The sequence below is a fragment of the Streptomyces sp. NRRL F-2664 genome (assembly GCF_000719345.1).
Taxonomy (GTDB): Bacteria; Actinomycetota; Actinomycetes; order Streptomycetales; family Streptomycetaceae; genus Streptomyces.
Window position 1 is genome coordinate 57,672 of sequence record NZ_JOFX01000016.1, and the last position, 57,671, is coordinate 115,342.

Below are 57,671 nucleotides of genomic sequence, written 5' to 3' on the forward strand. Positions count from 1 at the left end.
CTGCGACGCGGTCCCCGACTGGTGCACGACCATCACCTGGAAGAGCGGGTGACGGGCCGTCGAACGCGGCGGGTTGAGGATCTCGACCAGTCGCTCGAACGGCAGGTCCTGGTGCTCGAAGGCGGAGACGGCGGTGTCGCGGACCCGGTGCAGCAGGGTCTCGAACGACGGGTCGCCGGACGTGTCCGTGCGCAGGACCAGGGTGTTGACGAAGAACCCGACCAGGCCGTCCAGTTCCTCCCGGGGACGGCCGGCCACGGGGGTGCCGACGGGGATGTCCCCGCCGGCGCCGAGACGGGTCAACAGGGCGGCGACAGCAGCCTGGTAGACCATGAACGGGGTGACGCCCCGGTCGGCGGCGAGGGTGCGGACCTGCTGCGCGAGCTCGGCTGCGACATCGAACCGCACCATGCCGCCGCGGTCGGTGGCCTCGGCCGGCCTGGGCCGGTCGGTGGGCAGGCGCAGTTCGTCCGGAGCCCCGTCGAGGGCCTGCCGCCAGTACGCGGACTGGCGGGCCGCGAGGCTGCGGGGGTCGTCGGCGTCGCCGAGCAGGTCGCGCTGCCAGACGGCGAAGTCGGCGTACCGGAGGGGTAGTTCGTCCCAGGCGGGCGCCCCGCCGGCCCGCCGGGCCCGGTAGGCCTCGGCGAGGTCGCCGATCAGGACCGGCAGGGACTGCCCGTCGCCGGCGATGTGGTGGAGCAGCAGCAGGAGTACGTGTTCCTCGGGTCCGCACGCGAAGAGGGTGGCGCGCAGCGGGGGCTCACGCTCCAGGTCGAAGACGTGCGCGGCGGCCTCGGCGAGGGCCTCGTCCACCGTGTCCGGTGCCGCACGGCGTACGTCCAGGCGAGGACCCTCCTCGGGCCCCAGCACCACCTGGTACGGGTTGCCGTCCTGGGCGCGGAAGACGGTGCGCAGGGTTTCGTGCCGCGACGCGACGTCCGCCACGGCGGCGGCGAGCGCGCCCCGGTCGAGCGCACCGCTGATCCGCAGCGCGGTCGGGATGTTGTAGGCGGCACCGGGTTCCTGGAGCTGGTGCAGGAGCCACAGGCGCTGCTGCGCGAACGACAGCGGCGCCGGGCTGCCGGCCGCACCGGCGGTCGGCGCCGGGCGCGGAGCGGGAGCCGCGGGCCCGGCCTCGTCGAGCAGCCGGGCCAGCCCGGCCGGAGTGCGGGTGTCGAACAGCGTGCGCAGGGCCGGCCGGAAGCCGAACTCCGCCTCGATGCGCGTCATGAGCCGGGCCGCGAGCATGGAGTGTCCGCCCAGCAGGAAGAAGTCGTCCTCCGGCCCGGCGGCGGTCCCCAGCACGTCGGAGAAGAGGGCGCACAGCGTGGCCTCAGCGGCCCCGGCCGGCTCGCGGTGGGTGCCGCCGACGTGGACCGGCGCCGGAAGTGCCCGGCGGTCGAGCTTGTTGTTGCCGGTGAGCGGCAGCTTCTCCAGGGGCACGATGGCGGAGGGCACCATGTGCGCGGGCAGGACGGCGGCGAGCTGCCGGCGGAGGTCCGCCACGTCCGGCTGCGGGGCGCCGTCGGCGGCGACCACGTAGGCGACGAGCCCGAGGCCCCCCGGGACGTCCTCGCGGGCGATCACCGCGGCCTGGGCGATGCCGTCGGCGCGGCGCAGGACCTGCTCGATCTCGCCCGGCTCGATGCGGAAGCCGCGGATCTTGACCTGGTGGTCCACCCGCCCCAGGTACTCCAGGACGCCGTCCGCGGTCCACCGGGCCAGGTCACCCGTGCGGTACATGCGGGTCCCGGGCGCACCGAACGGGTCGGCGACGAAGCGCTCCGAAGTCAGGCCCGGGCGGCCGAGGTAGCCGCGGGCCAGGCCGTCGCCCGCGACGTACAGCTCACCGGGCGAGCCCGGAGGCACGGGGTGGAGCCGGTCGTCGAGGAGGCGCACCGCGGTGTTGTGCACGGGGGCCCCGATCGGGACGACGGTCCCGTCGTGCTCCGGGGTGCAGGTCCACAGAGTGGCGTCGACCGTGGTCTCGGTGGGGCCGTAGGAGTTGAACATGCGCGTGGTGCCGGACCAGCGGCGCATCAGATCGGCCGGACACGCCTCGCCGGCGACGACCAGCGTCGCCCCGCCGGGCAGCGCGTGCTCGTCGGGCAGGGTGGCGAGGACGCCGGGGGGCAGGGTCAGGTGGGTGATCCCGTGCCGTGCGCAGAAGTCGGCGAGCGGCGGACCGAGGCGCTGGTCCGCGGGGACGATGGCGAGCGTGCCGCCGGTGAGCAGGGCCATGGTCCACTCCCACACCGAGGTGTCGAAGCTGAACGAGGCGAACTGCAGGACGCGGCTGCCCGGCCCGGCGCCCAGGCTCTCGGCCATGGTCGACACGAGGGCGGCCATGCCCCGGTGGGTGACGACCACGCCCTTGGGCCGGCCGGTCGAACCCGAGGTGTAGATCACGTACGCGGCCTGCGCGGGCAGGGAGGGCCGCAACGGCGCCCGGCGGTCCGGGCCGGAGGGGGACGGGTCGTCCACGACGACCCTGACCGACGGGTCGGCGGGCAGGCGGCCGGCGCGGGCGGTGTCCGTGACCAGCAGGGCGGGCCGGGCGTCCGCCAGCATCAGGGCGATCCGGTCGGCGGGATACTCGGGGTCCACGGGAAGGTAGGCCGCGCCCGCCTTCATCACGGCGAGGGCGGCGACCAGGAACTCACCTGTGCGGGGCAGTGCCACGGCCACGACGCGCTCGGGACCCGCACCCAGGGCGGACAGCTCGCCGGCCAGGGCGCTGGACCGCCTGTCGAGCTCGGCGTACGTCAGGCGCTGCTCGGTGCCGCCCGCTCCCTCGGCCTCCCAGATCAGCGCAGTCGCCTGCGGCGACCTGCGCACCTGCTCCGCGAACAGCTCGGGGACGGTGCGGGCGGGCAGCGGACGGCTGTCGGCGCCCCACCGGGTCAGCACCCGCTCCAGTTCCTCGCCGTCGAGGAGCTGGAGATCGCCGATCGGGGTGTCAGGGGCGGCCAGGGCCGCTTCCAGCAGTCGTTCGAAGCGGCCCAGCAGCCGGTCCACGGTGTTCCGGGTGTACAGGTCGCGGCGGTAAGTGGTGTCCAGGGTGAGCGTTCCCGCCGTGTCCAGGACCGCGGACACGGCCAGGTCGAAGGCGGCGGCGCTGCCGGGGACCGCGCGCTCGGTCAGCCGGATGCCCGGCAGGTCGAACCCCTCCCACACCTCGCTGCGCAGGGAGAACATCACGTCGAAGTACACGTGGTGGCCGAGGGTGCGCTCGGGCCGCAGTTCCTGCACCAGGGTGTCGAACGGCACCGCCCGGTGGGCGTAGGCACCCAGGCACGTCTCGCGCACGGATCCGAGCAGACTGCGGAAGGTGGTGCCGGGTCCGGCCGTCGTCCGCAGGACGAGGGTGTTGCCGAAGTTTCCGACGAGGTCCTCGGCGCCTGCGGCGGTGCGCAGGACGGCCGGTGAGCCGACGAGCACGTCCGGTGACCCGGACGTGCGGTGCAGCAGGGCGTTGAAGGCCGCGAGCAGGGCCATGAACGGGCTGACGCCCTCGGACCGGCAGAGCGCGTGCACCTGGTCCCGCAGGGCGGACGGGAGGGTTCGGACGAGCCGCCCACCCGCCTGCGCGCGCGTGGCCCTGCGCGGGAAGTCGGTCGGCAGCGGCACCGGTGCCGGGGCGTCGTCGAGGGCCCGGCGCCAGTGGTCCAGGTCGGCTTCGGTCCACGGTGCCCGCCGGCTTTCCGCCAGGGCCAAGTCGGCATACTGGAGGGGGAGTTCGGGCAGGGTGCCACCCGTGTAGGAGGTCGCGACATCGCGCAGCAGGACCTGCCAGCTTCCGTCGTCCCACGCGATGTGGTGGGCGACGAGGATCAGCAGGTGCTCGGTGGCGGCGAGCCGCACGATCTCTAACCGGACGGGGGTGTCCTGGGCGAGGTCGAAAGGAAGGGCGGCCAGTCGCGCGGCACGCGCGTCGGCCGCTGCCTCCTGGCGGTCACCGCCGACGGCCGACAGGTCGGTGACCGGGACGTCGAGGACGGCGTCGGCCAGGACCACCTGGAGCGGTTCGCCGTCGTCATCGGCCCGGTAGACCGTCCGCAGGACGTGATGACGCCGGCTCGCGGCCTGCAGCGCCGTGACGAACCGCGGCACGTCGAGGTCGCCGGAAAGGCGGACGGCGACGCCGATGTTGTACGAGGTCCCCCGCGGCTGCAGTTGGTGGAGCAGCCACATCCGGCGCTGCGCGGCCGACAGGGGTGCGGGGCCGGTGGCGCGAACCGCCGGCGTCCGCTCGGACCCCCCGTGGGCCCCCTGCCCGGCGATGCCGCGTGCGGCAAGCTGACGACGCATCAATTCGCGTCGGCGTTCCATGGATTCGCTGCTCTGGCCCAAGTTCGCACCCGACACGAAGGTTCACGTCCCCTCACGGCATGGCTGATGGGCCGAACCATAACTTAGGATAGCCTTATCTTGCTATGGTCGGCTCGCGCCGCCGGGCGCCATCGGCGGTAGCCAAACCCCAGGTGGAGGCCGGGAGTTGCGTATCAAAGAGCTGGCACTGGATCTCTCCCCACTCCGGGCCGGCGGCCCGCTGGGCCGCGTCCTGGCCGCCCGGGTCCTTGCTCTCCTCGCCATCGGGCTCACCTCCGTGGGTGTCGTGGTCCAGGTCTACGGGCAGACCGGCTCCTCCGCGCAGGTCGGCCTGGTCAGCCTCGTGCTGGCCTCCGGGCTGCTCCTGGGCTTCCTGGCCGGTGGCGTCCTCGCCGACCGGCGGGACCGCAAGGGCCTGATCCTCGTCGGCAGCGGGTGGGCGGTCGTCACCTTCGCGGTGCTCGCCGTGAACGCGGCCGCCGACCGTCCGGCGCTCTGGGTGGTCTACGTCACCGGCGCCCTCTTCGGATTCACCGAAGGCGTCGCCGAGACCGCCCTCACCGCCGTCCTGCCGGCCCTCGTGAGCGAGGAGCACCTGCCCGCAACGGGCGCGCTGGTGACCGTCACCACGACTCTCGGCGCCATCGCGGGCCCGATGCTCGGGGGCCTGCTGATCGCGGGACCGGGTCTGGCGACGACGTTCGCGCTCGCGGCGGTGGGTACGGCGGTCACGACGCTCCTGCTGACCGGGCTGGACCGCATGCCGCCCACCGGGGCCGAGGCGCCCGGGCCGTCCGGTGCGCAGGCGCCGGGTGCCGAGGAGGCGTCCGACGGCCCCCCGGATGCCCCGGCGGACCGCTCCGGCCCCGGCAGCGGCGGCGCGGGCGCCGTGGCGGACCTGCGGGAAGGCTTCCGGTTCGTCGCTCGCCACCGCATCGTGTCGGCCGTCCTGGTCGTCGACCTGTGCGTCGCCGTGTTCGCCGCGCCGCAGGCGCTCTTCCCCGAGCTGGCGGAGCGCCGGCTGGGGGGCGGCCCCGAGCTGGTGGGCCTGCTGACCACGGCGCCGATGATCGGGGCGGCGCTGGCCTCGCTCACGTCCGGCTGGACCGGTCGCACGCAGCGTCACTGGCGCGTCCTGTGCGCGGCCGTGGCCGGCTGGGGACTGGCCTGCATCGGCTTCGGGCTCAGCCCCTGGCTCGGCCTGGGCCTGGTCTTCCTGGCCCTCGGCGGAGTGGCGGACACGATCTCCGAGATGATGCGCCGCACCCTGCTGATGACCCACACGCCCGATCCGCTGCAGGGGCGGGTCAGCAGTCTGTGGCTGGCCCAGGCCATGACGGCCCCCGCGCTCGGTGGTGTGATCGCCGGCCTGGCCTCCTCGGCCGTGGGGCCCGCCGCGGCCGTCGCCGGCGGCGGAGCGCTCTGCCTGGCGGCCCTCGCCGCCGTTGCCCTGATGTACCGTCAACTGTGGCGCAACGAAGGCCAGTCGGTTACAACCAGACCCGATAACGACGAGGTCGGACGAGGGGATAACAGAGGCGCAACAGCATCTGCATAACGCTTGCTGGCCGATAGTTAGGTATGGCTATCCTTTCCAGGTGCCTCCAGAATCTCCCCCACCGCGCTTAGCACGGGGGGGTGCCCCCAGCCCCACTGCGGCGTCGGTTCCACCGCCCGAGGCGGCTTCGCGTCGGACTGCTCCCCACCTCATCGTCGTTCCCGTGACCCTGGCCGTCCTGGCGCTGCTCTGCGCGGCCTCACTCGCCCTCGGCACGAAGTCGATTCCCCCCGACCGCCTGCTCGACCTCCTGCTCCATCCCGACGGCAGCGAGGAGTCCGGGATCATCCACCGCATGCGCGTGCCGCGGACCGAGTTCGGGCTCGTCGTGGGCGCCGCCCTCGGCGTCTCCGGGGCCCTGATGCAGGGACTGACGCGGAACCCCCTGGCGGATCCGGGACTCCTCGGCGTGAGCGCCGGGGCGTCGCTCGGTGTCGTGGTCGGTACGGGTCTGCTGGGCGTCACGGCCGTCCACGGCTTCGTCTGGTTCGCGTTCGCCGGAGCGCTCCTGACCATCGCGCTCGTCTACGCCCTCGGCGCCGCCGGCCGGGGGGGCGCGACACCGGCCAAGCTGGCCCTCTCGGGCGCCGCCATGTCCGCACTGCTGCTGTCCCTCGTCAACGCGGTGCTCCTGTTCGACGCGGCCGCGCTGGGCGACTTCCGCTTCTGGGCGGTCGGTTCGCTCACCGGCCAGCCCGCGGAGGTGCTCGCGGGGGTGCTGCCCTTCCTCGGAGCCGGCGCCCTGCTGGCGGCCTCCACCGCCCCGGCCCTGAACAAACTCGCCCTCGGCGACGGGGTGGCCACCGCACTCGGGCAGAACGTCGGCCGGGTCCGCATCCGCGGCGCGGCAGCCGTCACGCTGCTGGCCGGCGGTGCAGTCGCCCTCTGCGGGCCGATCGCCTTCATCGGCCTCGTCATCCCGCACATCGCACGCCGCCTCGCCGGACCCGACCACCGATGGATCGTCGTCCACTCGGCGCTGCTCGGCCCGTGCCTGCTGATCGCCGCCGACCTGGTCGGCCGGCTGATCGCCCGTCCCGACGAACTGCACGTCGGCATCGTCGTCACGGCGGTCGGTGCCCCGTTCTTCATCCTGTCCGTCCGCCGACGCCGACTGCGGGAGCTCTGAGACATGCCCACCACCCTCGCGCCGGCGCCGGCGCCCGCCGGTCCCCGGTCCGCAGGCGGCATCGTCCTGCGGGTGCCCCGGACGCGGGCCTCCTGGGTCGTGCGGCCGCGCAGCGTCGTCGTATCCCTCGTCCTCGCCGTCACCGTCGGCTTAGCCTTTGTCGTCGAAGTCGCCTTCGGTGAGCTGGACTTCCCGCTCTCCGAGGTCGTCGCAGCCCTCTTCGGCGGCGGCGACCCGGCCACCCACATGGTGGTCCACAACCTGCGCCTGCCGCGGGCGCTCGTGGGGCTGCTGTGCGGGGCGGCCTTCGGAGTCGCCGGCGCCATCTTCCAGACCCTCACCCGCAACCCCCTCGCAAGCCCGGACGTCATCGGCATCTCGGCGGGCGCGGGGACCGTGGCGACGGCCGGCCTGCTGTTCGGCGTCGGCTCCGGCATCGGTCTGCAGAGCTTCGCCCTGGCCGGCGGCCTGGGCGCCACGGCCGTGATCTACCTGCTCGCCTGGAAGGGCGGCACCACCGGATACCGCATCGTCCTGGTCGGCATCGGCATCGCCGCCCTGTGCACCAGCGCGACGAGCTACCTCCTGCTCAAGGCCGGCGTCTACCAGGCCCAGCAGGCCCTCATGTGGCTCACCGGCAGCCTCAACGCCCGTGACTGGAGCCATGTCGGCCCGCTGGCCGTGTCCCTGGCCGTGCTCCTGCCGGCCGTGGTGCTGGTCGGGCCGTGGCTGACCGGGCTCCAGCTCGGCGACGAGACCGCCAAGGTCCTCGGACTGCCGGTCCAGACCGCGCGGATCGCCCTCCTGGTGGTCGGCGCGGCCCTGGTCTCGTTCGCGAGTGCCGCGGCCGGGCCGATCGCCTTCGTCGCGCTCGTCGCCCCCCAGATCGCGCTGCGCCTGGTCGACGCGCCCGGCCCGGCCCTCGTGCCGTCGGCCCTGGTCGGCTCCCTCGTCGTACTCGTCGGCGACGCGGTGGGCCGCCAGCTGCTGGAGGGTACCGAACTCCCCGTGGGCGTCGTGTGCGGTGTGCTCGGCGCCCCCTGCCTGCTCTGGCTGCTGGGCAGGTCCAACCGCACCGGATCAGGAGGCTGACGTGGACGAACGACCCAAGGGGCTGGTGGCCGAGGGGCTGACCCTCGCCTACGACGGCCGACGCGTCGTCGAGGGCCTCGACGTGGTCATCCCGGCCGGCAGGGTCACCGCGGTGATCGGGGCCAACGCCTGCGGCAAGTCCACGCTGCTGCGCGGGCTCTCCCGCCTGCTGGCGCCCGAGCGGGGCTCGGTCTACCTCGACGGTCAGCTCATCCACTCACTGCGCGGAAAGGAGTTGGCACGCCGTCTCGGCATGCTGCCCCAGTCACCGGTCGCGCCGGAAGGCATCACCGTCCTCGACCTCGTCAAGCGCGGTCGCAGCCCGCACCAGTCGTGGTGGCGGCAGTGGTCGCCCGAGGACGAGCAGGCCGTCCACGACGCACTGGATGCCACCGGCCTCACGGAGCAGGCGGACCGCAGCGTGGACGAACTCTCCGGCGGTCAGCGCCAGCGGGCCTGGATCGCCATGGCACTCGCCCAGGGCACCCCCGTCCTGCTGCTCGACGAGCCCACCAACCACCTCGACCTCGCCCACCAGATCGACATCCTCGACCTCGTCGTCGATCTGAACCGCGACCAGGGCCGCACCGTCGTCCTGGTCCTCCACGACCTCAACCACGCCTGCCGCTACGCCGACCACGTCATCGCCCTGAAACAGGGCGAGATCGTCGCCGAGGGAGCTCCGGCCGACGTCATCGACGAGGAACTCGTCACCGAGGTCTTCGGGCTCAGCTGCACGGTCATCGACGATCCCGCGGGCGGCGGCCCGCACATCATCCCCTTCGGCAGGCACCACGGCGTCGCCCGTACGGCGAAACCGGCGGTCACGTCCGGCTGACCGGCACTCTGCCCGGCACGCAGGATCCGCGCACCACCACCCCGCACGATCCCCCGCGGCCACCGGCCGCTCGGAAGGACAACCATGCCCCTTTTCAGCAACGCCTCGGCCTCTTCCTCCCAGGAGGTCCGGCCCGACCGGCGCCGATTCCTCGCCCTCGCCGGCCTCGTCGCCGCGGCGCCGCTGCTGGCCGCCTGCGGGGACTCCGACAGGCCCGGGACCCCGGCCAAGGGCCCCTCGGGGCAGCCCGCTCCGAGCGGTCCCTGGAGCTTCACCGACGACCGCGGCAAGAAGATCGAGCTGCCCAAGCGCCCGGAGCGCGTCGTCGCCCAGTCGCACCCGGCGGCGGCGCTCTGGGACTTCGGCATCCAGCCCGTCGGCATCTTCGGACCCCAGAAGACCGAGGACGGCAGGCCCAGCCCGCAGATCGGCAACGTCGACCTGTCGAAGACCACCTCCGTCGGCACCGCCTTCGGCGAGTTCCAGATGGAGAAGCTGATCTCCCTGAAGCCCGAGCTCATCGTCACCATCGCGTACGGCCCGATGGTCTGGTACATCCCCGAAGACATCATGAAGAAGGTCGAGGAGGTCGCGCCGATCGCCGTCGTCCAGCTGATGGGAGTGGCGGTCCCGGATGCCGTCAAGCGGTTCGGGGAGCTGGCCGCGGCCCTCGGCGCGGACCCGGAGAGCGCCGGGATCAAGAAGGCGAAGGCCGAGTTCGAGACCGCTGCGGAAGCCGTGAAGAAGGCCGCCGAGGGCAAGAAGGGACTGTCGGTCGCCGTCGTTTCCGGCACCAAGGAGAACTGCTTCGTCGCCGACCCCGCCTTCCACGGCGACGTGAAGTACTTCCAGCAGCTCGGCCTGGACATCGTCAAGCCCGAGAATCCCGAAGCCGGCTTCGAGTCCCTCAGCTGGGAGCAGGCCGGACGCTACAAGGCCGACCTGGTCCTGGAGGACGCGCGTCCCGAAGGCGGCCTGACCCACCAGCAGCTCGACGGCTACCCCACGTGGAAGGCCGCCCCTGCGGTCCAGGCCGGCCAGGTCGCCGACTGGCAGACCGAGACCCCGTTCACCTACCAGCGCTTCACCAAGGTGCTGAACGACCTCGCCGCGGCCGTCACGAAGGCCCGCGCCGACGTTGTCTGAACGGCCCGCCCGTGGGGAAGCCCCCCGCCGCGTGAGCGGCGGGGGGCCTTGCGGCGGCGCGGCGCTGCTCGGCGGGCACCCCTACCCGCCCTGAGCCACGCTCCGGGGGCGCAGGTCCGTCCACGCGGTCTCGATGTAGGCCACGGCCTCGGGCCGGGAGACCGGTCCGAGCACGCTGCGCCAGCCGTCCGGAGCCGTCCGGAAGGACGGCCACAGGGAGTGCTGGCCCTCGTCGTTGACCAGCACCAGGAACGTTGCGTTCTCGTCGTCGAAGGGGTTGCTCATGAGGAGGTGCCTCTCTCGATCGGGTCCCGGGCTCAGGTCTGGTCGGACGTGGTCAGCAGGGTGCGCAGAGCACGCTTGTCGATCTTTCCGATGGCGGTGAGGGGCAGTTCGGCGACGGTGGACACGCGGTCGGGCAGCTTGAACGAGGCGACGCCCCGCTGCAGCAGGAACCCGCGCAGTTCCTGCACGGTGGGACCGGCGGCGCCGACCGGCACGACGACCGCGCAGATCCGCTCTCCCTCGCCGCCCGGGTCGGGGATCCCGACGGCGGCACAGCGGCGCACCTGCGGGTGGGCGGCCACATGGGCCTCCACTTCCTCGGCCGAGACGGTCTCACCGTTGCGGTCGATGGTGTCCTTGACCCGGCCCTCCACCACGAGGTGGCCGGAGGGCAGCTGCCGGACGAGGTCACCGGAGCAGTAGAAACCGTCGCGGGTGAAGGACACGGCGTTCACCTCGGGGGCGCGGTAGTAGCCCCGCAGCGTGTACGGGCCCCGCACCAGGAGTTCGCCCACCTCGCCGGGCGGGACCTCCTGCCCGTCGCCGTCCACGATGCGCAGCTCGTCGTCCTCGCTGAGCGGGCGCCCCTGGGACACGGCGACGAGGTCGGCGTCGTCCGCGGAACGGGTGTAGTTGAGCAGGCCCTCGGCCATGCCGAAGACCTGCTGCACGGCACAGCCGAGGGTGTCCGGGACCGTCCGGGCCAGGTCGGCGGAGAGCTTGGACCCGCCGGCCTGCAGGACCCGCAGGCTGGAGAGGTCGGCCGGATCCCACTCGGCCGCGTCGATCCACAGCGGGATCAGCGGCGGCACCAGCGCGGTGTGCGTCACCCGCTCGGACTCGATCAGGCGGAAGGCGTCCCCGGGGGCCGGCGACGGCGCCAGGACGACCTTGCCGCCGACCGACAGGGTGCCGAGCATGCCGGGGCAGGCCAGGGGGAAGTTGTGCGCGATCGGCAGGCACGCCAGGTACACGGTGCCCTGGTCGAGGTCGCACGCCGCGGCGCTGGCACGGGCGTTGAACCCGTAGTCGTTGTGCGTCCTCGGAATCAGCTTGGGCACCCCCGTCGTACCGCCCGACACCAGCAGGAGGGCGAGGTCGGCGGGGTCGGGGTCGGGGAAGGAGCGGGGCTCGGCATCCACCTTCGCGAGCGCCGTGTACGGGCCGGGGTCGCCGGCGACCAGGACGTGCCGCAGCTCGGGCGCCTGCTCCAGCACGGCCGCGGCCAGGGTCCGGTAGTCGAAGGCCCCGTACTCGTCCGCGATCACGTACGCCACCGCACCGGAGAGGCGCGCGAGATGGCCGATCTCGGTGATCCGGTGGGCGGGCAGCGTCAGCGCGGGTACGGCGCCCAGGCGTGCCAGCGCGAAGAACAGCACCGCAAACGCGGCGTCGTTGGGAAGCTGCACGAGCACCCTGTCACCGGCCCCGATGCCGAGATCGGCGAGGCCGGAGGCCATCCGGTCCGCGCGCTCGTCGAGTTGCCGGTAGCTCAGCCGCTCGGATCCGGCCACGACGGCGGTGCGGTCCGCGTACTCCTGTGCCCAATGGCGCAGCAGGCCACCGAGCGTACGACCGTCCCAGTGACCGGCCGCCACGTAGCGGGCTGCGGTCTCCCGCGGCCAGGGGGTCAGTCCTGAAGGCAGGGGAGTGGGGGGCGTGCTGGCGTCTTGGGTCACGATGACTCGACTCTCCTGGGCCGGGGGCGCCGTGCGCACTCGCTCTGTTCCGCTCGTCAGGGGCGCGGACGCCGGAACCGCCGGCGGCATCCACAAACAGGTCTGGTTAGGTTAACCTAACTCTCGTCGTTGCACACCTCCCGTCGCGAAGGTGGCCAGGATGGTCATGTCCGTTGCCACACAAGCTTTTTGACACTGCCTCGACAGCACTCCACGGGGCTCTGCCGCCTTCGCCCGGCCTCCCGGAAGGCGCACGCACCGGGCCCGCGACTCCTTCACCACACGACGCGTCAGGAAGAAGCCGCTTCATGTTGTCGATCGACGACCTCCGCCGTATGGTCACCGACTTGCTGGGCGCGGACGCCGAACCCGTCGGTGACCAGGTCAACCTCATCGAACTCGGCCTGGACTCACTCAAGTTGATGAGAATCGCGGACCGCTTACGGCGGGCCGGGACGGACGTGGGATTCGCCGACCTGGCGCGGCGGCCGACCCTGGCCGGATGGGGAGCCCTGCTCACCGCCGCCGCTCCGCAGCCCGTCGACGGCGAGGGCACCACCCCCGCCCCGGTCCGGCCGGACGGAGCCGACGGCCTCCACGACGAGGCGGAGCCCTTCCCCCTCGCGCTGATGCAGCACGCCTACTGGATCGGCCGAGGATCGCAGACCCTGGGAGCGGTGGCCGCCCACCTGTACACGGAGTTCGAGGGCACCGGCGTCGACCCGGACCGGCTGGGCGCGGCCGTGGCCGCCCTCGCCGAGCGGCATCCCATGCTCCGCGCGCGGATCCTGGACGACGGCCGACAGGTCGTCGGACCGTGGACGCGCGGCACGCGGCTCCCCGTGCTCGACCTGCGCGACGCCGGCGAGGAGGAGGCCGAGCGGAAGGCCGGCCGGCTGCGTGAGGAACTCTCCCACCAGCTGCTGGACGTGGCGCAGGGACAGGTCTTCGACGTACGGCTCACCCGGCTGCCCGGCGGCCGTACCCGGGTGCACGTGGACGTGGACATGCTGGCCGCCGACGCACGCAGTTTCCGCGTCATGCTCGCCGACCTGGTCCACCTCTACGAGCACCCCGACCAGCCGCTGCCGGCACTCGGCTACACCTACTCCCGCTACCTCGCGGAACGCCGCGCCCGGCCGCCCCGTCCGCAGGACGTGGCCTGGTGGCGCGAACGCCTGGGCGGGCTCCCCGGGGCGCCCGACCTGCCGACCCGTCCCGAGGCGGAACGCGGCCCGGCCCACCGCGTCACCCGGCTCCACCACTGGCTCGCCCCCGAGCAGCGGGCCGGGCTCACCGAGCAGGCCCGCAAGCACGCCGTCACGCCCGCGGTCGCCGCCGCCACCGCCTTCGCCGAGGTGCTGGGCGCCTGGAGCGGAGCGCCCCACTTCCTGCTCAACGTACCGATGTTCGACCGCCGACCGCTCCACCCCGATGTGGACCTGGTCGTGGGCGACTTCACCAGCTCGGTCCTCCTCGACGTCGACCTGACCGGGACCCTCAGCTTCGCGGACCGGGCGCGCGACACCCAGGACCGGATGCACGCCGCAGCCGCCCACTCCTCGTACTCGGGCGTGGAGGTCCTGCGGGACCTCTCCCGCGACCAGGGCGCGCAGGTCCTGGCGCCGGTCGTCTTCACCAGCGCCCTCGACCTCGGCGAACTCTTCGGCACCGAGGTGGAGCGCGTACTGGGCGAGCCGGTATGGATCGTCTCCCAGGGCCCCCAGGTCCTCCTCGACGCCCAGATCACCGAACTCCACGACGGACTCCTCGCGAACTGGGACGTCCGGTCGGACGCGTTCCCGGACGGCACGGCGGAAGCCATGTTCGCGGCCTTCACCGACCTGGTCGGCCGACTCGCGGACGGCACCGCCTGGGACGTCCCGGTCGGACCGCTCGTCACCCCCGCCCAGCTCGCCGTGCGCGCCGAGGCGAACCGCACCGACGGCCCCGTACCGCGGAACCCGCTGCACCACAGCTTCTTCGCCCGGGCGGCCGAGCAGCCGGCCGCGCCGGCGATCCTCGCCCCCGACGGCACGGCCCTCGGCTACGGCCGGGTCGCGGACCAGGCGCTGCGCGTGGCCGGAGCCCTGCGCGACCGCGGGGTCCAGCCGGGCGACGCCGTCGCGATCAGCCTCCCCAAGGGGCCCGAGCAGATCGTCGCCGTCCTCGGCGTCCACGCCGCCGGCGCCCACTACGTACCGATCGGCATCGAGCAGCCCGCCGCCCGGGCGCAGACCATTCGCGACCGTGCGGGAGCGACCACCGTCCTGGGCTCGACCGCCGGGCCCGGTGTCCTCGCCCTGGGCGAGGCCGTCACCTGGCCCGACCCGCTGCCCGAGCCGGTGTACACCGCGCCCGAAGCCGTCGCGTACGTCCTGTTCACCTCGGGCTCCACCGGCGAGCCCAAGGGCGTCGAGGTGTCCCACCGGGCCGCGGCCAACACCATCGACGACCTGGTGGAACGGCTCGCCCTGGGCCCCGGCGACCGCACCCTGGCCCTGTCCGCCCTGGACTTCGACCTGTCCGTCTTCGACATCTTCGCCCCCCTGTCCGCGGGCGGCGCCGTCGTCACGGTCGACGAGTCCGGCCGCAAGGACGCCGCCGCCTGGGCGGGCCTGATCCGCCGGCACGCCGTCACCGTCCTCAACTGCGTACCCGGCCTGCTCGACATGCTGCTGACCGCGGCCGAGCGGGACCCGCTCGGCGACACGCTGCGCGCCGTCCTCCTCGGCGGTGACCGGGTCGGCGTGGACCTGCCCGTGCGGCTGCACGCCCAGGTCCCCGACTGCCGCTTCCTCGGTCTGGGCGGCACCACCGAGACCGCCATCCACTCCACGGTCCAGGAGGCCGTCGGGGGACAGGTGCCCGCCCGGTGGACGAGCGTCCCGTACGGCGCCCCCCTGCGCAACGTCCGCTGCCGGGTCGTCGACGCCCAGGGACGGGACTGCCCCGACTGGGTCGCGGGCGAGCTCTGGATCGGCGGGACGGGCGTGGCCGACGGCTACCGCGGCGACCCCGACCGCACCGCGGACCGCTTCCTGGCACGGGACGGACTGCGCTGGTACCGCACCGGCGACCGCGCACGCTACTGGCCCGACGGGACCCTGGAGTTCCTCGGACGCGCCGACGACCAGGTCAAGATCCGCGGCTTCCGGATCGAACTCGGCGAGGTCGAGGCGGCTCTGGCGCAGCATCCGGCGGTCCGTCGGGCCACCGCCCTCGTCCTCGGCACCGGCCCCACCCCGAGGCTGTGTGCCGTCGTCGCGACGGGGGCCGAGCGGGCCGACGCGGCAGACGTCCGCGCCCGGGCCGCCGAGCTCCTGCCCGCCCACATGCTGCCCGACGCCCTCGCCGTGCTCGACGAGATGCCGTTGACCGCCAACGGCAAGACGGACCGCCGTGCCCTGCGCGAGCTCCTCGCCGCGCAGTTGCGGACGGACGGTGACTCGGCCGGGCCGCAGACCGCGCTGGAGGACGTGATCGCCCGCGTCTGGGCCGACGTGCTCGACGCCGAGTCCGTGGGCCGGGAGGACGACTTCTTCGCCCTCGGGGGCGACTCCCTCCTCGCCACGCGGATCACGACCCGGCTTCGTGAGGCCCTCGACTTCGAGGACATGTCGGTCCACGACGTCCTCGCCTCCCTCACCGTGGCCGGCCTGGCCCGCACCCTCGGCGCCCGTGAGGAGGACGGCGGCCGTCTGGAGGCCGTCGCCGAGATCTTCCTGGAGATCGACGCCCTCTCCGACGAGGAGATCGAGGCGCAGCTGGCGGCCGAGGACCTGGGCGGCGCCCCGTCCGCGGGGCCGGACCATGCCTGAGTACCCGCTCGGGCACGGGGGCGACGGTGCCTGCGCCTGGTTCCGCCGGTACGCCCCGCGGCCGGACGCGGCGGCACGCATCGTGTGCTTCGGCCCGGCCGGCGGGGCCCCGGCCTTCTTCCGGGACTGGGCCCGTGCGGTCCCGGAGGACGTGGAAGTCCTCTCGGTGGTCCTCCCGGGGCGTGAGCGCCGCACGGCCGAGCCGGCGCTCACGCGGATGGCGGATCTGGCCGCCTCACTGGCGCGGGCGGTGACCGGCTGCCTGGACCGGCCGACCGTCTTCTTCGGACACAGCATGGGCGCGTCCGTCGCCTTCGAGGTCACCCGTCGCCTCGAACTGCGGCCGGGACCGCGGCCCGTGGGCCTGGTCGTCTCGGGCCGCCCCAGCCCCCGCCGACTGCTGGAGGCCCCGTCGCCCGTCGCCGACTACGACGACGCGCAGATCGTCGCGTATCTGCGCAGCCTGGGCGGCACCCCCGACGAACTCCTCGACGACCCGGCGATCCACGGACTGATCCTGCCTCCGTGCAGAGCGGACTTCGAGGTCATCGGCCGCTACGCACCGGACCTCCGCAGAGCCCGGCTCAGTACGCCGGTCCGCGTGCTGCGGGGCGCCTCCGACCTCGCGACGCCCGGCTGGGACGCCCCTCGCTGGGGGGAGGTCGCCTCCCGGGTGACCGTCGCGGAGGCCCTGGCCGGCGGTCACTTCTACCTGCTGGACCAGCTGCCCACCGTGGTCGACCACGTGCTGCGCACCCTGCGGGGTGAGGCGGACCCCTCCCCGAGCGGAGCGTCCGCGGCGCGCTCCTCCACCGATCCCCGCGGGACCGCCCGCCCGACCGGACCCACCCACTCCGGGAAAGAGAGAGACGTCGTGACCCTGGCCCCTGCCTACCATGAGCGCCGGATTCCGCTGTCCGGCGACGTGCTGAGCACCGCGGCTGCCCTGTCGGAAACCTCGGCGGACGCCTACGTGCTCTACGAGAACCGAGGCGTCGTCGGATGGGCGGAAGGCGAACACGGCACCATCACCGTCCACCCGGACCGCACCATCCTCACCGTCAAGAGCTCCGGAGCGGCGACCACCACCGCGCTGTTCACCGCCGAGGGCGGCCTGCTCAAGGCCCTGGACCAGGCTCTCGCCGCCGTACCCGTCCGGGGCTGGCGTGCCTACGGCTGGGCGGCCTTCGAGCTGAGCCACCCCCTGCACGGGCTGCCCGCCACCCCCGGTGACGCCCCGCTGGCCGTGCTGGCCGTGCCGGCGCGCGAGGTGCGACTGGAGGAGGGCGGTGCGCTGCTGCGCACCCTCGACGTGAGCGAGCTCGACGTCCTGGAGCAGCGGGTGCGCTCGGCGGCTGCGCTCGGCGGTGCCGTGGGCAGCCCCCGCCGCGTCGCCGCGGACATCGACCACCACGACGCGGAGTCCTACAAGGCCGCGGTCGCCGGGGCGGTGGAGGAGATACGCGCCGGCAGGCTCACCAAGGTCATCCTGTCGCGTGCCGTGCCGGTGCACGCGCCGGTCGACCTGCCCGCCACCTTCGTGGAGGGCCGCCGCGGAAACGATCCGGCCCGGTCGTTCCTGCTGCGCCTGGGAGGCTGGGAAGCCGCCGGCTTCAGCCCGGAGATCGTCGCCGCGATCACCGAAGACGGCCACGTCGTCGCCCAGCCGCTGGCGGGGACGCGGGCCCTCGAAGGAGACCCCGAGGGCGATGCGGGGCGCCGGGCCGAGCTCTACCGCGACGAGAAGGAGGTCTTCGAGCACGCCGCCTCCGTCCGCCTGGTCGTCGAGGAACTCCAGCAGGTCTGCATCCGGGAAACCGTGACCGTGGACGACTTCATGTCGATCAAGGAGCGCGGCAGCGTCCAGCACCTTGCCTCCCGCCTCTCGGGCACCCTGGCCGCCGGGCGCACCGCCTGGGACGCCGTCGGCGCGCTGTTCCCGGCAGTCACCGCGTCCGGTATCCCCAAGGCCGAGGGGTGCGACCTCATCCGTCGCGCCGAGGGCGGCACCCGCGGCCTCTACAGCGGAACGGTGCTGACCGTGGACGCGGACGGGACGGTGGACGCGGCGCTCGTGCTGCGCAGCGTCTACCGGCACGAGGGCCGCACCTGGCTGCGCGCCGGTGCCGGGATCGTCGCCCACTCCACTCCGGAACGTGAGCTGGAAGAGACCCGCGAGAAGCTGCGCAGCGTCTCGCGCTTCCTCGTGCCCGCGGCCCAGGCCCCGGTCCCGCGTCGTCCCGAGGTCTGCGCCCCGGACGAGGAGTCCGCAGCGCTGGCCCGCTGACCCCCCCCGACCGAACGGAAGCCCAACGGGCCGGCCGCCGCGCCGCACAGCGCGGTGCGGCGGGTTCGGGCGGCGGGCGGCTGCCGCCTCCTCCGTCATCGATGCCAGGCGGCACCGCACGGGGGGAAGCAGCCCAACCGATTCAGCAACGCCGGGTTACGGAGAGGAGTTGGCCGTGCCGACGCCCTTGGACGGATCCATCGAGCAGGCGCACCGGAAGGTCGCGGAGCTGGACGAAGCCGTCATCGACCTGGTCCGCAGGCGCACCGCTGCCCACGCGGACCTCGTCGCCCTGCGGATGCGGGCCGGGGTCCCGGCGACGGAGCTGGCACGCGAGAACCAGGTCCTGCGCCACTACGGCCAGGCGCTCGGGCCGAGCGGCACGGCACTCGCCCTCCTCCTGATGGACCTCGCACGCCGAACCCGGGAGCCGCAGGCGCGCATCCCGGCCCGGCTCCGGCGCGAGGGGCACCCGGCCGCTGCCGAGACGCCGGGGAGCGGCGTCGGCGGTGATCGCGCAGCTCGGCGCCGCCGAGGGTCCGCCTGACCGTGCGGTGGGGCGCTGCGACGCCGGCTGCGCCGACGGCGAGGACCCGACGGCCTTCCACCGGACCGAACGCCCCTGACCTGCGCAAACTGCCCACCGTCCGATGGTCGTGGAACCGGAGCGGACGTGTGCGGGACGGCCGGGGGAGCCGGACCGCCCGCGCCCGCCGCCGGCTACAGCGCGCCCGGAGCCGAACCGGCGTTGAATGGACGTATGCCATACAGCAGCAGGCGCAGGGGACCGGCACTGGCCGCCGGGCTCGCCCTGGCGGCCGGCGTCGTCGCCGCCGCACCGTCGCCGGACCCCGGCGACTTCGACGTGGGGAGGGCCCTGGACACACTGGACGCGCAGGTTCAGGACGGCATGCGGCGCACCGGGGTGCCCGGAGTCGCCGTGGCCGTGGTCCACGACGACAAGGTCGTCCACCTCAAGGGATACGGGGTCCGCAGCACCGACTCCCCGGGCGGGAAGGTCGGCCCGGACACCGTCTTCCAGCTCGCCTCGGTCTCCAAACCGGTCGCCTCCACCGTCGTGGCCCAAGCCCTCGGCGCCGACGGCCTCGACGACCCGCTCAAGGGCATCTCTCTCAAAGATCCGTGGGTGAGCTCGCACGTCACCGCGGCCGACCTGCTCTCGCACCGCTCCGGTCTGCCCGACCACTCGGGCGACCTCCTGGAGGACCTCGGCTACGACCAGGCGTACATCCTGTCCCACCTGCGCCACGAGCCCCTCAGCCCGTTCCGCAGCAGCTACGCGTACACCAACTTCGGCTTCACCGCGGCCGCCGAGGCCGTCGCCACGGCCAAGGGCGTGCCCTGGGACAAGCTCTCCGACGACCTGCTGTACAAGCCCGCGGGGATGACCCACACCAGCTCCCGCTTCAGCGACTACGAGAAGGCGGCCGACCGCGCCCTGACCCACGTCAAGACCCCCGACGGCACCTGGAAGCCGCGCTACGTCCGCAACCCCGACGCGCAGACCGCGGCCGGCGGGGTCAGCTCCAACGCCCGGGACATGGCCCGCTGGCTGCGCCTCCAGCTGGGCGGCGGAAAGATCGACGGCAAGCAGGTCATCAACAGCGAGGGCCTGGCCGCGACCCACGTCCCCCACAGCATCAGCCAGCCGCCCGGCGAGGCGAATGCCCAGCCCTCCTTCTACGGCCTGGGCTGGAACGTGCGGTACGACGACCGCGGGCGGCTGCGCCTGAGCCACGCCGGCGGGTTCGCACTCGGCGCCAACACCAACGTCACCCTGGTTCCCGCCGAGAAGCTCGCCATCGTGGTGCTCACGAACGGAGCCCCCGTGGGCCTCCCCGACTCCGTCGCCCTCAACTTCCTGGACACCGCCGAGTACGGCAAGCCCAGCCGGGACTGGCTGCCCCTGGTGGGCAAGGTCTACGAGCAGCAGTTCAGCGAGGGCCGCTCGGAGACGGACTACGCCAAGCCGCCCGCCGACCCGCGGCCGGCCCGCGCGGACAGCGCGTACACCGGTGCGTACACCAACCCGTTCTACGGGCGGGCCACCGTCACCGCCGGCCCGAACGGCGGGCTGGTGCTGCGCCTGGGCCCGAAGCCGATGGACTTCCCCCTGACCCATTACGACGGGGACACCTTCAGCTTCGAGACCGTCGGCGAGAACGCCGTGGGCCGCACCGGGGTCACGTTCACCGACGGCCGGATGCGGGTGGAGTACCTGGACGCCAACGGCCTGGGCACCTTCGAGAAACCGGCCCGCTGAGGCACCCGCCCCCGCGCTGCGCCCCCTCCGGATCAGGACCGGCTCAGGCGGAAGGGGGCGTGGCGCCTCTTCGAGGGTTACGGGCAGTTCTCGCCGAACTTGACGACCCCGACGGAGATCTTGTCGGTGACGGGGACGGCTTTGTCCTTGGGGTCCTGGTCGCAGATCTTCCAGTTCGTCAGGAGGAGCACCGTGCGCCCCTGGCCGCTGACGTCATGGAAGGAAGTGGCCTTGTAGCCGTCGGGGAAGCCCGCCTTCTCGAGTGCTTCTACGAGCAGATCACCGGACTTGCCCGTCATGTCGGGCACCTGTGCCGTCTGCGGTGCCGCTTCCGGCGTCGGCGACGCTGCGGGCGCCGCGGCCGCAACCGGTGGTGCCGCGGTGACCGTGACCGTGGCGGTGACGGTGACGGTCACGGTCGGAGCGGGCTTCGCTTCCGCAGGCTTCGCTTCGGAGGGTGACACAGCTGCGGCGATCATCGTGGCTATGAGGAACAGGGCGACCATGCCCCCGCAGCCGAGGACGGTCTTCTGCTTGGCGTTGAGCTGACCGGCGGACTTGCCGGCGTCGCTCTGCGGCTGGGTGGGCAGGGTGTAGCCGGTCGCGGCGAACGCGGGCGCCGGTGCGGGAGTGGTGTCCGGCTGCTGCGGGTTGTCGGGCGCGGGGGTGGGCATGGTCATGCAGTGCTCCTGCGGAACGAGAAAGGGAGCCCCAACTTGGTGCGGTGAAGTGGGGGTTTCACACTCACGCCGGGAGCTGGCGGCGCTCAACATACAGGTTGAACACAGAACAACACCAGAGTCGGTGATCGGCATGGAACAGACGGCCCACAGCCTTGCTGACCTGCGGCGTCGGTAAAGAGCGGGCAGGTTCGGCCGCTCCGGGTCGCGTGGCCTCCGCGAGAGGAGGGCCCGAGCCCCCGCGTCACCGCCGTGCGGTGCCCGCGGGGGAACGGGGGAGGCGTCGTCGGGGGACGGGGCCGGAGCGGGCCGGGTCAGACGCCGGGGATCTCGCGGGCCGCGAAGGCGGCGCGGACCTGCTGCGCGGCCGCGGCACCGTACATCCGCCCGGCGGTCGCGACCGTCGTGCGGGCCGCGTCCGTGAAGCCGGTGTCGGGGGCGAAGCCGAACTGCGCGTTCACGATGATCCGGTCGGCGGCGCGGGCGCCGAGCGCGCCGCGGATGTCCAACAGGGCCCGGGACCAGATCTCGCCGTCAGCGTGGACCTGGCCGACGCGGTCCGCGTAGACCTTGGTGCCGTCGATCCGGCGCAGGCAGTGCGGGGCGGCGCTGTAACCGGTCGAGTCCCAGTCGGCGACGCAGCCCAGGTCGGTCCGGCGGGTCCATCCGTACCGTGCGCCGGCGTGCTCGCCGACCGCGACGGCCAGGTAGTCGCCGAAGGCCTCGCCGATCGCGCCGGCCTCGGGCGAGGCACCGAACCCGGGCACCTGGGCCTCGTGCACCGCGTGTCCGTACTCGTGGACGACCACCTCGGCGTCCTCGGCGTCGTCGACCCCGCCCTTGCCGAAGCGGATCTCGTCCTTCTTGTCGGTGAAGAAGGAGTTGTCCGCGCCCCACTGGTTGATGCGTACGGGCTGCACCCGGTCGTTGGCGCCCGGCAGTTCCGTGCCGAAGCCCAGGGACTGGAGGTACTCCTGCGCCTCGTTGACCCAGAAGTAGGCCATGACCTGCTCGAACCGGTCGTCGTGCCGGGTGTAGCCGGCGGCCTCGCCGGCCTTGGCCGACGCGCCGGTGTCCGAGCGTACGGAGGCCCAGCGGCCCTGGAGTCCGCCGCCGGCGTCCAGGTTGCGCAGCGCGGCCAGGGTGTACGCGGTGGCGGGGACGGCGGAGTCGGCGTCCTTGCCGTCGGTGAGCGCCTGGTCGCCCGTGGCCTGGACGGGGTTGACCATGAAGATCCGGCCCTGCGGCGCGATGGAACCGGCGGCAGGGGCAGGGGGTTGTGCGGTGGCCGGTCCGGCGAGTGGGAAGAGCGCCACGGTGGCGATGGCCGCGGCGAGCAGGCCGCGGGGTGTGCGGCGGGTCATGGACATCCTCCGGGGTGGGAAGGCGGGGTGGGCGTGACACGGGTGGGGCGGGCGTGATCCTCGCCCACCGGGCCCTGCTGTGAACAGACCCCTGACAAGGTCGGGATCGGCCGTCGGGCCGACTCGCGGCCCCGAAGTGCGGGAACGGCGCCTGACCCCCCGACAACTCGTCTGCTCCGCACGGCGATTACCGGACCGCATGCCGATTGTGGGCTGCGTCACGCACCGCCAGAGTGGCCCGCCTCACGTCGGGACACCCAGCACGAGCGGAAGAGGACGACATGTCCAACGGTTCCACCGGCACCCCCCGATCCACCCGAACAACCCGCCCCGCAGGCGGGGTCCAGCGCCTCAAGGCGAACTCCGTGGGCCTGGTCGGCGTCGTCTTCATGGCCGTCGCCACGGCCGCCCCCATCACCGCCATGACCGGCAACCTCCCCATCGCGGTCGGCTTCGGCAACGGAACGGGCGCCCCCGCCGGGTACCTCTTCGCCACCGTTGTCCTGACCGTCTTCGCGGTCGGCTACGTGGCCATGGCCAAGCGCATCACCGCCGCGGGCGCCTTCTACGGGTACATCTCCCACGGACTCGGCCGGATCGCCGGCATGGCCTCCGGCATGCTGGCCGTCCTCGCCTACGTCGTCTTCGAGGCCTCGATCGTCGGCGTCTTCTCCTACTTCGCCCGGACCACGGTCGCGGACCAGTTCGGGGTCGACCTCCCCTGGGTGCTGTACGCGGCCGGGATGCTCGCCGTCACCGCCGTGCTCGCCCACTTCGACATCAACCTGACCGCCAAGGCCCTCGGCGTGATGCTGGTCGCCGAGATCGCGGTCCTGTTCGCCGTCGCCACCGCCGTACTGGTCGCGGGCGGCGGGCCCGACGGGATCCCCGTCGAGCCGGTCGACCCCCGGAACGCCTTCACCGGTACCTCCGCCGGCCTCGGACTCTTCTTCGCCTTCTGGTCCTGGGTGGGCTTCGAGTCCACCGCCATGTACGGCGAGGAGTCCCGCGATCCCAAGCGGGTCATTCCCAGGGCCACGCTCATCTCCGTGGTCGGCGTCGGCCTCTTCTACATCTACGTCTCCTGGATGGCCATCGCCGGCAACGGCCTGGCCGGGTCCGTGGAACTGTCCGCCTCCGCATCCCCCCTCGACCTCTTCTTCGCCCCCACCCGGCAGTTCATCGGCGCCTGGGCCGTGGACGCCTTCCAGTGGCTGCTGCTCACCGGCTCGTTCGCCTGCGGGATGGCCTTCCACCAGTGCGCCGCCCGCTACCTGTACGCCGTCGGCCGCGAACGGTTCCTGCACCCGGCGCTCGGCCGGACCCACGCGCGGCACGGCTCCCCGTACGTCGCCTCGGTCGTGCAGACCGTCATCGCGGTGGCACTGGTCGCGGGCTTCTGGCTCACCGGCCAGGACCCGTACCTCCACCCGTACACGCTGCTGGCGATCCTGGGGACCATGGCGATCCTCATCGTCCAGACCCTGTGCTCCTTCGCCGTCATCGGCTATTTCCGCCGGAACCACCCCGAGGACCGGCACTGGTTCCGGACCTTCACCGCGCCGCTGCTCGGCGGGATCGGGATGACCGCCGTCGTGGTCCTGCTCGTCGTCAACATGGAGACCGCGGCCGGCACCGCCGCCGGGTCCGTCTTCTTCAAGCTGATCCCGTGGATCGTCGGAGCCGTCTTCTTCGGCGGACTGGGCCTCGGCCTGTGGCTCAGGGCCAAGGCGCCCGAGCGCTACGAGGTCATCGGCCGCATCGTCCTGGAGGACAGCGCCGAGCGCGCCGACGACGGCACCGGGCCCGGTCCCGACGGCACCACCGGCCTGCCCGCGCCCCCCGCGTCGCCCGCGTCCCCCGCGAACGCCTGATCCGCGTACGCCTGACCCCCGTTCGTCCCGTCCCTCGTCGTCCGATCCGCGAAGGAGCCCCCGCCATGGCCCGTACGCCCCTCATGCACGCCCTCCGCCGGCTCACCGCCGAACACGCCGCCGCCCGCCGCCTGCGCCTGCCCGTAGCCGACGTGCGCGGCCTCGGCCGCCGGGAGCTGCTGCGCCGAGCGGCCGCCCTCGGCCTCGGCGCCGCCGCGGCGGGCGTCGCCGCCGCGCCGGCCCGCGCCGCGATTCCCGCGTCCGCCCCCGACGGCAAGAGGCCCCAGCCGGCCCGCGTCGCGGTGGTCGGTGCGGGCATCGCCGGCCTCACCGCCGCCCTCACCCTCCAGGACGCCGGCATCCCGTGCACCGTCTACGAGGCCCACCCGGACCGTGTCGGCGGCCGGATGTGGACGCAGCGCGACCACTGGGCGTACGGGCAGACCTCGGAGATCGGCGGCGAACTGATCGACACCAGCCACAAGAAGATGTTGGAGCTCTGCCGCCGCTTCGGCCTGCGGACCGAGGACTTCCTCGGCGGCGGCCCCAACGGGGCTGAGGAGGTCCTGTGGTTCAACGGCACGTACTACTCCCGCACGCAGGCCGACGAGGACTTCAAGGCCGTCTACCAGCAGCTGCACCGCGACCTCCAGGACTCCGGCGAGGTGTCCTGGAACTCCACCACCCCGGCCGGCACGGCCCTGGACAACATGACCCTGTACGAATGGATCGACAGCAGGGTCCCCGGCGGGCACGGCTCACCCCTCGGCCGCTTCATGGACGTGGCCTACACCGTCGAGTACGGGGCCGACACCACCGAGCAGTCCGCCCTCGCCCTGGTCCTGCTGATGGGGTATCAGCCGAACCCGGGCAACTTCAACGTCTGGGGCCTGTCCAACGAGCGCTACCACATCGTCGGCGGCAGCGACCTGCTGCCGAACGCCATCGCCGCGGCCCTGCCCTCCGGTTCGATCGTCATGGGCCGCCGGCTGGTCGCCGTGCGCGCCGGCTCCGACGGCACCCAGACCCTCACCTTCGACGACTCCGGCGCCACCCGCACGGTCGTGGCCGACCACACCGTCCTGTGCCTGCCCCTGCCGGTCCTCCAGGGCGTCGACACCTCGGCGGCCGGTTTCGACCCCCTCATGCAGAACCTGCTGCGCGATGCCCGGATGGGCGCCTGCACCAAGCTCAACATGCAGTTCGGCAGCCGCCCGTGGCGCGGTACCGGCCCGTGGCCCGGAGTGTCGGCCGGCGACTGCTTCACCGACTCCGAGGTCCAGCAGACCTGGGACACCACCAAGCTCCAGCCCGGCACGGGCGGCGTCCTGCTCCAGTACGGCGGCGGGACACCGGCGCGCGCCCTGACCCCCGCCGCGCCGTTCGCCACCGAGTCCGACCCCTACGTGCGGGGGCTCGCCGGCCGCATGCTCACCGGGATCGATGCGTTCTTCCCCGGTACGAAGGCCGCGTGGACGGGGCGGGCGCAGCTCTCCGCCTGGCACCGCAACCCGTACTCGCTCGGCGCGTACTCGTACTGGCCGACGGGGTACCTGCACCGGTACGCGAAGTACGAGGGCACCGCGCAGGGCAACGTCCACCTCTCCGGCGAGCACTGCAGCTACGACTTCCAGGGCTTCATGGAGGGCGGGGCCACCGAGGGCGAACGGGCCGCACGGGAGGTGATCGCCGCCCTCACCTGAGCCGGCGGATCGCGGGCCTGCCCCGGAGCGGACGTGCGCTTCGCCGTCCTCCTGCGCACCGGACCACCGGGGGAGGGCGGGCCCCCGACGGCCGGCCCCCGGTCACGGAGCCGACGGGTACTCGCCGTCGCGCCGGTCGTCGAGAGAGACCGTCAGGTGGGGCCAGTGCTCGGACCACCGCACCACGTCGGCCGCCGTCAACGACCACGCCGACGGCGGGGCCTCGTCCGGCAGGAAGCGGACGCAGGTTCCCGTGGTCCCGTCGGCTTCGACGGGCTGCAGTCCGGTCACCGGGACGCCGTGCTCGTAGCGCTGGGTCCAGGCTCCGTCGAGACGGCGGTTGGTGTGGATCAGCCACTCACTGAGCGCTGCGACGACGGACATGCCACGACGCGGATGTCCGTCCGGCAGGCGCTCCGCCTCCGGGAAATCGAAGAATCGGAGATCCTTCGTGGCCATCACGGGCTTCTTCACCACATGGCCGTGCTCGTCGACCCGGGTGTCGGTGCCCCGGCCGTCGTCCTGCACCGACACCGAACCGTCGGGGTGCAGTGTGACGGCACACCGTCCACCGCCTCGGCTCGCAGCCTCGTCAGCGGCGTAGGCGAGGACTTCGAGCACGAGGTGTCCGGGCCCGCCCGGCGCGAACTGCGCCGACCCCCGGCGGACGAGGCCGAGATGCTGCCCGTCGACGGCCCCGGCCCAATCGTGCGTGGTGTTGACCCAGGAGGTCCTTCGTCCGTCCATGGAGCAATTATCCGCCGGGTGCGCGGCAGGCGGCAGGGGCGTCCGGTGTGACTAGGGTGGCGTCATGTCTGCCATCCTGAGTTCCGCAAAGGCCGCTGCCGCGCTCCGCAGGTCGGCGCGGGTTTCCGCCGAGCTGCTGGTGGTCGCGGTCATGGCGGCGGCGACCCTGTGGATCCTGAGCCGGATGTGGTCGGTCGTCTGGCCCCTCATAATCGCGCTGTTCCTCACCACCCTCACCTATCCCCTCGCCGCCTTCCTGCGACGACGCGGGTGGCCGCCCGCGTTGGCGGCCTCCGTGGTGACCGTGCTGTCCCTCCTGGTGGCCGCGGGCATCGTGGCGCTGATCGCCGTCCCCGTGGCCTCCCAGTCGGGCGAACTGGTCACCGGCGTCACCGAGGGCATCCAACGACTGCGTGAGTGGGCGGCCGGACCGCCGCTGAACATCGGCGACGACCAGATCGCCGGTGCCTCCGACGCCGCGATGGACCGCCTCCAGAACAGCATCGGGAGCGCGGTCTCCACCGTCGCCCTCGGAGTGAGCACCGTCTTCAACGGCCTGGTCACCGCCGTCCTGGCGCTCTTCCTGATGTTCTTCTTCCTCAAGGACGGGCCCCGTTTCCTGCCGTGGCTCACCCGCCAACTCCCTGGCCGCCTCGCCACGCACCTTCCGGTCGTGGCGGCACGCAGCTGGGAGACCCTCGGTTCGTTCGTCCGGTCCCAGGCCTTCGTCGGGCTCCTCGATGCCGTGTTCATCGGCCTCGGCCTGTGGATCGTCGGCGTACCCCTGGTGCTGCCGTTGGCCGTTCTGACCTTCGTGTCCGCGTTCGTGCCGATCGTGGGGGCCCTGTTCGCGGGCCTGGTGGCGGTGCTCATCGCGCTGGTGTCGAACGGCCTGACCGACGCGCTGATCGTCCTGGCCATCATCGTCGCGGTGCAGCAGCTGGAAGGAAACGTCTTCCAGCCCATGATCCAGAGCCGCAGCCTCGGTCTGCACGCGGCGGTGGTCCTGCTGGCGGTCACCCTGGGCGGCAGCCTGGCCGGAGTCGTGGGCAGCCTGCTCGCCGTACCGGTCGCCGCGCTCATCGCCGTGGTCTGGAACTACCTGCGCGACCAGCTCAGCGAACCGGCGCACGAACCCGAAACGGGTGAAGGGCCTCCCGCCGCGCCCGCCCCGGCATAGGACCGCGGACTCCGCCCGCCCGACACCCGTCCCGCCCCCGGGGCCGACGCTCGGCCCCGGGGGCGGGCCTTGTCAGTGGTGGGCACCATGATGACCTCCATGACGGAAAACAGTGCCCTGCTCACTCCTGCCGCCTACGTGGAGGCCGTGACGACCGCCGTGGCGGCGTCGGCCGCCTACTACGGCGACGGGACCACCCCGCTCGGCGACGACGAGTACGACGGGCTGCTGCGTGCCATCGCGGCCTACGAGGAGGCCCACCCGGACGAGGCGCTCGCGCAGTCGCCGACCGGGAAGGTGGCGGGCGGGGCCGTGCAGGGCGACGTGCCGCATTCGGTGCCGATGCTCTCCCTCGACAACGTCTTCGATGCCGACGGGCTCGCCGAGTGGGCCGCAGGGCTGGAACGACGCCTGGGCCGCCCGGTCGCCGGGTGGTGCGTGGAGCCCAAGCTCGACGGCCTCGCCGTGGCCGCCCGGTACCGGGGTGGTCGGCTCGTCCAGGTCCTCACCCGCGGCGACGGGCTCGCAGGCGAGGACATCACCCACGCCGCCGACGCCGTCCTCGGCCTGCCGCCCGTCCTCACCGAGCCGATCGACGTCGAGCTGCGCGGCGAGGTGCTGCTGACGACCGCGCAGTTCGAGGAGGCCAACCGGATCCGGCTCACCCACGAGGCCACGCCCTTCGCGCATCCGCGCAGCGGAGCGGCCGGCACGCTGCGGGCCAAGGACCGGCCGTACCGGATCGAGTTGACGTTCTTCGCCTACGGCGCGATCGGACTGGACGACCTCGGCCACCTCGCGCTGCTGGAGAAGCTCGCCGCCCTCGGCGCGAACACGGCCGCCGCCACGGCCGCTGCCCCGATGCGGTGCGAGACCCTCCAGCAGGTGCAGGAACGCATCGACGAGATCGCGGGTCTGCGCACGGACCTGCCGTTCGGGATCGACGGAGTCGTCGTCAAGGCCGACACTGCCGAGGACCAGCGGCAGGCCGGCAGCGGCTCGCGCGCCCCGAGGTGGGCGGTGGCCCGGAAACTGGCGGCCGAACACAAGGTGACGCGCCTGGTGGCGGTGGAGTGGAACGTCGGCCGGACGGGGATCATCGCCCCGCGGGCCGTCCTGGAGCCCGTGGTCATCGACGGGGTGACGGTCACCTACGCCACGCTGCACAATCCGTCCGACATCACCCGTCGCGGGCTGATGATCGGCGACCAGGTGTTCGTCTACCGGGCCGGAGACGTGATTCCCCGGGTCGAGGCGCCGCTGGTGGACCGGCGCACGGGTACGGAGACCCCGATCGCCTTCCCCGGGGCGTGCCCCCGCTGCGGCGACGCGATCGACACCTCCGAACAGCGGTGGCGGTGCGTACGGGGCCGGAGCTGTCAGGCCGTGGCCTCGGTGGTCTACGCGGCCGGGCGCGACCAGCTCGACATCGAAGGCCTCGGCGGCACGCGGGCGGTCCAGCTGGTGGAGGCCGGTCTGGTGAGGGACATCGCCGACCTGTTCACGCTGACCCGCGAGCAACTCCTCGGTCTGGAGCGGATGGGGGAGACCAGCGCCGCGAACCTCCTCGCCGCGATCGAGACCGCCCGCGGGGCCGCATTGAACCGCGTGTTCTGCGCCCTGGGAGTCCGTGGCACCGGGCGCACCATGTCCCGCCGGATCGCCGCGCACTTCGGGTCCATGGCCGCGATCCGCGCCGCCGACGCGGACACGCTGGCCGCGGTGGACGGCATCGGCACCGAGAAGGCCCGCGTCATCGCGGCCGAACTCGTCGAACTCGCCCCGCTCCTCGACAAGCTCCAGGCCCATCAGGTCGGTACGCAGGTCACCGAGCCGCCGAAGACCGCGGCCGACGCGGAGGACGCCGCCGACGCGGGCGGGGGCGAGGGCGCGGCGGGCGGCCCGCTGGCCGGACAGGCCGTCGTGGTCACCGGTTCCATGACCGGCCCCCTCGCGGCCCTGTCCCGCAACGAGATGAACGAGTTGATCGAGCGGGCCGGCGGAAAGGCCTCCTCGTCGGTCTCCAAGCGCACCACCCTCCTGGTGGCGGGCGAGAAGGCCGGCTCCAAGCGCACGAAGGCCGAGGAGCTGGGCATCCGGATCATCGCACCGGAGGAGTTCGCCGTCCTCGTGGCCGACTTCCTCACCCCTGCCCAGCCGTAGCGCCCGGCCGCCGCAGGCGGGGGAGGCGGTCGGTCACGGGCGGATCGCACGGGAACGGCCCGGCCGCGGCTGCCCTCAGGTGCTCTGCGCCAGGAACCGGTCGCTGTGGTGCAGTTCTTCGAGCAGGCGACCGGCATCGGTCAGCAGGGTGCCCTGCAGGGCGGCCGTCTCCGGTCGGCCGTCTGCGACGAGCAGTGTCCGACGGGCGTGGTCGAGTGCGCGGCCGGCCTGGTCGAGGGTCTGGCTCAGCAGCTGCGGGTCGGTGCGTTCCGGCCGGCCGATGTGGTGGATCGCCCTCGCCGCCGTGCGCAGGACCCCGGCGTAGGCGGAGCGGAACGAGGCCGGCAGCACGGCCAGTTCGCCGCCGGCGACGGCGTGGTCGAGGCTGCGGCCGGCGGAGCGGAGATGATCCTGGCAGCGCTGGCAGACATCGAGTGCTTCGCGGGCCCGTACGAGGGCGTCCGCGGAGCCTTCGATGGTCGGGCGCGGGTTGAGGCGGCTGTTCTCCACCTCCGCGTCGACGGCCTGCCGGATCCGGTCGGCTTCGAAGGACAGCGCCCGCCACTCCCCGCCCAGCCGGTGGACCCGCTCGGCATCGGGGGCTTCGGTCTCGAAGGCGTCGGCGAGCTCACCGATGCGGCTTTCGACGCGGCGGAAGAGGTCGGCGACCGCCTCTTTCCGGTGGACGGTGTGGCGGGCGGGGGCCAGCACCGCGTGCGCCACCACCCCGCAGCCGGCGCCGATGGCCACGGACGCCACGAGGTGTCCGATGTAGTCGATCTGCCCCAACCCGGAGGAGTAGGCGAAGAAGCCGATGATGGCGACCTGTGTGCCGTGCTCGCCCAGCGGACGGAACCGGCCCACCCCGAGCGCCACGAGCGTCAGCAGGGCGAAGGACCAGCCGTGGATGCCGGTGAGGGCGGCGAAGGATGCGGCCAGCGCCGCACCCGCCGTCATGGCGGCCAGGTACTGGGCGCATTCCCGCAGCGAGCGGTACACCGTCGACTGAAGGGCCACCAGAGCGGTGAAGGGGGCGAACGTGGAGACCGTGGGCGGAAGCAGATAGCGGGCCAGCACCCAGGCGACGGTGGCCGCCACCACGGTCTTGACGACGAGGACCAGGTCGTCGCGCTCGTTGCCCGAGGACCTGATTCCGCGCCGCACGAACCCGACGGCGTCCCGTGCCGCTGCCGCGGCCGAAGTCCCCATGTGCTTCCCACTCGGCATCGTCCACCTCCGGCCGGACGCCTGCCCCGGTGCCGGGGCCGCACACGCGAGCCGGCCGCCGACCTGGCACGAGGAGGACGCCACGCCGAGGGACGTATGGCACGGCCCGACCCGGGCAGGTGCCAGGACATACTTCACGTAACCGGATAGGGAGGACACCCTGGTGGCACCTGCACGCGATCCCCTGCACCAGCAGCAGGACGGTCCGCCGTCCGGAGCCGGTGCCCTACGGTCACCTGTCACCCTCCGCGTCAACGGCCGGACCCACGCCCTCGACCTGGACCACCGGGTCACGCTCCTCGACGCCCTCCGCGAGCTGCTGGACCTGACCGGGTCCAAGAAGGGCTGCGACCACGGGCAGTGCGGAGCCTGCACCGTCCTCGTCGACGGCCGGCGCGCCAACAGCTGCCTGCTGCTGGCGGTGACCCTGGACGGCTCCGAGATCACCACCGTCGAGGGGCTGGCCGCCCCCGACGGCGCCCTCTCCCCCCTCCAACAGGCCTTCCTCGACCACGACGCCTTCCAGTGCGGTTACTGCACTCCCGGCCAGCTCTGCTCCGCCGTGGGAGTGCTGCGGGAAGCCGCCGCCGGGCACCCCTCCCACGTGACCGACCCGGCCGCCGCGGCGGACCCGGCAGGCCCGGCCACCCTGACCGCCGAGGAGATCGGGGAGCGGCTCAGCGGCAACCTCTGCCGCTGCGGCGCCTACAACGGGATCGCCGAAGCCGTGGCGGCCTGCGCCGCCGCCGGGGCCCGCCCGGGGCCCGGCCCTGCCCGGGAGGTGACCGGGTGAAGCCCTTCGCCTACCTACGGCCCACCAGCGTCCAGGACGCGACGGCCGCCTACGCGACCCACCCCGGGTCCCTCTACCTCGGCGGTGGCACCAACCTGGTCGACCTCATGAAGCACGGCGTGGAGACCCCCGCCACCCTCATCGACCTCACCCGGCTGCCCCTCCACGCCCTCCAGGAGTTGCCCGACGGAGCCCTCCGGGCCGAAGCCGGTGTATCGAACACCGACCTGGCGGTGCACCCCCTGGTCCGGACCCGCTATCCGGCCCTGTCCCAGGCCCTCCTCTCCGGCGCGTCCGGACAACTGCGCAACATCGCCACCACCGGCGGGAACCTGCTCCAGCGCACCCGCTGCCCCTACTTCCAGGACGTCTCCAAGCCCTGCAACAAGCGGGAACCCGGCACCGGCTGCGCCGCCCGCGACGGAGTGCACCGCGACCACGCCGTCCTCGGCCACTCCGCACACTGCATCGCCACCCACCCCTCGGACATGGCGGTGGCCCTCGCCGCCCTGGACGCGGAGATCGAGCTCTACGACGGCGAGCACGGCACCCGCCGGGTCCCGGCGGCCGCGTTCCACCGGCTGCCCGGCGACCACCCCGAACGGGACACCGTCCTGCGCCCGGGCGAGATCGTCACCGCCGTCCTCCTGCCACCGCCGGCACCCGGCTCCGTGTCCCTGTACCGCAAGGCACGCGACCGCGCTTCCTACGCCTTCGCGCTCGCCTCCGTGGCCGCGGTGCTGGCCCTCGACGACGGCCGCGTACGCCATGTCGCTCTCGCGTTCGGCGGCCTTGCCCACCGGCCCTGGCGTGCCGCGGCCGCCGAGGAACGGCTCACCGGCGCCGTACCCACCGACGAGGTCGTACGGGAGGCCGTCGACGCCGAGCTGGCCGCGGCCGTCCCCCTGCCCGGCAACGCCTTCAAGGTCGACCTCGCCCGCAACCTCGCCCGCGACGCCCTGGCGGCCCTGATCCGCTCCGCCTCCGGCAACCCACCCGCCCCCCACCGGCCGTGACCGCCCCCGAAGAGAAAGGGGGACACCCGATGCCCACCCTGCCCGACAGCCCGTCCGCCCTCGGCAGCCCGGCCCGGCGCAGCGAAGGACGTGAGAAGGTCACCGGCGCCGCCCGCTACGCCGCCGAGCACACACCCCCCGACTGCGCCTACGCCTGGCCCGTGCCGGCCACGATCGCCCGCGGCCGCATCACCGGCGTCGACACCGCGGCCGCCACCGGCGTGCCCGGTGTGATCGGCGTACTGACGCCGTACGACGCACCCCGCCTCGGCGCGGCCGACGACCCCACCCTGCGCCTCCTGCAGGACCTGCGCGTCCCGCACCGCGGCTGGTACGTGGCACTGGCCGTCGCCGACACCCTGGAGGGCGCGCGGGCCGCAGCCGCCGCGGTACGCGTCACCTACGGCAGTGACCCCCACGACGTCACCCTCGACGCCGACCACCCGGACGCCTACACCCCCCAAGAGGCCAACGGCGGTTACCCCGCGCACCGCGAGAAGGGCGACCCCGACGCGGCACTGGCCGCCGCCCCCGTGCGGATCGACTGCGCCTACGCGGTGGCACCTCTGCACAACCACCCCATGGAACCCCACGCCGCCCTCGCCCACTGGGACGGGGAACGCCGCCACCTCACCGTGCACGACTCCAGCCAGGGCGCGGGTCCCGTCCGTTCCGCGCTGGCCGCACTCCTGGAGTTGGAGGAGGAGCAGGTCACCGTCGTCTCGGAGCACGTCGGCGGCGGATTCGGCTCCAAGGGCACCCCGCGCCCCCACGTGGTCCTCGCGGCGATGGCCTCGCGCCACTACGGCAGGCCCGTCAAACTCGCCCTGCCGCGCCCCCACCTGCCCACCACCGTCGGCCACCGCGCACCCACCCTGCACCGCATCCGGCTCGGTGCCCGCACCGACGGCACCCTGACCGCCCTCACCCACGAGGTCACCACCCATACCTCCCGGGTCCGCGAGTTCGTCGAACAGGCGGCGGTACCGGCCCGCGTCATGTACGCCGTGCCCGACCTGCGCACCACCCACCGGGTCGTCGCCCTCGACGTGCCCACGCCGTCCTGGATGCGCGCCCCCGGCGAGGCACCGGGCATGTACGCGCTGGAATCGGCCATGGACGAACTCGCCGACACCCTCGGCATCGACCCGATCGAGCTGCGGGTGCGCAACGAACCCCGCACCGAACCCGACAGCGGCCTCCCCTTCAGCAGCCGTCATCTCGTCGAGTGCCTGAGAGAGGGAGCCGAACGGTTCCGCTGGGCCGAGTGCCGCGAGCCCCGTCGGGACGGCCGGTACCTCATCGGCAGCGGGGTGGCCGCCGCCACCTACCCCGTCCTGATCGCGCCCTCCACCGCCCGGGCGCACGCCCTGCCCGACGGCCGCCACCTCGTCGAGATCAATGCCACCGACATCGGGACGGGCGCCCGTACCGTCCTGGCCCAGGTGGCAGCCCGCGCCCTGGGGGTCCCGCTCGGCTCGGTGTCCGTCGCCATCGGCCACACCGGCCTGCCCGCGGCCCCCCTCGCGGGCGGCTCCGCGGGAACCGGATCCTGGGGGTGGGCCGTCCATGACGCCTGCACCGCTCTGACCGCGCGTCTGGAGCGGCACCACGGACCGCTGCCCGCCGGCGGGCTGTCCGCATCGGCCGACACCACGCAGTCCGCCAAGCAGAAGTCCCCCTACGCCCGGCACGCCTTCGGCGCACACTTCGCCGAAGTACGGGTCGACACGATCACCGGCGAGGTCCGGGTACGGCGCATGCTCGGCGTCTTCGCCGCGGGCCGCATCCTGAACGCGCTCACCGCACGGTCGCAGTTCAAGGGCGGCATGGTCATGGGACTCGGTATGGCGCTGACGGAACACAGCACGCTCGACGCGCAGTTCGGCGACTTCGCCGAGAGGGACCTGGCCTCCTACCACGTGCCGGCGCACGCCGACGTACCCGCGATCGAGGCCCACTGGATCGAGGAGCACGACAAGCACCTCAACCCGATGGGCAGCAAGGGGATCGGGGAGATCGGCATCGTGGGAACGGCGGCCGCGATCGGCAACGCCTTCCACCACGCCACGGGCCGCCGACTGCGCGAACTCCCGCTGACGCCGGACCGCGTACTGGCCGCGCTCGGCGGCGCCGGCTGACACGACGACGGCCGGGACGGCGCATCCGCGCCGTCCCGGCCGTCGTGCGGACCGGCCCCCGTCAGGCGGGGCGGCCGCCGAAGGGCCCGCCGGTGCCGTAGTAGGTACCGAGCTCCTGGCGGTACCCGGTGTCCCCGAGGTGCTTGTCCCGGTGGAATTCGGGGGCTTCCTTGATCTGGTCCTTGGTGCGGTCGACGTAGACCTTCTGCTCGGTCTCGTCGATCCGGATCACCGTGCTCGCCGGGAGCAGGACCTCCTTGCCGAAGATCCACACGCCGGTGTCGACGACCAGGTAGGCGTCGCCGACCTCGTCGGAGTGCTTGTCGACCTTGCCGATGCTGCCGTCGGTCGCTTCGACCTTGTAGCCGGTCAGGTCCGTTCCGGTCAGACGGCCGGCGGTCGGCTTGTAGCTCCACACGTTCTCGGTCATGCGAAAACAACTCCTCAGAAGTGTTCGAGGGCGGGACCTCGGTCCCGGCCCCCACGTTCCTGCAGTGGCCAGTTCGCCCGTGCCCCCGTTCCTCGCATCCATGCACACCCCGACATCCGGCGTCCCGACAACGCACCTCGGCCGGCAGAAGTCGCACGAGGGGGTTTGCGACCGGTGATCGGGAGCAGGAGAGCGGTCACGACCAATCCGGTACAGCAACGAGGAGGTCCCCGATGTCGGGCACGGAGAAGAGCAAGGCGCACGCCGAGCAGGCCAAGGGCAAGGCCAAGGAGGCCGTCGGCCGAGCCGTCGGCAATGAGCGGATGACCGCCGAGGGCGAGGCCGAGCAGGCGAAGGGCCACGCCCGTCACGCCAAGGAGGACGTCAAGGACGCCTTCCGCCGCTGACCGGGGTACGCGCTCCGCGGCGCATGAGCCGTGGCGCGCGCCCACCCCTCCCATCGGCCGGGCCCCGACCTGTTCCCCCCGGGTCGGGGCCCGGCCGTGTTCTGCCGCTGCGCCGGGGAGCTACGCCACCAGGCGGAGCGAGGTTCCCGCGATGCCCAGGCGGACGCTCTGGCCCCAGGTCAGGTGCAGGGCGTCGGACTCCATCCCGTCGCCGAAGACCACCATCCGGTCCGACTCCACGGTGAGCCGCAGGCCCTGTCCGCGGGCGAGTTCGCCGGCCACGCGGGACGTTCCGGTCGCGGGGGAGGGCCACGCTTCGCGGACGAACCACAGGAGCCGGCCTTCGCAGGGCGCGGGCAGTTTCGCGGTGCTGCCGCGCTCCAGCCACAGGGAGCGGAGCCAGCCCGTGGCACCCGTGCCCGTGCCCACCAGGACGCCGGAGGACGCCTGGGCCTCGCCCGGGTCGTTCCCGGTGTCGGGGCCCAGGCGGTAGCGGGCCGTCTGGTGGCCGGGCGGGCCCAGGTAGATCTCGTTGAGTGCGAGGAGGCGCTGGGAGTCGTCGGCGACGGCCTCGACCATCGTCAGCTCCTCCGCCCGGTCCCCGGCGGCGGTCGCGGCACGCAGCAGGGCGGCCGTGTCGGTGCAGCGGTGGCGCACCAGGACCCCGGGATTGCGCCCCGGGTCGGTGTCGATGCCCACGACCGGCTGTCCGCAGAGGTACTTGGCGGTGTTGGCGACCAGTCCGTCCTGGCCGACGACGACCACCACGTCCTCGGGGGCGAACAGGAAGCGGTCCAGGTCCGCCCGTTCCACCCGGGTGCTGCGCCAGGTCAGGGGCACCGCCGCCGCCACGTCCCGCAACGCCTGCTGCGTGCAGTCGTGGCGGCGGACCACCTCGTCGATCGAACGGCCGCGGCTGGAGAGGAAGAACGCCGCCTGCCCGTGCGTCCCGTGCCGGGTGAGCAGTTCCTCGTACTCGGTCCTGCGGTGCACCAGTACCGCCCGTGGGGCGAGGCTCACGCGTCCGTCCCGCCGTCCGGACGCCCGAGCCGGGTGAGGAGCCCGGTCAGGACATCGGGGGAGAGCGTGATGCTCTCGATCCGCGGCAGGTTCTCCGCGAGCCGGCTCGCCGCCAGGGCGTGCAGCGTGCCCGGGTCGGCTTCGCCGTGCACCCGCAGCCAGGCGGCCTGCGCCTCGGCGCGCGCCGCGCCCGTCTCCCGAGCGGCCTCGGCCTCCGCGTGGGCCAGGCGGACCGTGCGGGCCGCCTCGGCCTCGGTGCGTACCCGGTCGGCCGCTGCCTGCTCCTCCGCCTCGCGGCGGCTGTTGATGCCGCGCTGCTCGACCAACTGCTCCTCGCGGCGTGCCAGTTCGATCTGGCTGGCCAGCTCGTTCTCGGCGATGGCGCGTTCCCGCTCCACGGCGACGGCCCGACGCTCGTAGGTGGCCCGGTCCGCCTCCTGCTGGATCTGCTCGCGGGCCGGGGTGCGCAGGGCGCGCTCCACCTCGGCCTCGGGGCGGATCGCGACGACCCGCACGGCCACCACGTCGATGCCGGTGGCCGGGAGCCGGGGCTCGGCCGCCAGACCGTCGGCGACTCGCCCGCGGACGGAGGCGACGCCGTCCACCAGGGCGTCGGCCAGCGGGATGCGGGCCAGTACGTCCAGGGTGTGCTGCTGCGCGGTCTCGGTCAGGAGGGTGGCGATCTGCTCCAACGGCGCTCCGCGCCAGCTCCCGGTGTCCGGGTCGACGGAGAAGTCGAGCCGCTCGGCCGCCTGCGCGGGGTCGCTGATCCGGTAGGTGACGGTGGCCTGCACGGTGACGTCCTGGAAGTCGGCCGTACGGGCGTGGAACGCCATGGCCAACTCGCGTTCGTCGACCGGCACTTCGGACAGCGCTGCCGACAGTGACCGGTACCAGAAGCTGAGCCCCCGCCCGTCGTGGACCAGCCGGCCCCGCTTGTGGTGGCGGATGTGGGCGGTGGGCGCGGAGCGCAGATGGCGCCAACCGAGGCGCCGGGTGATGTCGGCCATGGCGAACCCCCTTGATTTCGTCAATGCGACGATAATGGCGAGGCGTCCATATCGTCAAGAGGACGAAAAGAGTGCGCCCACCAGGACGGCCCGGGAACCGCGCCCGGACCCAAAGCCGACGTGGGCACTCTTTGGCGGAAGTTGCTCAACAAACGTGCGGGGGCGCCACGCGCCGCTATCGTCCGGATCTCCGTGCGCCCACCGCTTGCGGGCGAGCGCCCCCCCGACGCACCCCGGAGGCTTTCTGCCCATGCGCCCAGCACCGGCCACCGCCCGGACTCCGCTGTCCGTACTGGCGCTGCTCGCCGCCCTGTGCGCCCTGGTCCTCGGCGGGGCCGGCCCGGCCGCCGCGCACGCGAGCTTCACCGGCTCGGATCCTGCCGACGGCACCGTCCTGAAGGAGGCGCCCCGGCAGGTCACGCTCACCTTCACCGAGTCGGTGACGTTCTCCGAGGACTCGGTGCGCGTGCTGTCGCCGGAGAACCAGCGGGTGAACCCGGCCCCCGCGCAGCACGCGGACGGCAAGGCCGACACCGCGCGCGTGCAGTTGGCCGACGACCTGTCGCAGGGCACCTACACCGTGGCGTGGCGGGTCGTCTCCGCCGACGGCCACCCGATCTCCGGCGCGTTCGTCTTCTCCATCGGCCAGCCGTCCGAGACCAGCGCCGTGGTGCCGGACGACTCCCCGGACGACTCGCCGGTCGGCCGCCTGTACATGTTCTTCCGGTACCTCGCCTACAGCGGGCTCGCGATGCTCGTCGGCGCCGCCGCGTTCGTCGCCGTGTGCCTCCCCGACTGCGGTCGGGGCCGGCCGGTACGCCGGCTGCTGGCCGTGGGCTGGAGCGTGCTGGCAGCGTCCACGGTGGCGCTGGTGCTGCTGCGCGGCCCGTACGAAACGGCGGGCCGTCTGACCTCCGTGTTCGACCTGTCGCAGCTCGGACGAACCGTCAGCGGGAGGCACGGATTGGCGCTGGTCGTCCGACTGGTGCTGCTCGCCGCTGCTGCCGTGCTGCTGCAACGCTGTGCCGTACGGCTGCGCGAGAGCCGTGTCCGCGGGGTCGCGGTCCTGCTGGCCGTCGCGCTGGCGTCCACCTGGGCCGCCGCCGAGCACGCCTCCGCCGGCATCCAGGTGCCGCTCGCCCTTCCCGTCGCCGTACTGCACCTGCTCGCCATGGGGGTCTGGCTCGGTGGCCTGACCACCTTGGTGGTCGTCCTGCGGGGCGGCGGTTCGGCCGTCCCGGCCTCTGTCGTGGCCCGCTTCTCCACGACGGCCTTCGCGGCCGTCGCCGTGCTCGTCGGCACCGGGATCTACCAGTCCTGGCGGCAGGTCGGCTCCTGGGAGGCGCTGACCACCACGTCGTTCGGGAAGGCCCTCGTCGTGAAGGCCGCCGTCGTGGTGCTGATCCTGTGGGTGGCGGCGCTGTCGCGCCGCTGGACCGCCAAGCTCCTCCACGAGGCCGCTCCCGTTCCCGCCGCACCGCGGATCGTGCGCGAGCCCGTACAGGTGGAGGCGACCGTGGGTGCGCCGGTCGGGCCCGGGGCTGCGGAACCGGCCGGCGCAGCCGCCCCGCCGGCGGTGCCCGACACCGATGCGGAAGGCGGCGGCGTGCACCGGCGCCGGCTGCGCCGGACGGTGGCCGTCGAAGCGGCTCTCGGCGTCGCGGTCCTGGCGGTCACCACCCTCCTCACCGGTACGCAGCCCAGCCGTTCCGTGGCCGAGAGCGCGGCAGCCGCTGCAGCGGCCGCCCAGGAACCCCAGGCGAAGGTGGCCACGGTGCCGTTCGACATGGGGAAGGCGGGCCATCAGGGCACCGTGCAGGTCACCCTGGCACCGGGCAGGGTGGGGGAGAACACGGTCGAGGCGGTGGTGTTCAGCGCGGACGGGGGCCTCGCCACCGTGCCCGAGCTCCGCCTGACCCTCACCCAGGAGGAGCTGGGCATCGGCCCGATCGACGCCGGGCTCAAGGACCAGAAGGGCTTCTGGGCCGTCTACGACCTGCAGGTGCCGATGCCCGGCGAGTGGACGCTGAACATCACGGTCCGCACGAGCGAGATCGACCAGGTGACCGTGCGGGGAAGTGTCCGCATCACCGCGCCCCCGCGGCGGCCGTCGGCGTAGGCCCCGCGGACACGCCCCGGTGACCCGGTCACGGGGCCCCGCGGTTGCGGCGCGTCCACCAGAAGCCGCCCGCACCGCCGAGCAGGGCGACGGCCGCCACCAGGGCGACGGCGCCGGTGCCGCGCCCCGCATCCGCTGCGTCGGACGTCCGCACGCCGACCGGGGACGCCGCCGGGGCGGACGCGGGCGGTGCGGGGGGAGGGGTGCTCGCGGTGCCCGCCGTGCCGTCGGGAGTGCTCCGGTCCGGCGTCGCCGACGGGGCCGGGACGATCGGCTTCGCACCGGGCGCAGCGGGCTGCAGCTTCAGCACCGGAGCCGGGTTGTCGACCTCCCGCCCGTCCGTCGGCGTTTCGATCCACCGCGAGACCGTGCCGTCGGCGTACGTCTCCAGCGTCTTGAACGCCAGCGAGGTCGCGTCCGGCAACTGGCGTACGGTGATGCTGTATTCGGCGTCCGTGCCGGTCGCGAGTGCCGCGCCGCCGACGCTGAAGCCGTCGGAAGTGACGGTCAGCTTCCAGTCGCCGGGCGCCTCCTTGAGGGTGACGGCGCCCGGAGCGATGCCCTGGGGGAGCACGACCCGCAGCCCGGTGATGCCCGCGGTGTCCGACTCCGCCTCGGAGGTGAAGGAGAGGGTGACGTGCTCGGCGAGCGCCCGCGGGTCGGAGGCGGAGACCCCGGCGTGGGCGGCCGCGGGCCCGGCAGCGATGCCCAGGATCACCATCGAGCCGGCGACGGCGAGGCCCGGGCGGCGCAGGGGGCGGTGGATCTGCGAGCTTGGCATGGTGAAGGACCCTCTCGGTACGCGCCGGCTCCGGTCATGTCCGGCTCATCCTCCACCGGCCCCACCGCCCGCGGCCCCCGACTGTCAATTGAGGAGCAGTTTTCCGCTGTCCCCGCACCGCTGTCCTCGCGGCCCACGGCGGGCGGCACGCGCCCGACCTGCGTCCCCGCATCCTCGGGGATCAGGTGTAGACGAGCAGGTGGTCGCAGGTGTTCGTACCGGAAGGGAGCGAGGAGTCGCTGCTCAGGGCGTAGAAGCTCCCCGTGAATCCGGTCGCCGTGACCTTCGGGACGACGATCAGTGTCTGTCCCGCCATGTCCAGACCGAACCTCCGCACCACGTTCACGTTCAGCAGCTCGAAGAGGTTCTGTGCGAGCGAGTCGAGCCGCAGGACCCGGTAGGTCCGGTCGCCCGATCCCAGCTTCCCCGTCACCAGCGCCTGGTACTGCGTGTCACCCCACTGCGACGGGTGCAGGGCCACGCGCCCCGATGCTTCGAGGGCCTGCAGCCGCAGCTGCGTGCTGGTCTGGATGCCGGCCATGTGGAGGTGCAGCTGGTTGAGCTGTCGGGCGCTCCGGGAGTTGACCCCCAGACCCGTGTAGCGGTACCGGACGGGGACGTCCCCTCCCGGGCGGCCGGTCTCCCATGCCTCGTGCCAGTAGTTCGCCGCGTTCGGCGACACGAGGAACGGGCACTCGATGCCGGTGATCCGGCAGCTGGGCAGGAGGAGGTAGTTGTTCTGGGACTCCGGTCTGCCGTGCAGCACCACGTAGTTCGGCTCCGTCTTGAGGCAGTTGGGCCGCTGCCCGGACGGCGGGACGATCCCCTGCGTGCAGTACTGCACGTCCTGCCACAGCGGGTCGGTGTCGGCGGGGCTGCCGCAGAGGCCCTGGAGCTGCGAGGGAGGGCACGGGGCCTGACCGGTTCCGGGCGGCGGTGGTGTGGGGTCCGTCGGGCAGGGGCAGCAGGGCGGGTCCCCTGCGGCAGGGCCCGGCCGGGGCGCCGCGGCCGCGCCCCCGGCGGTGCCGGTCAGCAGCGCCCCCGCACCCAGGGCGCCGGAGAGGGCCACGAAGTGGCGCCGGGGCATGTCGTTCGTCGTGCCGGGGTGCTTCACAGGTGCGCGCTCCGATGGTCGGCGACCGCTGGTCCCCGAACAAAGTAGGCGGTCGGCGGGCTCTTTCCCGGTAGGGAGAAGACGGAGCAGCAGCCGTTGCGCCGGATGGCCGCAGGCATCCGTCCCGCCGCGACCCGCCGCGACCCGCCGCGACCGCGACGCGGCCTCCCGCCCGGTCGCGCGGCGCCGGGGCGCAGGTCGTACGCTGCGGCCATGAGCGACATACAGACACCCACGCCCCGTGACGCCCTCGAGATGCTGCTGGGCGGGAACCAGCGTTTCGTCGCCGGGACCCCGGAGCACCCCAACCAGGACGCCGCCCGCCGCACCGAGACCGTGCCGGCGCAGAACCCGTTCGCCGTGATCTTCGGCTGTTCCGACTCCCGCCTCGCGGCGGAGATCATCTTCGACCGCGGGCTCGGCGACCTGTTCGTGGTCCGTACGGCCGGCCACGTGGCCGGCCCGGAGGTGCTCGGCAGCATCGAGTACGGGGCGAGCGTGCTCGGTGCCCCCCTGGTGGTCGTACTCGGCCACGACGCGTGCGGTGCGGTTGCGGCAACCCGTTCGGCCGTCGAGGACGGGACGGCCGCGGGCGGCTACGTGCGGGACGTCATCGAGCGGGTCACCCCCAGCGTCCTGGCGGCCCGCGCCGCCGGGCACACCGAGGACGCCGACTTCATCGCCGCGCACATCCGGCTCACGGTCGACCTCCTGCTGGAGCGCTCCCGCGTCCTGGCGGAGGAGGTCGAGGCCGGCCGTATGGCGGTGGTGGGCCTGTCGTACCGGCTGGCCGACGGCACGGCCCGGGTGGTCACCGCGCGCGGCCTGGACCCCGTCCTGGCCGGGGTCGCTTCCTGACCGTCCGGCAGCCCGTCCCGCGGCCCGGCGCTGCCCGGTACGAGGTGTCGTACCGGGCAGCGGGGCCGTGGGGGGCCGGGGCGAGGGCGGTGGTCAGGCCTTCGGCACGGTGTTGACGTAGTCGGTGCCCGCTCCGTGGAAGCCGTCCACCGTCTTCTGGACGTCCGCCGGGGAAACGGCTTCGTCGGCCTTGTGGTAGACCCAGTCGACCTTCATGTCCCAGGTGCGCGGACCGCTGCCGGTGAAGGGCAGGTCGATGAACCAGTTGCTGAAGTGGATGTCCATCTTCTCGCGCGGGACGTACTTGCCGGAGCTGGTGAACAGCTCCTTGCCGTCCAGGGAGTAGGTGACCTTCCCGTTCATGGCGGTGATCATCAGGACGTGCCAGCCGCCGAGGCGCTGCCGGGTCGTGTGGCTGACCCGGTCCGGCGGGTCGGCCCGGTACCAGCTGACGTTGTCGAGCCGCGGACCCGCGGAGCCCCAGCCGCCGTTCGGCAGGTACTCGAAGTCCAGCTCGCTGTAGGCGTCCGAGGCGTCCGAGGGGGAGATCGGGAAGAAGGTCTGCACGACGTGGTCGCCGTTGCGGCCGCTCGCGGGCTTGTCGCCGAAGTGGACCCGGGCGGCGTAGGTCCCGGTGAAGAGGTTCTTCCCGGTGCCCTGCACCTCGACCTGGCTGGTGCCCTGCGGGGTGCCGTCGGTGGAGGACCGCAGGTGCAGGACCGTGCCCCCCTGGGCGGCCGGGTCCGTGGGGAAGGAGGCGCCCGTGGTGGCCCAGGTGTCCTTGATGCCCGGGCCGCCCCCGTCGGTACGCACCTCCCAGCCGTGGGCGGCGAGTGAGGGGTCGTCCGCGCCGGTGTAGCGGAAGGTGTCGAACAGTGTTCCCGGCGGACCGGACGGGGTCGGCGAGGCGCTGGGGGCGGGCCCTGAGGCATCGTCGGCGGGGCCGCCCCCGGAACACGCGGCGAGCACGCTCAACAGGGCGGGCAGCGTGAGCGCGGTCCACACGCGGCGACGAGGGGTGCGGCGAGGCTGGCTCACACGGGCTCCTTGGGACGTTGAGGCGGCCTGCGGGCAGGCGGGCACGGGCAGGGGCGCCGGGCCGGTTCCCGGACACGCGGTCCGCGGGGGGTCACCGGCTGGTGCGACGAGGGGATGAGGGCGTCATCCTAAGGCGCCCGCATCCCGGCCGTACGCCGGCGGTCCTACTAACCGGTACGACTCATTCCGTTTCGATCTGGTCACGACCGCCCGGTAGATCGTCTTATATCCGTGCAACCGGCCCATGTCGCTCCCGGCCGGTGCACTAGCGTTCGCCCTGCGATCCCGCGGTCTACGTACCCTGCACTGAAAGGCTTCGCAAGGTGCGCCCAGCCATGCCTCCCGACCGACGTGGATCGGAACCCCCGAACCGGCCCGACACGTCCGGGTCGGGCTTCGAGGAACCCGCCCCGGCACCGGTGTTCGTCGACCAGTCCGGTCTGCGCGGGCGGCTGCTGCGCGGTCTCGGCTGGCCGGTCTCCGTCATCGGCGCGGTTCTGGCGGTCGCCATGGGCAGCAGCCTGATCGGCATGCAGGCGGACGCCCCGGCGATGAGCATCCCGGTGCAGCCGTCGCGCGCCCCCCAGCCGTCGCCGGCTCCCGCGTCCGCGTCGGCGGCGTCGCCCGCGCCCCGTACGGGCACGCGGTCGACGAGTCCGGGGGCGAAGGCCACGGCCGCGGCCAAGGCCCCGGCCGGCGCGTCCTCGGCCGCGACGCCCAGGGCCACCGCCGGCCCGTCGAAGGCATCGGCCCCCGCGCCGAGGCCCGCGACCACCGGGCAGCGCGGGGCCAAGCCGTCGGGCCGCCCGACCAAGCAGCCCTGACCCAGCGGTCCCCCCGGCGCCCCGGCCGCCGGTCCCCGGTCCCGGCCGGCACCCCCTCCCCCTGCACCACCGTCACCAGGAGCGTCATGTCCCGCCATCAGCGCCGCCGGCAGTCCCCGCTGAGGCCGCGCCGACTGGCCGCACCGCCCCTGCGCTTCTTCATGCCGCTGTCCCTGCTGGCCTGCCTGCTGGCCCTGCTCGTCCTGCGCGGCCTGGCCACCAACGAGGCGTTCCACGACTCCCGGATCGCGATCTCGGTCGACAAGACGACCGTGCCGGGCCACCTCCTCAAGGGCGGCCCGGTCATCGACGCCCGCGGCGCCAGGAACGAGCACCCCGTCAGCTACCACATCCCCGACCGCACCGCCGTCCTGAGCTTCGACGACGGCCCCTCCCCGGAGTGGACCCCGAAGATCCTCGAACTGCTCGCCTCCCGCAACGTCCGCGCGGACTTCTTCGTGACCGGCGCGATGACCACGCGCAACCCCGACCTGATCCGCCAGATCGTCGCGGGCGGCCACGAGCTGGGCGTGCACACCTTCACCCACCCCGACCTGGTGTACCAGTCCCGCGCCCGGATCAGCTGGGAGCTGGCGCAGACGCAGCTGGCGCTGGCGGGCGTCGCCGGCGTGCACAGCGCGCTGTTCCGCCCGCCCTACTCCTCCGACGCCTCCGCCATGGACGACTGGAACTACCCGGTGATCAAGTACGTGGGCGCGCGCGGCTACCTCACCGCGTTCATCGACCGCGACACCGACGACTGGAAGCGCCCCGGCGTGGACGCCATCGTGCAGGCGGCGATGCCGGCCAAGCCCGGCGCGGGCGCCCTGATCCTGCTGCACGACGCGGGTGGCGACCGTAGCCAGACCGTCGCCGCGCTCGCGCAGATCATCGACCGGCTGCAGGCCCAGGGATACCGCTTCACCACCGTCTCGGATGCGCTCGGCGCGTCCAGCGCGACCGTGCCGGTGCACGGGTTCCAGCTCTGGGCGGGGAAGGGCTACGTCTGGGCCACCCAGTTCGCCGTACTCACCCTGCCGGTCCTGGTCGGGCTGCTGGCCCTCGTCGGCTTCCTCAACTTCGGGCGGTTCGCGCTGATGCTCGTCCTCGCACCGGTCCACGCACGCCGCTCCAAACGGCGGGACGCCTGGGGACCGCCCGTCACCGAGCCGGTCACCGTGCTGGTGCCGGCCTACAACGAGCGCGAGTGCATCGCCAACACCCTCCACTCCCTGGCCGCCAGTGACCACCCGATCGAGGTGATCGTCGTCGACGACGGCTCCACCGACGGCACGGCGGACATCGTCGAGGAGATGGCCCTGCCCTTCGTCCGGCTGATACGCAAGGCCAACGGCGGCAAGTCCAGCGCGCTCAACACCGGTATCGCGGCCGCCTCGTACGACATCGTCGTGATGATGGACGGCGACACCGTCTTCGAACCGTCCACGGTGCGCGAGCTGGTCCAGCCCTTCGGCGACGCGGCCATCGGCGCCGTCGCGGGCAACGCCAAGGTCGGCAACCGCGACAGCCTGATCGGGGCCTGGCAGCACATCGAGTACGTCCTCGGCCACAACCTGGACCGCCGGATGTACGACATGCTGGGCGTCATCCCCACGATCCCCGGCGCGGTCGGCGCATTCCGCAAGGAGGCTCTGCGAAGGGTCGGCGGCATGAGCGACGACACCCTCGCCGAGGACACCGACATCACCATCGCGGTGCTCTGCGACGGCTGGCGGATCGTCTACGCCGAGCACGCCCGCGCCTGGACGGAGGCTCCCGCGAGCCTCCAGCAGCTCTGGTCCCAGCGGTACCGCTGGAGCTACGGCAGCATGCAGGCGATGTGGAAGCACCGCGGCGCCGTGACCTCCCGCGGCCCGGCCGGGCGCTTCGGCCGGGTCGGGCTGCCGCTCGTCGTGCTGTTCGGCGTGGTCGCCCCGCTGCTGGCCCCGCTGGTGGACCTGTTCCTGCTGTACGGAGTGCTCTTCGGGGACGCCCCGATCACCGTGACCAGCTGGGCCGGCTTCATCCTGCTGCAGGCCGCGCTGTCCTGGTACGCCTTCCGGCTCGACCGCGAGAAGCCCTGGCACCTGATCAGCCTGCCGATCCAGCAGCTCGTCTACCGCCAGCTGATGTACATCGTCCTGCTGCAGTCCGCCATCACCGCGATGACCGGCGGCCGGCTGCGCTGGCAGAAGCTCCGGCGGACCGGCGAGGTCGCGGTGCCGGTGGAGGCCCGACCGTGACCGCACCCCTGCACTCCGGACGCAACCAGGACACCCTCAAGCTGAGGGTTCCCCCCGTGCCGCGGCCTCAGCCGGCCTCGTCGCCCCGGGCCACGGCGTCGCCCCTGCCGGCGGCGGCGCACCAGCGGTGGCCCGAGCCGTGGGACGGACCGGGCCCCCGAACGCTTGACGCACCCGACGCACCCGACGCACCCGACGCACCCGACGCACCCGACGCACCCGACGCACCCGAGACACCGCAAGCGCCGGGGACTCCTGACGCGCAGCCCCGGCCCGCGGGCGGCCGGGACCGCTACCTCGACCTCCTGCGCGCGCTCGCGCTCGGCCGCGTCGTGCTGTACCACAACTTCGTCTGGGGCTGGCTGCCCCTCGTCTTCCCGTCGATGGGCGTGATGTTCGCCCTCGCCGGTTCGCTGATGGCCCGCTCGCTCAGCCGCCCCGCCCTCGGCGTGATCCGCGGCCGGCTGCGCCGCCTGCTGCCCCCGATGTGGCTGTTCGGCGCCGTCCTGGTCACGTTGCAGATCATCGACGGGTGGGGTCCCGACTCCGAGGGCCACCCCCACTGGTGGTGGGGCAAGATGGCCTTCTGGATCCTGCCGCTGAGCACCCCGCCGTACGCGGACGAGCTGACCGGCTTCGGGCTCGTGGAACAGTCCTGGGCCGCGCAGATCGCCGTCCCGCTCTGGTACCTCCGGGCCTACCTCTGGTACGTCCTGTTCTCTCCGCTGCTGCTCCGGGCCCTGCGCCGGCTCCCGTGGGTGACGCTGTCCACCCCGCTCGCCCTGACGATCGTGATGCACACCTTCTTCGCGGACCAGGAGTTCGTCTACTACCGGATCTGGGAGACCGCCAGTGACTTCGCCATGTTCGGCTCCTGCTGGATCCTCGGCATGGCCCACCAGCAGGGGCTCCTCAAGAGGATCCCGCAGTACGTAGTGCCGTCCGTCGCACCGCTCGTGATGGTGGCCGGCTTCTGGTACCTGCAGACCCGGCCGGTCGACCCGACCGTGCCGACCGACATCGAGGCCTGGCCGGTCGCCCAGGCCCTGTGGTCGCTCGGCTTCGTCGCCCTCCTGCTCCACATCAGCCCGTCCTGGGACCGGTGGCCCAGACCGCTGGAGCGCTGGAACGGCTTGATCGGTTTCCTCAACGCGCGCGCCGTCAGCGTCTACCTCTGGCACCAGGTGGCGCTCGTGGCGGCCATCCCGCTGATCGACCCGCTCTGGAGCGTCCCCTTCGTCTACGAGCACTTCCGCTGGCTGCTGGCAAGCCAGTGGTTCACGCTCCTGGTGGCGATCCCGCTGGCCGCACTGCTCGTGCTGGCCTTCGGCTGGGTCGAGGACGTGGCCGCCCGACGCCGCCCGCGCCTCCTGCCGTACCCCCGCCGCCCACGCGGCCGCCGCCGAGCCCGGGCCTGACACGGCGGCCCGCGGGTCAGGCCGCCGTGAGGGGCGCCGCGCCGAAGGAGACGTCGAAGCGGTCGCACCAGATGGTGACGCTGCTGTAGTCCGCCAGGTTCACCTCGGCCGGGACGTCGTAGTTCTGGTCGCCCTTGTTGCCCTTGAGCTTGCCCAGGCTGACGTGCTTCCCGTCGTCGAAGACGCGCCAGCCGGCGACGCCCTCCTTCACGGGGGCGTCGGTCAGCCAGACGTGCAGGTCCGGCCCGTTGCTGGTGTCGAGGCCCTCCAGGCGCAGGGTGCGGGATCCGTCGGGCAGGCGGATCAGCTTCGCCGTGCCCGTCGTGGTGTGCTCGTGACTGATCAGGGTGCCCTGGGCGAGGGTCTGCGGGCCGGAGGGGGCGGCGGGGCCGGTGGGCGCCGCGGAACCCGAGGGCGCCGGGGTGCGCTCGGGCGCGGCCGCCGTCGGAGACGCCTCGCTGACGGTCCGGTCCTGCCACAGCTTCCACGGCTGGAACCAGTAGGCGCCGATGCCCAGCACCACCACCGCCACCACGACCAGCGCTCCGGCCCACACACCACGCCGCTTCATGTCCGCCACCGACATCCCCACTTCCTCACCGGTCCGCTCACCCCGTTCCCCGACATTCAACGCGACGGGCACCCCGCCGCGCCACGACCGGACCGAGGACAAAGTTCTGACGCCGATTCCTCCGCCGCGGAAAAGGGTGACAGGAACTGTCCGGTTGGGCTCGCACGATGGAGGCATGAGCAACGAGGACAGGACCCACCAGCCCACCGCCCCCCTCACCGGCCGGATCGCGCTCGTCGCCGGGGCGACCCGTGGCGCAGGCCGCGCGCAGGCCGTCGAGCTCGGCCGGGCCGGTGCGACCGTGTACGTCACCGGCCGCACCACCCGGGCCCGCACCAGCGAGGTCGGGCGGACGAGCGAAACCATCGAGGAGACCGCCGAGTTGGTCACCGCTGCCGGCGGCACCGGCATCGCGGTGCCCACCGACCACCTCGACGAGGACCAGGTGCGTGCCCTCGCCGACCGGATCGACACCGAGCGGGGGCGGCTCGACGTACTCGTCAACGACCTGTGGGGAGGAGAACACCTGCTCACCGGCTCCGTCTTCGGCCGGAAGAGCTGGGAGACCCCCCTCGCCGACGGCCTGCGCATCCTGGAACTCGGCGTGCGCTCGCACGTCATCACCGCGGCCCTGCTGCTGCCCCTGCTGATCCGTTCGGACGCGCCCCTGCACGTCGAGGTCACCGACGGCACGGCGCACTACAACCGCCGCTACCGCGAGAACATGTACTACGACCTGGCCAAGAACGCCCCGATCCGGCTCGCCTTCGGGCTGGGCCAGGAACTCGCCGAGTACGGGGGCACCGCGGTCGCGGTGACGCCCGGCTTCCTGCGCTCGGAGCAGATGCTCGCGCACTTCGGTGTGACCGAGGAGAACTGGCGCGACGCGATCGCCCGTGAGCCGGCCTTCGCCGTCGCCGAGTCACCCCAGTACCTGGCCCGCGGCGTCGCCGCGCTGGCCGCCGACCCCGACCGGGCCGCCCGCTGGAACGGCAGGTCCACCTCCAGCGCCGAGCTCGCCAAGGCCTACGGAGTGCGGGATGCGGACGGCAGCCGCCCGGACGCCTGGGCGTACTTCGAGGACGTCGTCCACGGCGGGAAGGCAGGTGATCCCGAGGACTACCGCTGACCCTGCGTCCCTGCCCCGGCCCCCGGCCCCGTTCCGTAGAGCGCGGCCAGGGCCTGCGCCCGCTCACGGAAGCGGGCGCGCAGGGATGCCGGGGCGAGTACCTCGGCGTCGGCGCCGAGCCGGGCCAACTGGTCGTAGGCCACGTCCTCGGACTCCGCGGGCAGGTCCAGGGTGACCAGGCCGGCGCCGTCCGGGGCGCTCGCCGAGGCCAGCGCGTCCTCCACGGCGGCTCCGTCCACGACGGCCGGGAGCCGTCCCAGCCCCCACGAGGTCAGCCGTACCGTGACGGTGGTGCGCAGCAGCGCGCGGGCGAAGTCGTACGACCGGGCCTCCCAGTGCGCGGCCAGATCGAAGTGCGCGTCGCGTACGAACGCCTCCGGTCCGCCGGGGGCGGGCGCCAGGGCCGTGACACGGTCGACGCGGTACGTGCGCCAGCCGCCGCCGGACCCGCCCCCGTCCCCGGTGCGGAGCCGGGCCACGACGTACCAGGTGCCGGCCTTCAGCACGAGCCCGTACGGCTCCATCACCCGGGACACGGCCGCAGGCGGCGAGCCGCCCCGCCCCGGCCGCGCGTAGGACAGCTCCACGAGCCGGTCCGACCACACCGCGCGGGCCAACTCGGGCAGCAGCTCCGGCGTCGCGGGCTCGCGGAACCAGCCCGGTGCGTCGAGGTGGAAGCGGCGTACGGAGGCCTCGGCGGCCGCGCGCACGGACGGCAGCAGGGTGGCCGTCAACTTCAGCCGGGCGGTGTCCGCCGCGTCGGACAGCCCCAGGTCCCGCAGGGCGGACGGCAGTCCGGACAGGAACAGTGTCTCCGCCTCGGTCGGACGGAGCGTGGTCAGCCGGGTGCGGTAGCCCGGAGCCAGGTGGTAGCCGCCGGTGCGGCCGCGCTCGGACCGGACGGGCACACCGGCCTCCTGCAGGGCCTGCGCGTCGCGGATCACCGTCCGCTCGCAGACGTCCAGCTCGCGGGCGAGGGCGGCGGCGGTCAGGCCGGGGCTCGACTGGATCAGGAGGGCCATGCGGATCAGACGGGCGGCGCGCATGCCCCAAGCATCGCGGACCCGTCCGGAGGCAGCGCCCACCGGCCCGCCGCATCGGCCGCCGTGCTCAGCGGTCGGCCGCGGGAGGGGGTGCGTTGACGACTCCGAACGGTACGTGGACGCTGGGGGTGGCGGGCGCGGTGCCGTTCAGATGGGAGACCTGGTCGTCGAAGAAGATGTGCGGATCGAGGACGCTCATCACGGCCGCCTTGTCGATGCCGCCGAGGAAGAACGCGTCGTTGACGCGCAACCCCCACCGCTTGAGGCTCCGGACGGCGCGTTCGTGCGCGGGCGCGTCCCGGGCGGTGACCAGGGAGACCCGCAGCCGCTGCTGGTAGTCGGGCTCGTGGTGGCGCCGCGCCTCCTCGCGCCGCTGGATGCGGTTGATGCCCGCGAGGAACTCGCTCAAGGGCCCCGGATCGTGCGGCGTCGTCGCGTTGAGGACCTCGTGCGCGCGGAAACCGTCGATGCCGACGTCCTGGAAGATCCGCTCGGAGGAGTCGCTCGCCAGCACACCGTCGAAGTCGAAGGCGATGCGGAGTTCCCGGTCGTCCTCGTCGTCGACACGGGCCGTCTGCAGAACGTGCCCCGCGGGCAGCCCGTCCGCCACCGCCGTCCGCACGTCGGACCCGTCGGCGGACAGGAACAAGGACATGTTCAGCGCCCTCATGAACCGGTGCGCCGACCGGCCCTGCCGGAAGACGGCCCGGCTGATGGGCAGGCCGTGCGCGGCGATCGAGCGCATCACCCGCAGCCCGCTGTCCGGGTCGTTGCGCGAGAGGATGATGACCTCCACCAGTGGATCGCCGGGGTCGTCCGCCAGGTCGTTGAGCGACAGCAGCCGCCGGACGAAGGGGAAGGCCACACCCTTGGCGAGGACGTCGTCCGCGTGGGCCTCCTGGTGGGCCCGGTACGCGTCCTCGCCCTGTTCCCGGAACACCGCGTCGCAGTCGGCCAGGTCGAACAGGGCGCTGGACGCGATCCCGATCACCAGGCGGTCGGACAGGTCGTACCTCATGACGCCCCCTGCTGGCACTCGCGCGGGATCGGGATGCCCATCACCCGTTGGTACCTGTCGAACATACAGCCCGGCCGCGGCCGTCCGGCCGGGCGTCGGCTCGTGGCCGGGCGCCTGCGGTCGTACGGTGGACGAGACGACCGGAATCGGTCGGCACGGGCGCGACGCCAGGAAGCCGGAACACCGCGCGTCGGGCCGTGCGCCGTCCGGTCGGGTGACCGCGCACACCGAGAGCAGGTGCATCCCCTTGCGCACGACAACCCGCACGACAACCCGTATCACCGGCGTCCTTGCCGGACTGGCCCTCGCCCTCGGCGGCGCGGTCCTGACCGCTCCGGCCGCCCACGCGGACGTGACGGCCTGCATCAATCAGGTGGAACGTGAGATCCAGGGCGGCGAGGCCCCGGACTCCGTCCGCATGGCCTGCTACGTCGGGCTCACCGGCGCGCACGCAGAGTGCGTGTCCGGCCTGACCGAGAGCGGGGTCACGGACGGGACAGCGGTCGGCGCCTGCCGGGTGGCCCCCCAGTAGGGGGTGTCGGGGGCGCCGCGGAGTTTGCGGCACGGCCGGCCGGGGGCAACTGCCGTGCCTGCCGCGGGTGTTCCCGGGTGCAGCGGGCGGGTGGATCATGGCGTACGCGGCCCGCGCGACGCGCTTCACCACCCGGCGAGGACCGGCCAAAATCACCCTGAGTGTTTACGGGCGCCCACCTCGGTAACACTTCGTGTTGTGACAGGCAAGAGTGACAGGTAGTCAATGTCCGAGGGAGGCAGGAACATGAACGTCGTTACCGTGCTCGTCCTCGTCGCGGTCATCGCGGTCGTCGGTCTTCTGATCGCGGCCCCCAGCGCCCCCGTGCGCCGCAACCCCTTCCCGGGCCGGGACCGTCGGGCGGGCCTGCGCCGGTACCGTCGGGCCGACTCCGCCCGCTGAGGGCCGGGCCGCCTCCCCGGCAAGCCGGGGGCGGCCCGCTCCGGGGGCCCGTCCGCACCATCCAGGGGCCGGGAACGACAAAGGCAAGGAGAAGACGCTCTCCTTGCCACTCTCAACTTATAGCGTGACCCGGGGCTTGCCGCAAGGGCCCGGTCGGGGCGCAGAATCGTCGCCCGAGTCCCGACCGCCCCGGAGGCATTGCAGTGAACGAGCAGTACGTGTGGGACCTTCACGACGTGGACGAGACCCGGGTCGCGAGTGTCGGCGGCAAAGGCGCCCACCTGGGCGCGCTGTCGCGCATCGAAGGGGTCCGCGTGCCGGGAGGCTTCTGCGTGACCACCGCGGCCTTCCGGCGGATCGTCGAGCAGGCGCCCCGGGTCCGCGGCCTGCTCGACCGCTTGTCGCAGGCGGGCCCGGACGACCGGGAGGCGGTCCGCACGCTCAGCGCGCAGATCCGCCGGACCATCGAAGCAACCGCCGTCCCGGACGACATCACGGAGGCGATCGCCCGTGCCCTCGCCCGGTACGGCACCGGGGCCGCCTACGCGGTGCGGTCCAGTGCCACGGCCGAGGACCTGCCGACGGCCTCCTTCGCCGGCCAGCAGGACACCTATCTCAACGTCGTGGGGACCGAGGCGGTCCTCCGGCACATCAGCCGGTGCTGGGCCTCGCTGTTCACCGAGCGCGCCGTGACCTACCGCCGGCGCAACGGCATCGACGACCGCACGGTGCACATGGCCGTGGTCGTGCAGCAGATGGTCCTCCCGCACGCGTCCGGCGTGCTGTTCACGGCCGATCCGGTCACCGGCAACCGGAGGACGGCCACCGTGGACGCCGGATTCGGCCTCGGTGAAGCACTGGTCGCCGGCCTGGTGAACCCGGACGTCTTCACCGTCCGCGACGGCGAGGTCGTCGCCCGCACGGTCTCCGCCAAGCAACGTGCCCTGACCGCCCTGCCCGCCGGCGGTACGCAGGAGGTGGAGGTCGACGCGCAGCGGCAGCGGCAACCGGCGCTGACCGATGCGCAGGCGGTGCGGCTGGTCGGGCTCGGTCGGCGGATCGAAGCACATTTCGGCCGGCCGCAGGACATCGAATGGTGCCTGGTGGACGACGAGTTCAGCATCGTGCAGAGCCGGCCCATCACGACCCTGTTCCCCGTCCCGGAGCGCCGCGACCGGGCCGACCGCGTCTATGTCTCCGTCGGCCACGGGCAGATGATGACCGACCCCATGAGGGCGTTGGGGCTCTCCATGTGGCAGCTGACGGCCCTCGTGCCGATGCAGGCGGCCGGCGGAAGGCTGTTCGTGGACGTCACCCCGCGGCTGGCCACGCCCGCCGGGCGCGCCGCCCTGCTGGACGCCTTCGGGAAGGCCGACCCGCTGGTCAGGGACGCGCTGGAGACGGTGATCGGCCGCGGGGACTTCCTCCCGCCGCTCCCCGACGCGGCCCCGGGCACCGGCCCCGACCTCGGCGGGCCGCCGCCCGCCGCCGAACCGGACCCGGTCGCGACCGATCCGGCCGTCGTCACCGGGCTGATCGAGCGCAGCCGGGCGTCACTCGCGGCCCTGGAGCGCGACATCCGGACGAAGAGCGGGCCCGCACTGTTCGACTTCCTGCTGGAGTCCTTCGAGGAGCACAAGCGCGTCCTCGGTGATCCCCTCAGCATGCAGGCGATCACGGCGGGCATGGAGGCCACGTGGTGGCTCAACGACAAGCTGGGGGAGTGGCTGGGAGAGAAGAACGCCGCCGACACGCTGACGCTGTCCGCCCCCGGCAACATCACGTCGGAGATGGGACTGGCCCTGCTCGACGTCGCCGACGTCGTCCGCCCGCTGCCGGAGGTGGTGACCTTCCTGCAGGACGTGCAGGACGACGACTTCCTCGACGGGCTGGACAAGCCGGCGGGCGGCCCCGAAGCGCGCGCCGCCATCGAGGCCTATCTCGACCGCTACGGCATGCGCTGCGTCGGCGAGATCGACATCACCAGGCCGCGCTGGCGTGAACGCCCCGGCACGCTGGTGCCGGTGATCCTGGACCACGTGCGCAACTCCGAGCCGGGCGCCGCCCGGCGGCGCTTCGACCAGGGCCGGCAGCAGGCCGAGCGGAAGGAGCAGGACGTGCTCGAACGCCTGCGCGCCCTGCCGGACGGGGCGGCGAAGGCCGCCGAGACCCGGCGGATGATCGACCGGGTCCGCACCTTCATCGGGTACCGGGAGTACCCGAAGTACCACATCGTCAGCCGCTCCTTCGTCTACAAGCAGGCTCTGCTGAAGGAGGCCGACCGCCTCGTGCGGGCGGGCCTGCTGGCCGACCGGGAAGACGCCTTCCACCTCACCTTCCAAGAACTGCACGAGGTCGTGCGCTCCGCCCTGCCCGTCGATCCGCAGCTCGTCCGGCAGCGAAGGGAGGCGTTCCGGGCGTACCACGCGCTCACCCCGCCCCGGGTGCTCACCTCGGACGGCGAGGCCCTGAGCGGTGCCTACCGCCGGGACGACGTCCCCGCCGGCGCGCTGGCGGGCGTAGCGGTCTCGGCCGGGACCGTCGAGGGGCGGGCCCGGGTCGTCCTCGACATGGCGCAGGCCGATCTGGAAGCGGGCGACATCCTGGTCACGGCCTTCACCGACCCCAGCTGGTCACCGCTGTTCGTCGGGATCGCCGGCCTGGTGACCGAGGTGGGGGGCCTGATGACCCACGGTGCGGTCGTGGCCCGGGAGTACGGCCTGCCGGCGGTCGTCGGCGTGGAGCAGGCCACCCGGCTGATCCCGGACGGCCGGCGGATCCGGGTGCACGGGAGCGACGGCTTCGTCGAGATCCTGTCCTGACCGCACCGGCGGCCGCCCCCGCCGGTACATGGTCCGGCCGTTGCTGGGTAACCGCGTCCCGGGTTCGGCAGCAGGGGAGGCGCACATGGCCGGGAACGGACTGACACCGCACGAGACGGCGGTCTGGGACCAGTTGCTCGCCGAGCTCGACAGCGGACGGCGGAGCGGCCGGCGCACACGGCGCGCCGTGCGCCGGCTCGCCGGGGCAGTGCTGCTGCTCCTGGCCGCGGCCCTGATGCTCGTGGGGGGCAGCTTCTCCGGTTCCGGGTTCCTGGCATGGAGCGGCGTCATCGTCTGGGTGGGAGTCGTCCTGGCCATCTCCCACCACCACGGCCACGGCCCCCGGTTTCCCGCACGTCCGCTGCCCGGCCGGCCGGTTCCTCCCGTTCACGGTGCCGGCTGAGCGCGGTGGTCACTGCAGCTGACGGCGGACCAGGCTGTGGAAGAGCCCGTCCCGGTCGGCCAGCAGGGCGGCCGGGGGGCCCTCCTGGACGATCCGGCCGTCCGCCATCGCGACCACACGGTCGGCGTCCATGATCGTGGAGAGCCGGTGGGCGATCACGAGACGGGTGGCCCGCAGGGCGCGGGTGGATTCGATGACCACCCGTTGGGTCTCGTTGTCCAACGCACTGGTGGCCTCGTCGAGGAAGAGGATCCGCGGTCTGCGGATCAGGGCCTGGGCGAGCATCAGCCGCTGGCGCTGCCCTCCCGAGACGGTGCCGCCGCCGTCCGAGAGCATGGTGTGCATGCCCATCGGCATCGCTTCGATGTCCTCCGCCAGGCCCGCCAGCGCCGCGGCCTCCCACGCCTCCTCCAGCGAGAACGTCCCCGCGCCGCGGATGCAGTCGAGGACGGAGCCGGTGAGGGGCTGGGCGTTCTGCAGGACGACACCGCACTGGCGGCGCACGGCCGTCCGGTCGAGCGCCGCCAGGTCCTGTCCGTCGTAGAGCACGCTGCCCGAGGTCGGCTCGTCGAAGCCGATGAGGAGCCGCAGCAGTGTCGACTTCCCGCACCCGCTGGCGCCGACGATCGCGACGAACTCGCCCTGCCCGACCCGCAGGCTGACATCGTCCAGTACGAGCGGGCCTTCGTCGCCGTAGCGGTACGACACGTTCCTGGCCTCGACGGCGCCGGTCAGCACACCCGGGGCGGTACGGGAGCGGCCCACCTCGGGGGTCTCGCGCAGGAGCGGGGCGAGCTGTTCGAACATCGGCAGCACCGACGCCGCCGAGACGAGAGCCCCCGTCAGCTGGGTGACGGACGAGACGAGCATCGTCAGCGCGGTGCTGAAGGTGAGGAACTCCCCGGCGGTCAGGGAGCCCCGGGCCGGTCCGGCCAGCAGCATGAACACCACCACGGTGCACAGCGGCAGGAGGACGGCCCCGAGGGCCGTGCCGAGGTTCTGTATCCGGCCGATCCGCCGGTGCAGCTCGCGGGTACGGGCGAACTCCCGCGCCCACGCCGCGTACGCGAAGCTCTCGGCCGCCGCGACACGCAGCTTGGGCAGGCCGCGCAGGGTCTGGAACGCCTGGTTCGCGAGCCGGTGGCCCAGC

Annotated in this window: 44 protein-coding genes (2 of these 44 cut by a window edge); 27 read left to right on the top strand and 17 right to left on the bottom strand. The window is 73.2% G+C overall.

Annotation, left to right across the window (positions count from 1 at the left end; translation table 11 throughout):
- Positions 1-4,332 carry the 5' portion of a non-ribosomal peptide synthetase gene (locus IF89_RS0116395; protein WP_078628332.1) on the bottom strand. It extends 3,558 nt beyond the left edge of the window, so only the first 4,332 of its 7,890 coding nucleotides appear in the window; it begins with the start codon at positions 4,330-4,332; the stop codon falls past the left edge of the window.
- Positions 4,333-4,498: 166 nt separating this feature from the next.
- Here IF89_RS0116395 and IF89_RS0116400 point away from each other — a divergent pair, with 166 nt between their 5' ends.
- From IF89_RS0116400 to IF89_RS0116420, 5 genes are all read left to right on the top strand, one after another.
- The gene (locus IF89_RS0116400) at positions 4,499-5,890 is read left to right on the top strand and encodes an MFS transporter (protein WP_051807119.1); all 1,392 of its coding nucleotides are present in this window, start codon (positions 4,499-4,501) and stop codon (positions 5,888-5,890) included.
- 163 nt (positions 5,891-6,053) lie between these two features.
- Positions 6,054-7,019, top strand: coding sequence for a FecCD family ABC transporter permease (locus IF89_RS0116405; RefSeq protein WP_199820513.1), 966 nt, complete (start codon positions 6,054-6,056; stop codon positions 7,017-7,019).
- 3 nt (positions 7,020-7,022) lie between these two features.
- A complete protein-coding gene (locus tag IF89_RS0116410; protein ID WP_030767715.1) occupies positions 7,023-8,111 on the top strand; it encodes a FecCD family ABC transporter permease in 1,089 nt (362 codons plus the stop codon).
- A 1-nt stretch (position 8,112) separates the two neighbouring features.
- Complete coding sequence (locus tag IF89_RS0116415) at positions 8,113-8,949, top strand: ABC transporter ATP-binding protein (RefSeq protein ID WP_043194013.1); 837 nt, start codon at positions 8,113-8,115, stop codon at positions 8,947-8,949.
- Between the two features lie 84 nt (positions 8,950-9,033).
- The gene (locus IF89_RS0116420) at positions 9,034-10,095 is read left to right on the top strand and encodes an ABC transporter substrate-binding protein (protein ID WP_030767718.1); all 1,062 of its coding nucleotides are present in this window, start codon (positions 9,034-9,036) and stop codon (positions 10,093-10,095) included.
- 81 nt (positions 10,096-10,176) lie between these two features.
- Here the strand turns inward: IF89_RS0116420 and IF89_RS0116425 are convergent, their stop codons facing one another.
- Positions 10,177-10,380: an MbtH family protein gene (locus tag IF89_RS0116425; protein WP_030767720.1), complete on the bottom strand. Its 204-nt coding sequence runs from the start codon at positions 10,378-10,380 to the stop codon at positions 10,177-10,179.
- 32 nt (positions 10,381-10,412) lie between these two features.
- Entirely contained in the window at positions 10,413-12,059 is a 1,647-nt protein-coding gene (locus IF89_RS0116430; RefSeq protein ID WP_324605339.1) for a (2,3-dihydroxybenzoyl)adenylate synthase, read from the bottom strand.
- Positions 12,060-12,367: 308 nt separating this feature from the next.
- Between IF89_RS0116430 and IF89_RS0116435 the strand changes: the two genes are divergently transcribed.
- The 4 genes from IF89_RS0116435 to IF89_RS0116455 all read left to right on the top strand — a co-directional run bounded on the left by IF89_RS0116435 (position 12,368) and on the right by IF89_RS0116455 (position 20,451).
- Positions 12,368-15,880 carry a non-ribosomal peptide synthetase gene (locus tag IF89_RS0116435; protein WP_043194014.1) on the top strand — a complete coding sequence of 1,171 codons (3,513 nt, stop codon included), beginning with the start codon at positions 12,368-12,370 and terminating at the stop codon, positions 15,878-15,880.
- Entirely contained in the window at positions 15,873-18,167 is a 2,295-nt protein-coding gene (locus tag IF89_RS42105; protein ID WP_078628335.1) for a salicylate synthase, read from the top strand. The genes IF89_RS0116435 and IF89_RS42105 overlap by 8 nt, the downstream gene beginning before the upstream one ends.
- A 175-nt stretch (positions 18,168-18,342) precedes the next feature.
- Positions 18,343-18,714, top strand: coding sequence for a hypothetical protein (locus IF89_RS0116445; RefSeq protein ID WP_063831306.1), 372 nt, complete (start codon positions 18,343-18,345; stop codon positions 18,712-18,714).
- Between the two features lie 213 nt (positions 18,715-18,927).
- Complete coding sequence (locus IF89_RS0116455; protein WP_030767731.1) at positions 18,928-20,451, top strand: serine hydrolase; 1,524 nt, start codon at positions 18,928-18,930, stop codon at positions 20,449-20,451.
- Positions 20,452-20,528: 77 nt separating this feature from the next.
- On the opposite strand, the gene IF89_RS0116460 is transcribed toward IF89_RS0116455, so the two are convergent.
- Both IF89_RS0116460 and IF89_RS0116465 read right to left on the bottom strand, forming a co-directional pair.
- Positions 20,529-21,131 (bottom strand): PASTA domain-containing protein, encoded by a 603-nt coding sequence (locus IF89_RS0116460; protein WP_030767735.1) that lies wholly within the window; start codon positions 21,129-21,131, stop codon positions 20,529-20,531.
- A 314-nt stretch (positions 21,132-21,445) separates the two neighbouring features.
- Positions 21,446-22,495: a M4 family metallopeptidase gene (locus IF89_RS0116465; protein WP_234327776.1), complete on the bottom strand. Its 1,050-nt coding sequence runs from the start codon at positions 22,493-22,495 to the stop codon at positions 21,446-21,448.
- A 281-nt stretch (positions 22,496-22,776) separates the two neighbouring features.
- Here IF89_RS0116465 and IF89_RS0116470 point away from each other — a divergent pair, with 281 nt between their 5' ends.
- Both IF89_RS0116470 and IF89_RS0116475 read left to right on the top strand, forming a co-directional pair.
- Entirely contained in the window at positions 22,777-24,369 is a 1,593-nt protein-coding gene (locus IF89_RS0116470; RefSeq protein ID WP_078628336.1) for an APC family permease, read from the top strand.
- Between the two features lie 65 nt (positions 24,370-24,434).
- A complete protein-coding gene (locus tag IF89_RS0116475) occupies positions 24,435-26,072 on the top strand; it encodes a flavin monoamine oxidase family protein (RefSeq protein ID WP_030767743.1) in 1,638 nt (545 codons plus the stop codon).
- 102 nt (positions 26,073-26,174) lie between these two features.
- Here the strand turns inward: IF89_RS0116475 and IF89_RS0116480 are convergent, their stop codons facing one another.
- On the bottom strand, positions 26,175-26,819 hold the full coding sequence (locus IF89_RS0116480) for a DNA gyrase (RefSeq protein WP_030767746.1): 645 nt from the start codon (positions 26,817-26,819) through the stop codon (positions 26,175-26,177).
- Between the two features lie 64 nt (positions 26,820-26,883).
- Between IF89_RS0116480 and IF89_RS0116485 the strand changes: the two genes are divergently transcribed.
- Positions 26,884-27,999 carry an AI-2E family transporter gene (locus IF89_RS0116485; protein ID WP_030767748.1) on the top strand — a complete coding sequence of 372 codons (1,116 nt, stop codon included), beginning with the start codon at positions 26,884-26,886 and terminating at the stop codon, positions 27,997-27,999.
- Between the two features lie 90 nt (positions 28,000-28,089).
- Complete coding sequence (ligA, locus tag IF89_RS0116490; protein ID WP_043194023.1) at positions 28,090-30,162, top strand: NAD-dependent DNA ligase LigA; 2,073 nt, start codon at positions 28,090-28,092, stop codon at positions 30,160-30,162.
- A 75-nt stretch (positions 30,163-30,237) separates the two neighbouring features.
- On the opposite strand, the gene IF89_RS0116495 is transcribed toward ligA, so the two are convergent.
- Positions 30,238-31,371, bottom strand: a complete 1,134-nt coding sequence (locus IF89_RS0116495) for an aromatic acid exporter family protein (protein ID WP_030767754.1) — start codon at positions 31,369-31,371, stop codon at positions 30,238-30,240.
- Between the two features lie 202 nt (positions 31,372-31,573).
- Between IF89_RS0116495 and IF89_RS0116500 the strand changes: the two genes are divergently transcribed.
- From IF89_RS0116500 to IF89_RS0116510, 3 genes are read left to right on the top strand one after another with little or no spacing between them, the layout of a single operon-like run.
- Positions 31,574-32,182, top strand: a complete 609-nt coding sequence (locus IF89_RS0116500) for a 2Fe-2S iron-sulfur cluster-binding protein (protein ID WP_078628342.1) — start codon at positions 31,574-31,576, stop codon at positions 32,180-32,182.
- Positions 32,179-33,198 (top strand): FAD binding domain-containing protein, encoded by a 1,020-nt coding sequence (locus IF89_RS0116505; RefSeq protein ID WP_030767759.1) that lies wholly within the window; start codon positions 32,179-32,181, stop codon positions 33,196-33,198. Before IF89_RS0116500 ends, IF89_RS0116505 begins: the two co-directional genes overlap by 4 nt.
- Before the next feature lie 29 nt (positions 33,199-33,227).
- Entirely contained in the window at positions 33,228-35,339 is a 2,112-nt protein-coding gene (locus IF89_RS0116510; RefSeq protein WP_030767761.1) for a xanthine dehydrogenase family protein molybdopterin-binding subunit, read from the top strand.
- Between the two features lie 61 nt (positions 35,340-35,400).
- On the opposite strand, the gene IF89_RS0116515 is transcribed toward IF89_RS0116510, so the two are convergent.
- Positions 35,401-35,769, bottom strand: a complete 369-nt coding sequence (locus tag IF89_RS0116515) for a PRC-barrel domain-containing protein (protein ID WP_030767763.1) — start codon at positions 35,767-35,769, stop codon at positions 35,401-35,403.
- 233 nt (positions 35,770-36,002) lie between these two features.
- Here IF89_RS0116515 and IF89_RS42110 point away from each other — a divergent pair, with 233 nt between their 5' ends.
- Complete coding sequence (locus IF89_RS42110) at positions 36,003-36,176, top strand: CsbD family protein (RefSeq protein WP_078628338.1); 174 nt, start codon at positions 36,003-36,005, stop codon at positions 36,174-36,176.
- 120 nt (positions 36,177-36,296) lie between these two features.
- Here IF89_RS42110 and IF89_RS0116525 read toward each other — a convergent pair whose 3' ends face one another.
- Complete coding sequence (locus IF89_RS0116525) at positions 36,297-37,196, bottom strand: inorganic polyphosphate kinase (protein ID WP_030767765.1); 900 nt, start codon at positions 37,194-37,196, stop codon at positions 36,297-36,299.
- Positions 37,193-38,206 (bottom strand): SPFH domain-containing protein, encoded by a 1,014-nt coding sequence (locus IF89_RS0116530; protein ID WP_030767767.1) that lies wholly within the window; start codon positions 38,204-38,206, stop codon positions 37,193-37,195. The genes IF89_RS0116525 and IF89_RS0116530 overlap by 4 nt, the downstream gene beginning before the upstream one ends.
- A gap of 250 nt (positions 38,207-38,456) precedes the next feature.
- Here IF89_RS0116530 and IF89_RS0116535 point away from each other — a divergent pair, with 250 nt between their 5' ends.
- The gene (locus IF89_RS0116535; protein ID WP_078628339.1) at positions 38,457-40,325 is read left to right on the top strand and encodes a copper resistance CopC/CopD family protein; all 1,869 of its coding nucleotides are present in this window, start codon (positions 38,457-38,459) and stop codon (positions 40,323-40,325) included.
- Between the two features lie 28 nt (positions 40,326-40,353).
- Here IF89_RS0116535 and IF89_RS0116540 read toward each other — a convergent pair whose 3' ends face one another.
- Together IF89_RS0116540 and IF89_RS0116545 are read right to left on the bottom strand one after the other, a co-directional pair.
- Positions 40,354-41,106 carry a DUF1775 domain-containing protein gene (locus tag IF89_RS0116540; protein WP_051807121.1) on the bottom strand — a complete coding sequence of 251 codons (753 nt, stop codon included), beginning with the start codon at positions 41,104-41,106 and terminating at the stop codon, positions 40,354-40,356.
- Positions 41,107-41,287: 181 nt separating this feature from the next.
- Complete coding sequence (locus IF89_RS0116545) at positions 41,288-42,220, bottom strand: CDP-diacylglycerol diphosphatase (RefSeq protein WP_234327777.1); 933 nt, start codon at positions 42,218-42,220, stop codon at positions 41,288-41,290.
- 213 nt (positions 42,221-42,433) lie between these two features.
- Here IF89_RS0116545 and IF89_RS0116550 point away from each other — a divergent pair, with 213 nt between their 5' ends.
- On the top strand, positions 42,434-43,078 hold the full coding sequence (locus tag IF89_RS0116550; protein WP_030767777.1) for a carbonic anhydrase: 645 nt from the start codon (positions 42,434-42,436) through the stop codon (positions 43,076-43,078).
- A 93-nt stretch (positions 43,079-43,171) separates the two neighbouring features.
- On the opposite strand, the gene IF89_RS0116555 is transcribed toward IF89_RS0116550, so the two are convergent.
- Positions 43,172-44,116 (bottom strand): glycoside hydrolase family 16 protein, encoded by a 945-nt coding sequence (locus tag IF89_RS0116555; RefSeq protein WP_158717872.1) that lies wholly within the window; start codon positions 44,114-44,116, stop codon positions 43,172-43,174.
- Positions 44,117-44,451: 335 nt separating this feature from the next.
- Here IF89_RS0116555 and IF89_RS49060 point away from each other — a divergent pair, with 335 nt between their 5' ends.
- The 3 genes from IF89_RS49060 to IF89_RS38035 all read left to right on the top strand — a co-directional run bounded on the left by IF89_RS49060 (position 44,452) and on the right by IF89_RS38035 (position 48,601).
- Positions 44,452-44,940, top strand: a complete 489-nt coding sequence (locus IF89_RS49060) for a hypothetical protein (protein WP_030767781.1) — start codon at positions 44,452-44,454, stop codon at positions 44,938-44,940.
- Between the two features lie 86 nt (positions 44,941-45,026).
- On the top strand, positions 45,027-47,183 hold the full coding sequence (locus IF89_RS0116565) for a bifunctional polysaccharide deacetylase/glycosyltransferase family 2 protein (protein ID WP_030767782.1): 2,157 nt from the start codon (positions 45,027-45,029) through the stop codon (positions 47,181-47,183).
- Positions 47,180-48,601, top strand: a complete 1,422-nt coding sequence (locus IF89_RS38035) for an acyltransferase family protein (RefSeq protein ID WP_267882104.1) — start codon at positions 47,180-47,182, stop codon at positions 48,599-48,601. The genes IF89_RS0116565 and IF89_RS38035 overlap by 4 nt, the downstream gene beginning before the upstream one ends.
- 16 nt (positions 48,602-48,617) lie before the next feature.
- On the opposite strand, the gene IF89_RS0116575 is transcribed toward IF89_RS38035, so the two are convergent.
- A complete protein-coding gene (locus IF89_RS0116575) occupies positions 48,618-49,187 on the bottom strand; it encodes a DM13 domain-containing protein (RefSeq protein ID WP_199820514.1) in 570 nt (189 codons plus the stop codon).
- Between the two features lie 160 nt (positions 49,188-49,347).
- Here IF89_RS0116575 and IF89_RS0116580 point away from each other — a divergent pair, with 160 nt between their 5' ends.
- Entirely contained in the window at positions 49,348-50,301 is a 954-nt protein-coding gene (locus tag IF89_RS0116580) for an SDR family oxidoreductase (RefSeq protein ID WP_030767787.1), read from the top strand.
- Here the strand turns inward: IF89_RS0116580 and IF89_RS0116585 are convergent.
- Complete coding sequence (locus IF89_RS0116585) at positions 50,292-51,347, bottom strand: helix-turn-helix transcriptional regulator (RefSeq protein ID WP_030767789.1); 1,056 nt, start codon at positions 51,345-51,347, stop codon at positions 50,292-50,294. The two genes, IF89_RS0116580 and IF89_RS0116585, sit on opposite strands and share 10 nt — an antisense overlap.
- Positions 51,348-51,411: 64 nt before the next feature.
- Entirely contained in the window at positions 51,412-52,362 is a 951-nt protein-coding gene (locus IF89_RS0116590) for a 5'-nucleotidase (protein ID WP_030767791.1), read from the bottom strand.
- 247 nt (positions 52,363-52,609) lie between these two features.
- Here IF89_RS0116590 and IF89_RS0116595 point away from each other — a divergent pair, with 247 nt between their 5' ends.
- From IF89_RS0116595 to IF89_RS0116610, 4 genes are all read left to right on the top strand, one after another.
- Entirely contained in the window at positions 52,610-52,894 is a 285-nt protein-coding gene (locus tag IF89_RS0116595; RefSeq protein WP_030767794.1) for a hypothetical protein, read from the top strand.
- Positions 52,895-53,140: 246 nt separating this feature from the next.
- Positions 53,141-53,296: a hypothetical protein gene (locus tag IF89_RS47015; protein WP_199820515.1), complete on the top strand. Its 156-nt coding sequence runs from the start codon at positions 53,141-53,143 to the stop codon at positions 53,294-53,296.
- Positions 53,297-53,499: 203 nt separating this feature from the next.
- Positions 53,500-56,118: a rifamycin-inactivating phosphotransferase gene (rph, locus tag IF89_RS0116605; protein WP_030767798.1), complete on the top strand. Its 2,619-nt coding sequence runs from the start codon at positions 53,500-53,502 to the stop codon at positions 56,116-56,118.
- Positions 56,119-56,203: 85 nt separating this feature from the next.
- Positions 56,204-56,521, top strand: coding sequence for a hypothetical protein (locus IF89_RS0116610; RefSeq protein WP_030767800.1), 318 nt, complete (start codon positions 56,204-56,206; stop codon positions 56,519-56,521).
- Positions 56,522-56,530: 9 nt separating this feature from the next.
- Here the strand turns inward: IF89_RS0116610 and IF89_RS0116615 are convergent, their stop codons facing one another.
- Positions 56,531-57,671, bottom strand: partial view of an NHLP bacteriocin export ABC transporter permease/ATPase subunit gene (locus IF89_RS0116615; RefSeq protein ID WP_051807123.1) — the final stretch only. It continues 1,763 nt past the right edge of the window; the window shows 1,141 of its 2,904 coding nt (coding positions 1,764-2,904); the start codon falls outside the window, past its right edge; its stop codon occupies positions 56,531-56,533.

What these genes read in the sequence shown, in the direction of transcription:
- ligA (WP_043194023.1), top strand. Translation starts at nt 28,090, where the DNA reads ATGACCTCCATGACGGAAAACAGTGCCCTGCTCACTCCTGCCGCCTAC.
- IF89_RS0116420 (WP_030767718.1), top strand. Translation starts at nt 9,034, where the DNA reads ATGCCCCTTTTCAGCAACGCCTCGGCCTCTTCCTCCCAGGAGGTCCGG.
- IF89_RS0116530 (WP_030767767.1), bottom strand. Translation starts at nt 38,206, where the DNA reads ATGGCCGACATCACCCGGCGCCTCGGTTGGCGCCATCTGCGCTCCGCG.
- IF89_RS49060 (WP_030767781.1), top strand. Translation starts at nt 44,452, where the DNA reads ATGCCTCCCGACCGACGTGGATCGGAACCCCCGAACCGGCCCGACACG.
- IF89_RS0116425 (WP_030767720.1), bottom strand. Translation starts at nt 10,380, where the DNA reads ATGAGCAACCCCTTCGACGACGAGAACGCAACGTTCCTGGTGCTGGTC.
- IF89_RS0116550 (WP_030767777.1), top strand. Translation starts at nt 42,434, where the DNA reads ATGAGCGACATACAGACACCCACGCCCCGTGACGCCCTCGAGATGCTG.
- IF89_RS42110 (WP_078628338.1), top strand. Translation starts at nt 36,003, where the DNA reads ATGTCGGGCACGGAGAAGAGCAAGGCGCACGCCGAGCAGGCCAAGGGC.
- IF89_RS0116480 (WP_030767746.1), bottom strand. Translation starts at nt 26,819, where the DNA reads ATGGACGGACGAAGGACCTCCTGGGTCAACACCACGCACGATTGGGCC.
- IF89_RS0116485 (WP_030767748.1), top strand. Translation starts at nt 26,884, where the DNA reads ATGTCTGCCATCCTGAGTTCCGCAAAGGCCGCTGCCGCGCTCCGCAGG.
- IF89_RS0116585 (WP_030767789.1), bottom strand. Translation starts at nt 51,347, where the DNA reads ATGCGCGCCGCCCGTCTGATCCGCATGGCCCTCCTGATCCAGTCGAGC.
- IF89_RS0116515 (WP_030767763.1), bottom strand. Translation starts at nt 35,769, where the DNA reads ATGACCGAGAACGTGTGGAGCTACAAGCCGACCGCCGGCCGTCTGACC.
- IF89_RS0116575 (WP_199820514.1), bottom strand. Translation starts at nt 49,187, where the DNA reads ATGTCGGTGGCGGACATGAAGCGGCGTGGTGTGTGGGCCGGAGCGCTG.
- IF89_RS42105 (WP_078628335.1), top strand. Translation starts at nt 15,873, where the DNA reads ATGCCTGAGTACCCGCTCGGGCACGGGGGCGACGGTGCCTGCGCCTGG.
- IF89_RS47015 (WP_199820515.1), top strand. Translation starts at nt 53,141, where the DNA reads ATGAACGTCGTTACCGTGCTCGTCCTCGTCGCGGTCATCGCGGTCGTC.
- IF89_RS0116460 (WP_030767735.1), bottom strand. Translation starts at nt 21,131, where the DNA reads ATGACCATGCCCACCCCCGCGCCCGACAACCCGCAGCAGCCGGACACC.
- IF89_RS0116580 (WP_030767787.1), top strand. Translation starts at nt 49,348, where the DNA reads ATGAGCAACGAGGACAGGACCCACCAGCCCACCGCCCCCCTCACCGGC.
- IF89_RS0116455 (WP_030767731.1), top strand. Translation starts at nt 18,928, where the DNA reads ATGCCATACAGCAGCAGGCGCAGGGGACCGGCACTGGCCGCCGGGCTC.
- IF89_RS0116475 (WP_030767743.1), top strand. Translation starts at nt 24,435, where the DNA reads ATGGCCCGTACGCCCCTCATGCACGCCCTCCGCCGGCTCACCGCCGAA.
- IF89_RS0116540 (WP_051807121.1), bottom strand. Translation starts at nt 41,106, where the DNA reads ATGCCAAGCTCGCAGATCCACCGCCCCCTGCGCCGCCCGGGCCTCGCC.
- IF89_RS0116410 (WP_030767715.1), top strand. Translation starts at nt 7,023, where the DNA reads ATGCCCACCACCCTCGCGCCGGCGCCGGCGCCCGCCGGTCCCCGGTCC.
- IF89_RS0116510 (WP_030767761.1), top strand. Translation starts at nt 33,228, where the DNA reads ATGCCCACCCTGCCCGACAGCCCGTCCGCCCTCGGCAGCCCGGCCCGG.
- IF89_RS0116465 (WP_234327776.1), bottom strand. Translation starts at nt 22,495, where the DNA reads ATGACCCGCCGCACACCCCGCGGCCTGCTCGCCGCGGCCATCGCCACC.
- IF89_RS0116610 (WP_030767800.1), top strand. Translation starts at nt 56,204, where the DNA reads ATGGCCGGGAACGGACTGACACCGCACGAGACGGCGGTCTGGGACCAG.
- IF89_RS0116590 (WP_030767791.1), bottom strand. Translation starts at nt 52,362, where the DNA reads ATGAGGTACGACCTGTCCGACCGCCTGGTGATCGGGATCGCGTCCAGC.
- IF89_RS0116565 (WP_030767782.1), top strand. Translation starts at nt 45,027, where the DNA reads ATGTCCCGCCATCAGCGCCGCCGGCAGTCCCCGCTGAGGCCGCGCCGA.
- IF89_RS0116470 (WP_078628336.1), top strand. Translation starts at nt 22,777, where the DNA reads ATGTCCAACGGTTCCACCGGCACCCCCCGATCCACCCGAACAACCCGC.
- IF89_RS0116495 (WP_030767754.1), bottom strand. Translation starts at nt 31,371, where the DNA reads ATGGGGACTTCGGCCGCGGCAGCGGCACGGGACGCCGTCGGGTTCGTG.
- IF89_RS0116435 (WP_043194014.1), top strand. Translation starts at nt 12,368, where the DNA reads ATGTTGTCGATCGACGACCTCCGCCGTATGGTCACCGACTTGCTGGGC.
- IF89_RS0116535 (WP_078628339.1), top strand. Translation starts at nt 38,457, where the DNA reads ATGCGCCCAGCACCGGCCACCGCCCGGACTCCGCTGTCCGTACTGGCG.